Source organism: Acinetobacter sp. ANC_7655, from assembly GCF_056784015.1.
This window is the reverse complement of record NZ_JBWYJB010000010.1, coordinates 1-57,671: the sequence shown is the minus strand read 5'-3', so window position 1 is coordinate 57,671 and position 57,671 is coordinate 1. Positions and strand designations below refer to the sequence as shown.

Here is a 57,671-nt window from a genome sequence, read left to right as displayed (position 1 = left end):
AGTAAAGCAATGATAAATCCTGCAGCCATAAGCGTTAACCCAATATATAATGTCAACTGTTGGTTATACATCAGCACTAGCAGTGCTAATAAATAACTACAGACTACAGCAACACCACCACCTCGCGGCGTGGGTACACTGTGGGAGCTACGTTCATTAGGATTATCTATGATATTTTTTTTAAGTGCATAAGCTCGCATTAGATATGTGAAACCAAACGCTAAAATAAAAAAAATAATAGCCATATATACAACCATGTCAGATATACCTTTTAACTAAAATAGACTATTTTAGTAATTCTAAAATTTTCCTAGATAATTGTTTATATTGTAAATTTTCAGTTGCAAAATTATGGCCATTGATCCCCATTTGATCTCTTTCAACTTGGGTCATATTTTTAATAGAGCGTATAGCTGTTAAAATTGCTTTTGGATCTTCAGCCTCAACAGTTATTCCGGCATTTGCAATTTCAACTGGATCACCATTACCCGAAAAAGCATGAATAATTGGGCGCCCGGAGTATAGATATTCAGGCAATTTATTTGGTGCTATACCAAAGCGGTATAAAGAATTTTTATGCCAGCCAATATAACAAGCATCAAAGAGAGTAAGCATTGATTGAATTTGCTTTTTAGGTATAGGATCAATAAACGTGATATTGGTTAAGTCTAAACTCGACACTCTGTCTTGCATGCTTTGTTTCTCTTTACCACCACCAACTAAAACATAATGGATAGTTTCATCATCCCGACTAAGCACTGCAGCATCGATTAAAGTATCTATCGCATTCGCTACACCAATTGTTCCAGTATAGCCAATAATAAATTTATTCTTAGGAACTAATGAAATCGTCTGATCTAGCAAAGGCTCGGGGTGAGCTACTTCATCCAATGAAAATCCATTTGGAATCCAATGAAATTTACCCTTAACCATTCCTCTAGACTGCATATGTTCGACAGCATTAAATAAGTTAGAAATTACAAAATCAGATTTTTTATAAGCACAATCTTCAATCCATTGCATTAGACGAATAAAGGGATGATTTTTGGTATAACCGCCTAATTCTAATAAAGTGAGAGGCCAAATATCCCGTACTTCAAAACAATATTTAGCTTTATAAAAATTGGCTAACCATTTAGAACCTAGATAACCTATAGGTGAAGGAGACGAAAATAGAATTAAATCCGGTTTTTCTTGAATCACCGTTCTAAGCTGTCTAATTTTGTTTGAAAAAATAAACCAATTAAAAACACGTTGTTTGCTATGTGCTTCAGCATATTCTGGTAGCTTAACCCAAACAAATTGCATGTTTTCAGAAATTTGTTCAATTTTAAAATCGTCTTGAAGCTGGGGGGGCTTACGCAGTAGATGACTAGAACTGCTTGCAATTAAAAAAACCTGATGACCTTGCTTGGCCAGTTCTTCAGCTAAATAATAATGACGCCCCCCCATCCCTGTTTCAGGAGTAGAGGCGTATTGATTAATGATCCAAATTTTCTTTTGTTTTTTCATAAGAATTTAAATTTTATAAAAACCATATAATACATACTCTACTTTAAATGTCCTTAAAATTTAATCAATTACTAAAAGCTAGACATTAATATTGATTGGCTTTATACATATACAAAATTGTTTAGAGCTGCTTTAGAAATTCTACGATTTTTTGAGAAGCCGTGCCATCACCATATGGATTGTGAGCTTCTGCCATTTTAGAATATATAGCAGGATTTGTTAACAACTCAGTAACAGCTTCCTCTATACTTTTTGAGTTGGTACCAACTAGTCGCACAGTTCCTGCTTCAACGGCCTCCGGCCGTTCAGTAGTATCACGCATAACCAAAACCGGTTTAGCCAAAGAAGGTGCTTCTTCTTGTATCCCACCTGAATCTGTTAAAATCAAATAAGACGAACGCATTAAATAAACAAATGGTAAATAATCTTGAGGATTAATTAAAAAAACATTATCTATATTGGATAACATTTTTTTAACAGGCTCCTGTACGTTAGGATTTAAGTGAACAGGGTATACTATTTGTATTTCTGGATACTTAGTTGCTAGGTTAGTCAAAGCCTGACAGATATCCAGGAAACCTTGACCAAAATTTTCTCTCCGGTGACCAGTAACAAGTATCATTTTTTTATTTTTGTCGAGAAAACTGAATTGCTCGTTAAATTGAGCAACTAGTTTTTTATTCATATGTATACTATTACTTATCTGCAGTAGAGCATCTATGACCGTATTCCCTGTAATCACAATATTTTTAGGATCAACATTTTCCTTTATCAAATTATTAAATGAAGATTTTGTTGGAGCAAAATGATAATTAGCTAGAACACCTGTTAACTTTCTATTCCCTTCTTCTGGCCAAGGAGAATACAAATTACCAGTTCTTAAACCAGCTTCGATATGACCTATTTTTATTTTATGATAAAAAGCCGATAAAGATGTAGCAAAAGTCGTCGTGGTATCACCATGCACTAACACTAAATCTGGAGTCCACTCTCTAAAAACACCATTCAATCCATCTAAAATATTTGAGGTAATATCTGATAGAGTTTGATTCGGTTTCATCAAATTTAAATCAAAATCAGGAGTTAAATTAAATAAATCTAAAACCTGGTCTAACATCTGTCTATGTTGTCCGGTTACACATATTTTTGTATCAAAATTCAGATTTCGCTGCAATTCCAATACCAAAGGAGCCATTTTAATCGCTTCTGGCCTAGTTCCAAATACACATAAAATTTTCATAAGCAAAGACCAATTCAAGATAATATAAACTTAAGCTCTTTAGACGCAAGTTTTTGGGGGTCAAATTTTTCTATACTAGCAATATCATTCAAAGAAACTAAGTCATCAATATTGATCTGTTTTTTAATAAACAAATCATTTTCAACAAATGTTACATTGGAAAAACCATCCAACATTTCATGACACACAGGCAGATCAGAAACAATTATAGGAATGCCATAGCTTGCCATTTCACACATCATCACACCTTGGGCATCTAAGCGTGTAGGCATAACAGCAGCTTTATAATTGTCTAATAAATTAGGAATGTCTTTTTGCTCAATAAATTTATTAATATGACGGACATTACTTGGTATAGGATTGTAAGAAAAAAATTCTCCTTTACCATAGATATCAAATGTTAATGATGGATTAGCTTTAGCCAATTCAACCACTAAATCAACTGCATATTTAGCCCCATTTAATGGTCGGATCGTCACAAAATCAGAAAATTCAGAAAATTCAGAAAATTCAGAAAATTCAGAAAATTCAGAAAATTCAGAAAATTCAGAAAATTCAGAAAATTCAGAAAATTCAGAAAATTCAGAAAAACTATTGTAGTTATACTTTCCTTCATAAAAAGCATAATTGATGGGATTATTCACTACAATTTCATTTTGAAAATTATTTTTACCTATCGAATCATGTGCAGCTTCTCTCATCCATTCACTTACATAAATTGCAGAGACTTTATCTAAATTTAAAAAAAGCTTTAAAACTTTTAATTTAAAAAAATCATAACATAATCTAAGAAACGAATGCTCACTGCTTTTTTCCCAACTATAGGGTTTAGGATAATACCGACTCATAAAAAGTATCTCATGCCCATGAAATACGAAAACAATTTTTTTGATTTGAGCATAATTTTTATAAATTATTCTTAAATGATTTCTTAAATTAGGAGCATGAGAAACGATAGCATCATACTCCTCAAAGTTCAAAGCAGTACTAGAAGATACTACTCTTACAGCTTCATAAACATAATTTTCTTTAGAACTAAAACTTAAGACAGTAACATCCACACCTAGTTTGATATATTCTATATTTCTACTATGAATAAAACCCATGCTATAAATATTATGAGGGCTTGGATAACTCTCGCTTAATACAAGTATTTTTTTCACTTTCTTACCTAAAAAATTAATCTAAAATCTCGGATAAATCATTCATAACTTGAAAAACTCGACTTTCCCAAGTTTCTTCCAACCTTACTCTATAAACGTTGGCCAGTTTATCCTCTATATTTGAGTTATCCAATGTTTTTAACAAGCTAATTAAGGAGTCAACCGTATAATCAATTGACCAACCTATCCCATTCAAACTAATATAATTTCCAACCAAAGTATTGTTACAAGCAATAACTGGTTTGGCTCTTCCAAGATACTCATATAATTTAAATGGAACTGCAAACTCCCAATAGTCTTTAGGTTCTACAAATAAAACTGCTATATGTGACTTTCTATAAAGTTCATCTAATTCTAAACCACTTTGATGTACTATTTTGATATTTTTAGGTACTTGACCATAATCATCTTCAACTTTTAACCAATCATCTTTTCTAGTACATACTGTTAATTCAACATCTTGGCACACTTTCATAGCTGCAAATAAATTGTCTAGCTTATATCCCTCCCCTACGCCTCCAACATATAGCAGCTCTAAAGGTCTATTTAAATCTACTCGATCAACTAAACTATTTAAATCATGTGCAGGAGGTAGAGCTTTTACTTTTTTTAAATCGATATAGTCAACATATTTAGCCATTTCTATTGATGGTAAATAAAATACATCAACCAACTCACTATATTTCCTCAAGTCAAAATTATAAAAAAATAATGCAATTTGCTTTTTATACCAAGGCAAACCAATACCATAGTGATCAAATTTCCAATGAATGTCTCGATAAAATAAACCAATTTTTATATTTTTTGCTTTTAAAAATTTGAAAAAATTAAAATCCATAAGAGGGTTAAAAGGCAAATGACTTGGGTCAGTCAAAGCTGTTGGCATAGTCGAGCTTTCTGAATAAACAAAACTATACTTAAATCCATTTTTAATTTTTTCTTTTATTTTTTTAATAGCAGTACGTCGTTCATCTGTATAACCCACAACTAAATCCACATTGAAACCAAAATCCTGAAAAGCTTTTAAAATTTTTTGAGGTCGTATTCCACTAGCAGATTTAGAGTTTAAATCCAAAGGAAATGGGCAATGAAAAATCATATTCATTTTTCTAGAACTTAAATCATCCATACTCTTTTTCAATTTCAATCTCTGTATATATTCAACGAAGTATTTAAACTACTTACCATAAATTCTAAAATTCACAAAATATTTTACAATAAACAAGAAAGACAAAACAACAAACAAACCAGGATTATATATAAACTCATTAACACCACCCGTTAAAGGAAGTTTACAACATAAATATGCATATATACCCAAATTTAAAGGATTTTTATCTGAATAAATAAATGCTGAATAAATCAACTGAATAACAAAGCCAACCCAAAAAACTGATAATAAAACCCCCATCACACCCCAATTTGCCCACGCTTCAGCAATAAACAAAGTATTAACAACACCGGCCACACCGTCAATAACACCTTGATTATTTACAGAAAACATTATTTCTCTTGCCATTCTTTCCCTAGGTTCACCTATAAGATCAGTTAACGATGCGAATCCGATATGATCATGTACATATGGATATAAATCAAACGACAAATACGTTCCAAATGCTTGGGATATTACCAATCTACCTATGATACCTGAGTTATAAGAGCTAAATAGATCTAAAATTTTGCCATCAAACCCTGTTATTAAATAAAATATTATTAACAATGCCAAAGACAATGAAAAATACTTAAAAATCTTAAAATAATTAATATTATCACCTAAGGCCACTTTTATAAAAAAGAAACCTAACAAATAAAATATTAAAGGTGATTTAGCATAATCAAATGTCACAGCACAAATACTTGAAAAAAATAAAACAACAAAAAATATTAAATCAGTTTTTTCTCGATATAAGCGATAATAACAATAAAAAATATAGGAAAAAATAGGTGTTAAAATTAAACCAAAGATATTTTTAATATATACAATCCCAGAAAATCCACGCCCAACATCTTGTCTTAGATTTGCAATATCCAATCCAGAAATATACCCTTGAAATGGATACATCCCTACGCTGGCATATGAATAAAAAACTGACATTACTGAAATAAAACTAAAAAAGTATAGAATATTACGAAAAGCAATATCTTTGATAGATATAACCGAAACTAATTTTTTATCTATATATTTTTTTAATGCGATCCTATTATTTGTTTTTTTCCTAATGAAAATTAAGGTTAACCACATAGATATTGGCAAAAATATCATACAATATTGTACAGCCAACCAACCATATATACGTGAATCCTCAAAATATATTTTACTAACTCCATAGTGCCCATCAATATGATTAACAACTAAAATAGAAGCAATAAAAGATTGTATTACTAATGAATACCAAAATACCCACGAAATCATATTCATTTTTTTTAAACTTAAGCTTCCAGAGGCTTTTTTAAAAAAATAAAAAGAGAGAACAAATGAAAACATTGAAAACATTAAAAACATATCAAGTTCTCAGCATCTTTATACATCGTAAAATTACCAAAAAATATATTAAATAAAAAATAAATCCTGATGCTATATAATAGAATACAGATTCATTTTTATAAGAAATTGCGATAAATAAAAGAACAATAACTCTTAGAAAAAATCCAAAAATTTGTAAAGCCAATGCAATTTTCTGTTTTTTAATGACATGTAAGCTCATTGAAACTGGCGAAGTAACTATTTGCATAAAAAACCAAGGAATCATATATAAAATATACATACCCAAATCCTTCCACTCTTCACCTAATATAAAACCAAATATAAATGGACTTAAACATGCAAGCAAAAGAAAAGGAGCTAAGGCCAATTTGAATATTTTAGCAACAATTTGTTTAGTATAGTTATATAATTGACCATTTTCTAAATACTGATTTGCATTAGCAAGATAGACTTGAGAAATTGATGTACCAATCAATCCCATTGGGATACCCAAAATTTTCATAGCCATCATTAAAAAACCAACTTCTGGTCCTACAACAAATGAAGCAATAATAATTAAAGGTAATTGGATAGCGCTAGTATTAGCTAATGCCTCGAATGTAGAATATTTAGGAAAATTACTATATTTTGAAAAAGTTTCTTTTAATGGTCCATGCTTTACCAAGTCTAAATCTTTTTTTGCGCTTATAGCCAATTTAAATAGCCCACCAGAGAAATTTAAAAGCTGCCCAACAATCAACCCACCAAACCCAACAGAAAACATACCACCAGCTAAACTTGCAGCATTTCCAGATATAGCTTGTGTCATACGAGTTTTAGCAATATCTTTAAAACGTTTATGTCGTGTTGCCCAAAACTGGAGGGCAGAATAAAACCCTGATACAAGTACACCAAGTGGAATTAACCAAATCCAGTAAGATAGCTGATCAATTATTTTATAATGTTGTATGTATGGATAACTTATAAAAAGTACTGCATAAAGAATTATGCTAAAAATTGTATTACTCAAAAAAGACAAGAGCAATAAAGCCTTTCCATCATTTTCATTTTCTGGAATAGGGATGGCTATATCAAATCTTAAGCATGAAATTACAGCTAAAATAGCCACTATTGCAACATACACACCTAAAACTGAATAGTCTTCTGGAGTATATAAACGCGTTAATATGGGTAAACACAAAAAACCAATTAACTGAGCAAAAGCAGTACCTCCAACCAAGACGGATACTGCTTTTAAAAAGCCCCCTTGTGCATTTAACTTTGCATTAACTTTATCAAGAAGGCTTTTCACAACTTATTTACTCAAAAGTGCCGCAACAATCTTTTCTTGCGCTTCTGCAGTCAAGTAAGGATGCATTGGCAAACTCATTACGCGCTCAGCAATTGCATCACCAACAGGTAAGCTTACATTCTCATTAGCTACTGCTGGCTGCTTATTCAATGGAATTGGGTAATGTACCGCTGTAGGAATACCCCGCTCTTTCAGCTTCGCTTGTACATCATCACGACTTTCAACTTGAATGGTATATTGCGCCCATGCACTCTGATTATGGGCTTCAATACATGGTGTAGTATCAATACCCGCCTCATTAAACAATTTGGTATAGGTTTCTGCTACACGCTGACGTGCTTGCATTTCTTCATCCAAAATTTCAAGTTTTGGTAAAAGAATGGCAGCTTGTAATGTATCCAAACGACTATTCATACCTACACGAATGTGATGATAACGACGGTCTTGACCATGTCGTGCAATTTGGCGAATCACTTTTGCCAGTTCATCATCATTGGTAAAAATCGCACCACCGTCCCCATAGCAACCTAAAGGCTTACTTGGGAAGAAACTTGTACAAGCTACAGTAGTTAAGTTACAACTTTTACGACCTTTATAGGTTGCACCAAAGCTTTGCGCTGCATCTTCAATAACAGGAATATTATATTTCGCTGCAATTGCATTGATTGCATCAAAATCAGCGCATTGACCGTACAAGCTTACTGGAATAATTGCTTTCGTACGCGGGGTTATCGCTGCTTCTAGTTGTTCAACATCCAAATTATATGTTTTTGGATTAACATCGACATAGACAGGCGTCGCACCCAATATTGCAACTGTTTCAGCTGTTGCAATATAGGTAAATCCGGGCGTAATCACTTCATCACCCGGACCGATACCAAACGCCATTTGTGCAATTTGTAAGGCATCGGTACCATTTGCACATGTAATACAGTATTTTGCACCGACATAAGCAGCAAGTTTTTCTTCTAACTCTTTTACCTCAGGACCTAAAATGTATTGACCATGTGTTAATACATTTTGAATACCCGCTTCAATCTTATCTTTTAAACGAGCTTGCTGAGCTTTTAAATCAATAAATTCAATCATGTTTATGCCTGTTCTTTGATTACAGTGCTACCAGACAATCGGTATATCGCACCTGTATGTGAACACACAGATTCTGCATGACCAGTTAAAGGTAAATCTAACTGTTCACCGAACTCACTCATCCAACCAATTTGTTTTGCTGGAACACCTACCATCAATGCATACGCCGGTACGTCTTTATTAATGACTGCACCAGCACCGACAAACGAATATTCACCAATCGTCACACCACAAACAATGGTACAGTTCGCACCCAGTGTTGCACCTTTTTTAACTAAGGTATTACGATATTGGTCTTTGCGTTCAATTAAAGAGCGAGGGTTATACACATTGGTGAAAACCATGCTTGGTCCACAAAATACACCTTCTTCCAAGGTCACGTTATCGTATACCGACACGTTATTTTGAACTTTACAATGGTCGCCAATGACGACTTTATTGCCAACGAATACGTTTTGTCCTAAAGATACGCCTTGACCGATTTTGGCACCGCCACATACGTGAACAAAATGCCAAACTCGCGAATCGCTTCCTATTTGCGCACCTTCATCAACAATCGCTGTTTCATGTTGATAAAAATTCATAATCATTCCCTGATTTATTTTACTTTAGCTAATAATGGATGTGGATTCGCAGGATTTTCCACAATAGGAGCAACACGAATAACTTCCACTGTTTCAATTGCTGCTCGGTTTTCTTCCACACCGTAGCCTTTGCCTTCCAAAATACGTTGATAACTCTGGGTATGTAAATCTGTAAAGCCACCTGAAAATTCTAATTCTTCATTTTCAATCGTAATACTACGGTAAGTAAGCTTTTCACCTTTTACAGCATTCGACGGCAAATTATTTGCATCGATAGACAAGAACCAACGAACACGAGCACGTTCATATTCTAAATAACCTGATGCAGTTTTTTCATCACGGTAATGAACTTCATTTTTTACAATTTTACCGAAGATAAAATGCAGCATGTCGTAGAAATGCACACCAATATTGGTTGCTACCCCACCTGATTTATTATCAACACCTTTCCAAGATTTTAAGTACCATTTACCACGTGAAGTCAGATATGTTAAGTCAACATCAAATACTTTATCTGCTGGCGCAGCTTGTACTTTATCGCGTAAAGCAATAATGGATGGGTGTAAACGTAACTGAAGAATTGAATTTACTTTAGCACCATATTGTTTTTCATATTCAGACAATAAATTAAGATCTTCTGAATTAAGAACCAATGGTTTTTCACAAATTACATCGATGCCGTTTTTTAAGGCATACTTCATATGAGGTGCATGTAGATAGTTCGGTGAACAAATCGCAACATAATCCAGTTTTTCACCTTTGAGCTTTTGATCCTCTACATAAGCTTCAAACTCTTCAAACTCAGTAAAGAATTCAGCTTCAGGAAAATGACTATCCATAATCCCTACTGAATCATTTACGTCCATTGCAACAGCCAAAGTGTTACCTGTTTCTTTAATTGCTTTTAAGTGACGTGGTGCGATGTATCCTGCCGCACCTATAAGGGCAAATTTCTTCATTCTATAAACTTCTTTCAAACATTTAAATAATATTAGAGACGGAATACTGTAAAGCCTTCAGCAGTTAATTGCTCGCGATCAAATAAGCTTTTTACATCTGCCAAAACAGGCTTATCTCCACGGACGTATTCGCGCAGTTGAGTTGCCGTCATATGGCGAAACTCATTGTGTCCCACAGCGACAACCAAACTATCCACCTGATTTTCAGAGTTCACGACACCTAATTCAATACCGTATTCATGCTTAACTTCTTCTGCATCCGCCCAAGGATCACAAACAACCACGTTAACATTCCATTGTTTAAACTCATTAATAACATCTGCAATTTTACTATTACGAATATCGGGACAATTTTCTTTAAAAGTTACACCTAATACACCTACAGTTGCTGTAGTGACATCAATGCCATTTTGAATCATGCGTTTAATCGTAGAGTGAGCAACATAACGAGACATATCGTCATTAATACGACGACCCGCTAAAATCACCTGCGGGTTATAACCTACTTCTTCCGCTTTGTGTGTTAAATAATATGGATCAACACCAATACAGTGACCACCGACTAGACCTGGACGGAAAGGTAAGAAATTCCACTTACTTCCTGCTGCCTCTAATACATCTAGAGTATCAATATTTAATCGATCAAATATCACGGAGAGCTCATTCACTAAAGCAATATTAATATCACGTTGTGTATTCTCGATGACTTTCGCTGCTTCAGCTACTTTAATGCTTGATGCTTTGTGTGTTCCTGCTGTGATAATGGACAAATAGACTTGATCAACAAATTCAGCTACTTCAGGTGTACTACCACTGGTTATCTTTTTAATTTTAGTCAGCGTATTTACTTTATCGCCTGGGTTAATGCGTTCAGGACTATAACCAGCAAAGAAGTCTTGGTTAAATTTCAAGCCAGACACTTGCTCTAATACTGGAATACAAACTTCCTCTGTAGCTCCTGGATAAACAGTAGATTCATAGACAACTATATCCCCCTTTTTAATCACCTGCCCCAAACTCGCACTGGCTTTTTTTAGAGGAGTTAAATCAGGACGGTTTGCTTCATCCACCGGTGTTGGGACTGTCACAATAAAAAAGTTACATTGTTTTAAATCTTCTAAATCCGCTGAAAAGCTTAATTGTTTTGATTCCGATAATTGTTGTGGTGAAACTTCCAATGTGTGATCTTGACCACTTTTTAACTCATCAACGCGTTTATGATGAATATCAAATCCTACAACAGGTATTTTCTTCCCAAATTCTACTGCTAATGGCAGGCCTACATAACCTAAACCAATCACTGCTATTTTTAAATTCGATACATTCAGCATCCGTTATACCTTATAGTATTTAATATCAATTTAACGGCGCCTAATATAACAGATCCCAAATTAAATATTGATGTAAAATGATCACAATTGAAAAAAATAATTACATAACTCCATGATCTTAATCACAATCAAGCAACAAAAAAGGGTTTTATATTCACATTGGCGCTAGGCGTTATAGGTTTATTCCTATAATATAGCTCAACAAATATCAGCTTAGATTTTTGAATCTATTTTAAATATTCTACTAATTAAAAAATGATAGGAATTCGAGTGAGTTACTACCGCTATAGTTTATTATTAGCACTCAGCTTAAGTTTTACAGGTTGCGCTGTAACTTCAGGTCTGCAAACTTATGATTTGCCAGAAGAAGGTGTTTTTCAGACGGATTTGGGGACTCAAGTCAATGTCATCAAACTCACTCAAGAGTCCCTTTTTGCTGTTCAACCTGCTCAAGTCAATGTCCATCATGATTTGGGGCATTTGTTTCTACAAAATCAAAAACAATATCTACTCAGCCCTGGCGATGTATTATCCATTTATCTATGGGCATATCCAGAAATTACACCACCCACCAATACCATTAATAATGAAGAAGCGATTAAATCCAATGGTTATCAAATCGACTCTCGTGGCTATATCCAATTTCCGATTATTGGACGTTATAAAGCGGCTGGCAAAAGTTTAGATCAAGTGAATCAAGAACTTCGTCAGTTACTTGCCCGTTATTTAAAAACGCCTGATGTTATTGCGCGAGTTTTGTCTTACCAAGGTCAACGCTATTCAGTACAAGGCAATGTCATGAAAGGTGGTCAATATTCACTGAATGACCAACCCACCAGTATCTATACTGCACTTGGTTTAGCCGGTGGTGTCAATACACAATTTGGTGCGAATACGTCGATTAGTCTGGTTCGCAATGGTCAAACCTATAACTTAAATTCAATTGAGCTCGAAAAAGCTGGGTTTTCACTACACAATCTTTTGGTACAAGCCAACGATACGATTTATGTAAACTCGCGTGAAAACCAAAAAATCTATGTCATGGGTGAGTCAGGTAAAAACCAATCTCTTCCAATGCGTGATCAAGGCATGACTTTAAGTGATGTGATTGGGGAGAGCTTAGGGCTAAATCCATTGTCTGCGAGCAGCAGCCGTATTTATGTAGTACGCAGTCAAGCTGACTCTCCGATAACTGAAATCTTCCATATGGATCTGTCCAGCATTGCCAATTTTGGCCTCGCCAATCAGTTTAAAATGCGAAGTAATGATATCGTGTATGTTGATGCAACGGGTCTAACACGTTGGCAACGTGTGGTCAACCAAGTTATTCCTTTCTCAAATGCTTTATATAATTTAGATCGTTTGGGGAATTGATGAATTTTAAAAATATCTTAGTGGTCTGTATTGGCAATATCTGTCGAAGTCCCATGGCAGAATATTTCCTAAAAGATGCATACCCTGATCGAAAAATTCATTCTGCTGGGATTTCAGGCTTAGTTGGCCATCCTGCAGATGATAAAGCATTACAATGTATGCAAAATTTCGGTATAAATATGCAAGATCATGTGGCGCGTAAACTGAATGCTGAATTGGTCAAAAATGCGGATTTGATTCTTGTCATGAGCCAGAACCAACAGAAGCATATCGAACAAACATGGCCATACGCAAAAGGCAAAACCTTTCGCTTGGGGCACTGGCGTGAAAAAAATATTGCGGATCCTTACCAACACGATCAAGCATTCTTTAATGACACCTGTCAGTTGATTCAGAATTGTATCGCTGATTGGAAAAAACACCTTTAATATTTTGAATAAAGATTATGAGTCAAACCGCGAATACCGAAGATACAATTGATTTAAAAGAATTATTTTTTTCATTAATCGCACAATGGAAATTGATTGCCCTGTTTGTAATTTTGAGTCTAGTCTGTGCTCTACTCTACTTGCGTACAACACCCGATACCTACGCTGTTGATGCTTTAGTTCAAGTTGAAGAAAGTAAAGGGACTTCAGCAGCACTTTTGGGTGATCTCTCAAGTATGATTGAGCAGAAACAACCCGCTCAAGCTGAAATTGAAATCCTGAAATCTCGATTAGTCCTTGGCTCAGTCATTGAAAATTTAAATTTAGATCTTAGAGTATCTGGTACGCAAAACTCTTTCTTTGATCGTTTATTTTCACCACATGACTATTCAACCAGTTATTCACGTCAATCCGTAATTTTTAACGATGACGAAAAATCTTTTGCTATTCCCCATTTCCATGTTCCTCAGAAATTTCGTGACCGTGCATTGGCACTTAATTTTACTGAGAAACAATTTACCCTGACGGATATAAAAACCGAAGAAGTGGTGCTAAAAGGTTCAGTAAACCAACTCAATCAAAGCTCTACCCGCGATGGCTTATGGAAAGTTGAGATTCGCACACAAGATCAATTAAATGACCGCTATCTCATCACCAAACAGTCTTTGCCTGCTGCGATGAAATCACTTTTGGCTAACTATTCAGTGGCTGAAAAAGGGAAAATGACTGGTGTTTTAGGATTAAACTATCAAGGTCAAGATAAAGAGCATATTACAAAAGTCCTGAATACGATTTTAAATGCCTACAGTCAGCAAAATGTAGAGCGACGTTCTGCTGAAACGGCTCAAACCTTGAAATTCTTGGATGAACAACTCCCAGAACTAAAACAACAACTGGATGTCGCCGAACGTGAATTTAACAAATTCCGTCAAGGCTTTAATACGGTTGATGTCACCAAAGAATCTGAATTGTATTTAACGCAAAGTGTTGCCTTAGAAACACAAAAAGCGGAACTTGAGCAAAAAGTGGCTGAAGCGGGTGCTAAATACACCAATGAACATCCGATCATGCAACAGATGAACGCTCAACTTGGCGCGATAAATAAAAAAATTAATGAATTGGATGGCACATTAAAACAACTCCCTGACTTGCAACGTCGCTATCTACAGTTATTCCGTGAAGTTGAAGTCAAACAACAGTTATATACAGCTTTGCTTAATTCGTACCAACAACTTCGCATTGCAAAAGCGGGTGAAATTGGTAATGTTCGAATTGTTGATACTGCAGTAGAACCAATTGAACCAATTAAACCTAAGAAACTGATTGTTTTAGTGTTATCGATATTTCTCGGCGGTTTCCTCGGAACACTTTTGGCGCTGTTACGTAATATGATGCGTTCAGGCATTAAAGACTCAAGTCAAATTGAAAATGAATTGGATCTGCCAGTGTATGCAACAGTACCGCGTTCTCCAGTGCAAGAAAGCCGCATTAAGATGCTGAAAAAGCATAAGAAAATCCCAATTCTTGCCATTAAGAATAGCGATGATATTGCGATTGAAAGTTTACGCAGTATGCGCACGGCGATTCATTTTGCGCTGAGTTCAGCTCGAAATAATGTGATTATGATTTCTGGTCCTGCACCTGAAGTGGGTAAATCATTTATTTCAACCAATTTAGCAACAATATTAGCGCAAGCCGACAAACGTGTTTTGATTATTGATGCTGACTTACGTCGTGGTTATCTACACAAATATTTCAATATTGACACACAGCCAGGTTTGACTGATTACATGACTGATCAGCATTCTCTACAAAATATTATTCGAGACACTGAAGTCGCTGGTTTAAGTGTGATCACTCGTGGTAAGAGTCCGAGCAATCCATCTGAGATGTTGAGTTCTGAAAAATTCAAACAATTGCTTGAACAACTTTCAACACAGTTTGATCATGTGATTATTGACACGCCACCTGTGCTTGCAGTGACTGACGGTATTATCATTTCGCAATATGCAGGTGTGAATATCGTCATTGCTCGCTATGCGAAGACACAAATGAAAGAACTCGAAATCACAGTCAATCGCTTCGAACAAGCCGGTGTGAAAGTAAATGGCTTTATTTTAAATGACATTCAACGTAATGCAGCAGGTTATGGCTATGGTTATAACTATGCGTATGCGTATAAAGCGTCAAAGGACAATGATTAATTATTGTCGATTAAAAGCCTGATCTATTCAGGCTTTTTTTATGCCTATCACGCACTGTATATTTGTGAAATTTTGTTGATTTCATTGAAATTCTATATCGCTGAAAGTGAATTGACGCTATGCTGTTTTGGTTCCGCGATTTTAGAATGTCGCACGTATAATTGAAAAAAATTGGAAATCTCATGAGTAAAGCTTTACCCATCGCTGTTGCTGTCATTTTAGGCGGTGCTGCGCTCGTCCCTGTTTATTATGCAAGTCAACATCCAACATCTGCGACAGTTTCTAGCATGACTGCTGATGCAAAACCGATTGATAAAATCAGTTATGCACTGGGTTATGAAGTTGCCAGCCAAACCCCTCCTGAAGTTGCCATTGATCCATTTATTGTCGGTGTTCGTGAAGCGCATGCTAAAAAAGAACGTGCCTATACAGATGAAGAACTGCAAACAGCTTATGTGGCTTTACAAAAAGAATTAGAAGAAAAGAAAGTCGAAGACTCTAAAGCTGCCAATGCACAAAGCAATAGCTTCCTTGCTGAGAATGCAAAAAAACCGAATGTTAAAACAACCGCTTCTGGCTTGCAGTACCTCGTCAGCAAAGAAGGTACAGGCAAACAACCTGCTGCAAACTCCGTGGTTAAAGTGCATTACACTGGTAAATTACTTGATGGCAAAGTCTTTGATAGCTCGGTTGAACGTGGTGAACCGATTGAATTTCCGTTGAATCAGGTCATCCCTGGTTGGACCGAAGGCCTACAATTGATGAAAGAAGGCGGTAAAGCAACCTTATATATTCCATCGAATCTGGCTTATGGTGAACAGGGTGTTCCTGGTACGATTCCACCAAACAGCACACTCATTTTTGATGTTGAATTAATCGAAGTCAAATAAGTTAATCAAAAGGAGAGCCTTCAGCTCTCCTTTTTTGGATTTGAATGATGAAAAAAATCTCTATATTAAGCAGTCTGCTGATCCTCAGCTCTGCCTCATTTGCTGCAAACATTAGCAATAAAAGTAATGAAAAAGATCAGCTCGGATATAGCTATGGCTACGTAATGGGACGTACTAATGCGGATACATTAAAAGATATTAATTTGGATGCTTTTATTGAAGGATTGAAACAAGGCTCAACCGGTCAAAAATCGAGTTTAACCGATCAAGAAATGGCGCAGGCTTTAACCAAATACAAAAAGCAAAGCGAATCGAAACAGCTGATTGAATTTCAAAAATTAGCTGCAGAAAATTTAAAATCTGGGCAACAATTTTTACAAGAGAATGCCAAAAAAGCAGGTATTGTCACACGACCAACAGGGCTGCAATATCAAGTGATTCAGCAAGGTCAAGGCAAAACGCCTAAAGCGACATCAAAAGTGAAAGTTCATTATGAAGGGCGTTTGATTGATGGCACGGTATTCGATAGTTCGATCGCGCGTAATCAAGCGGTTGAATTCCAAGTGAGTCAAGTCATTCCGGGTTGGACTGAAGGCTTACAACTCATGAAGGAAGGTGCTAAATACCGCTTCTTTATTCCTGCTGATTTGGCCTATGGTGAGATCGGTTCAGGCGATGCGATTGAGCCGAACAGCACCTTAATCTTTGATGTCGAACTTTTAAAAGTTTTGCCTTAATGTTCACATGACTTATAAAAAAACATCGCTTCCGCGATGTTTTTTTGTTTTATTTAGGGCCTGGTTGAAGCACTAGCCATGTTTTAATTGTCTTGGTCTAAAGCCAGTCGCAAATAAACCCAATACATAAGCAACCACACCCAATACACAGAGACCAAGCACTTCAAATACACGCATCCACGGTGCTACATCTGGGTTATACCAGCTTAGACCATACCATAAAGCTGCGATCATCACGGCGTTGCCCACCATAAATTGGAAAAATAACTTTTTCCAGTGCGGACCAAATCGGAATATTTCACGCTTGTGTAAATAGAAATATAGCATCCCTGCATTGACTAAAGCAGAACCTGTAGATGACAACGCCAATGCCATATGGAGTTCTTCCCAGCCCATCCATTTGAAGATACCAATAAAAACCACATTGAGGATGGCATTGGCTGCAACTGCCATTAGGCCAACACGTACTGGGGTTTTGGTATCTTGAATCGCATAAAATCCAGGAGCAAAGACTTTAATCAACATGAATGCCAAGACACCACCACTCATACATTGTAATGCCAAAGCGGTCATTTCTGTCGCTCGTGCATCAAAAGCACCGTGTTGGAACAGCGCTTGAATAATCGGTGTAGACAACATAAATAAAGCGATACTGGCTGGGATACCAGCAAATACGATGACACGTGCAGCCCAATCTAACATGGCCTTAAATTTAGTTTGATCCTGTTCAGCTTTACGCGCAGAGAGTGCAGGCAGAATCACCGTTCCAATGGCTACACCAATTAAGCCCAAAGGCAATTCGGTCATCCGTTCTGCAGTATAAAGCCATGACACAGAACCATTTTGCATAAAAGACGCCCAAATGGTATTGAGTAGTAAATTAATTTGTGTGACTGAAACCCCAAACAGTGCAGGCAACATTAGTTTTAAAATACGCTCGACACCTTCGTGCTTAAAATCAACTTTAGGTGGGATCAGGAGTTTTTTGCGCCACAGTTCCGGAATTTGTAGGGCTAATTGCAAAATGCCAGCAAACACCACTGCCCAACCCAATGCCATAATGGGTGTTTCCATATGTGGAGATAACCACAAAGCCCCTGCAATCATAGCAATATTCAACAACACTGGCGCAAATGCGGGTGTGGTGAATGAGCCATAGCTGTTTAAGATACTGCTGGCAAATGCTGTCAGCGACATAAACATCAGGTAGGGAATGGTGAGACGGAATAAGTCGACTGATAAATCAAATTTGGCTGCATCGGCATGAAATCCTGGCGCATAAACATACAATATCGCAGGTGCAACAATCATACACAGCAAAGTTAATACAGTCATCACGGTAAGCAAACATCCAAATACCCGACTAATTAGGATCTGAACTTCAGCATGGAGTTTGGTGGTTTTATATTCTGTGAGAACAGGAATAAATGCTTGGGAAAATGCACCTTCGGCAAAAAGACGCCTAAAAAAGTTGGGAATACGAAACGCTACGACAAAAGTATCGAAGTCTTTACCTGCCCCGAACACATTTAACAGCACCATGTCTCGAATAAGCCCCATGACACGAGACAACATGGTCATTGCACTCACAATAAAGGTGGATCGCCAAAGCGCCATCATATTCACCACTTAAAAAGATTGACGATATTGTAATAAAACTTCGCTTTTAAATTGTTATTTCATTCGACAAAGCATCATATTTTTCGTTGTTTTAATTGATCTCTAAAATAAGACCATTGAAAATGCGGTCCTGGATCGGTCTTTCGTCCAGGTGCAATATCTGAATGCCCTGCGATATGACTTTTAATTTTAGGATAAGCGTGTTGAAGTGTTGCCACTACCTCAACTAAAGCTTGGTATTGTTGTTCCGTAAAATCTTGATCATCACTGCCCTCGAGTTCAATGCCAATCGAATAATCATTGCATTCTGGATTTGCCATGTACGTAGAGCGTCCTGCATGCCAAGCACGGTCTTTAAAATTAACAAACTGTAAAATTTCGCCTGACCTTAAAATCAACAAATGTGCTGAGACCTGCATCCCTTCAATGGTTTTAAAATAAGGGTGTGCATTCCAATCTAATTTATTTTGGAAAAACTGCTCAATATAGCCTCCTCCAAACTGTGAGGGCGGTAAGCTAATATTGTGGATGACCACCAGTTGAATGTCAGTATGGTCTGGTCTTTGATTAAAATTTGGAGAAGCAATAAATCTTGCACCTTGTAATACACCATCTACCACTTGAAGCTTGGGTACATTCGACATGTGTGATCTCAATCCGTGTTTGCAACTTATGACAATTCATCCACGCTCATCTTTGAAAAAGACTTGGACGAAAAAAACAGCACCATTACTTGAGGTGCAATGGTAATATATTGCTCATTTTTCTGGTGCCTACAATAGGGATTTTATGAGCATACCGCAATCTTTGCTTGAACAATCAATTCAAATCAATATCCAACAAGCATTGCAAGAGGATATTGGTGAGCGTGATATCACCGCATTGCTGACACCTGAAGATGAACAAGCAACAGCAACCATTATCAGTCGCGAAACGATGATTCTTGCAGGGCAACCGTGGGTCAATGCTCTAATTAAAGCCTATGATCCAAGCGTTAATGTGATTTGGTTAAAGCAAGATGGCGATCAAGTTCAAGCCAATGAGGCATTTTTAAAACTTGCCGGCTCAGCACGCAGTCTGTTAACCGTTGAACGCCCAGCACTTAATTTTATACAAACCCTTTCTGCTGTTGCTACAAAAACGGCTGAATATGTGAAACATTTGGAAGGTTTAAATACCAAACTACTGGATACACGTAAAACATTACCTGGCTTACGTATTGCGCAAAAATATGCGGTGGGTGTAGGTGGTGGTCAAAACCATCGTTTAGGTTTATTCGATGCTTTTTTAATTAAAGAAAACCATATTATGGCTGCAGGTGGCATTCAGCAAGCAATCGACAAAGCGCATGCCATTGCACCAGGTAAACCTGTGGAAGTCGAAGTTGAAACTTGGGATGAGTTAAACCAAGCTTTAGATGCTGGTGCCGATATCGTTATGTTAGATAATTTCAGCCAACAACAAATGATTGATGCAGTCAAGCATGTGGCTGGTCGTTGTAAATTAGAAGCTTCAGGTAATATTACCATCGAGAACTTACGTGAAGTTGCTACTTCAGGCGTCGACTTTATTTCAATGGGTGTACTGACTAAAGATGTCAAAGCCATCGATTTATCTATGCGCTTTAACGCTTAATTGATTCAATCCTATCTCTCAATAAAAAAGGGGCTTTGCTCCTTTTTTTATTTGCTTAAAACTGTGATGCTACATTAACTTTATCGCAAGAATACAAAAAAATTTGAATTTATAAGGTCCTAGTTGATACCTTCCACGCTTTAAGATTATTTTTTAATCAAAATCATAATATGCCTATAGAATGCAAAGTAAATCATTAAATTTCAATTATTTATTTGCCTTAATTTTACAATTATTCAATTTTCTGTCATGGAATGCTGCCTAATTTTCATTCATAGTGAAGCCAATAAATACAATTAAACCATGAGTTCGCATTGTCTAAATAATAGGAGGGTGTCAACGCATAGACCATGCTGAATGTCAGTGAATAAATAAAAAGAAATGCAGTCATCGGATCGATTGCATCCACCATGTTGTACATTAGGGAAATCACATGAAAACGCAAATGATCTATACGCTTTTAAGCGTCGCGATTAGTAGCAGCTTACTCGTCGGTTGTAAAAGCTCCAGCGAATCTGGGGGGAATTCAGGCGGTGGTAATGGATCACAGCCAACTCCGACCAATCCAACTGATCCTGACAATCCAACGAATAAAATTGAAAAAGAATTCGTGACTGTTTTATCAACTCGCCCCGATCTTGTGACAGATAATGATGTATTGATCGAATTAGACCCATCGATTAATTTTAATGACGCAAATATAAGCATTCATTTAAATGGACAGGACATCAAATCTCGCTTTTCTAATGCTCACAATAGAGTGCTATTAGATGGATTACGGTTAGGGGAAAATCTACTTAAAATTGAAACACCAAATGAAATTCAAAATTTATATTTAAAAAATTTCAGTACCACAGGTCCTCTTTTATCTGGACCTCAAATTAATCCATGGACCTGTACCAACGGCTCGACTGATTTATTTTGCCGTAAACCTGTTCAATATAATTACTACTATCGGAATTTGGTCGGAACTTTACAAACCTATAATCCTGAGAAACCACCTTCGGCGGGTCTAATTTCCAAAATTAAGACCGATACAGGCGTAGAAGTACCATTTATCATTCGAGAAGAAGTCGGCTATCAAAATCGTGATGAATATCGGTTTGCTGTATTATTTAATCCTAATCAGCCTTGGACTGCGTTGAATCCACAACCCCAATTTAATAATAAGCTGTTAGTAACCCATGGGCAAAGTTGCGGAAATGATTATCAGTCTGCAACTGCACCTACCGTGGTTGCGACATCAACTTCTATTTTGCCAGATATTACCATCAAGGCTTTGGGCAAAGGTTATGGCGTCATGTCTACGGCGCTATCCAACAGTGGACATAACTGTAATTTGGCTGTTCAAGCTGAATCAATCATTATGGCCAAAGAACGTTTTATCGAACAATACGGCACTTTAGACTACACGATTGGACAAGGCTGTTCAGGTGGCGCGCTCGCATCTCAATGGGTAGCTAATGCTTATCCAGGTGTATACCAAGGTTTGTTAGTAACGTGCTCCTTCCCTGATGCATGGAGTACAGCGTCTCAGTTTGCTGATTATCATATTATGATCAATTATTTTAAAACAGCAGAAGGCCGCTCTTTCCTCCCTCATCAAATTAACCATATTCAAGGTCATATTTCTGAGATTAATGGTTATGTCAGTGAACTTGCGCAATTCGATGTTGCTCGACCAAATACAATTTGTAGCGGAATATCAGAAACACAACTGTACAATGCCACCTCAAATCCGAATGGGACACGCTGTTCAATTCAAGAGGCTGCTGTAAATTTATTGGGTCTCAGAAATCCAACTGAAGTTGATCCAAATACACAACAGCGTAGACAAATTTGGAGTCCTGTCGAAAACCAGCGAAATATTGGGTTTGCTAACCTACCAATTGATAATGTTGGTGTGCAATACGGGCTTCAAACCTTATTTGATGGTGTGATCAATGCTGAAAAATTTGTTTTATTAAATGAACGCCTCGGTGGAGTTGATATTGATATTAATCCAATTCCCGAACGGTTATATGCCACGGAGCAAGGTTTAAAAAATGCTTATCGAACTGGTTTAATCAATGTTGCCAATAATTTAGATCAAGTGGCGATTATTGATTGTCGTGGTCCAGATCCAGCGATCTTCCATGATGCTTACCGAGCATTCGCGATTAGAGCACGTTTAGACAAAGCACATGGACATCATAACAATCAGCTTCTGTATGGAGGTGATACCATTATGATTGGCGATCTTAAATGTTTAGAAATCAGTTTCGATGATATGAACCAATGGTTGGATCGCGTAAAAAATGATACAAGCAATTTACCTCTGCCACAGAAACTCACTCGCAATAAAGTAAATCTTAACGACTCATGTATCACATTAGGAATGATTCGAAGATCTGGGTTCTGCAATAACCTTCGTGTACCGGTCTATAAAACACCGCGAATGGTAGCAGGTGATCAAATTAGTACCTACGCCAATAAATGTAAACTACAACCACTCACACGTCGTCTTTACCCCAATATTAACTTTACAGATGAGCAATGGACTCGATTACAAAAAGTTTTTCCAGATGGTGTTTGTGATTACACCCAAGATCCTGTTGGGTTTGGTAAAACCTATCCGTGGTTAACCTATCAAAATCAAAATGGACAGAACAATGATGTCATTTATGGTGGTAAGCAACTGGATGAAGATCCAAATCGCCCTGAGGAGCTTATAATGCCTCAACTTCCGAAGGGTTGGATCTCTAATTCATTTCAACTGTCTTAATACCTGAATTTTTCAATTCTAAAAAAAGCCGTGAACATTCACGGCTTTTTTTACTTCATGTTTAAGGTTTAGGTTGCAATAATCCCATCATAGGATCAGTACATGTGTGCTGCCCTGTTTCAATACGTCCAGCAAATCGACGTTCATAAGCCTGCTCTCCCTGCTGTTGGGCGATTACCACATTAAAATCATACCATCCCCAAGACTCCGTTAAATCGAGATGAAGTTCAGCCTCATTCGCTTGTGTTTTGACAGCCCATACTTTTTGATTGTAGTACGCATTGTCTTTGACCATCATCTCCACAGCTTCAGCACCATCATGCCGTATTTTTAAAATTATTTTAGGTTGACAGGCTTCATAGCAAATTCGAATTTCTGGCAAATGATCTCTTTCAATTTGATGGTGAAGATTTCCTTTAAATGCTCGATGATAACCATTTGGTCCAAGTACCCAAAGATCATATTGATCATCTACTAGCTCCCAAACATCCTCAAGCTGTTTGCCTGCCTCCACCATAAAACGTCGAGGAATGGCATTTAAATCTAGTTTGTCATAGACATGGAAAACCGCACCTTGTTCTCCACCATTTGCGAAAATCAATTGTATGTTTCGACTTGCAACCTGTACGCGCGCGCTGGTATGTAATAAATAAGGTAATGCTCGAGAATGACGTATTCCCGATTCTTGCACAGGAAATTGTTGATTTGCTGGGACTGGAACCTTGCTGAGTTGCTCTTGCGAACGACGCGTATTGTCAGCTTCTTGTTTTGTTCTTTGCCCATTGAGTGTTGGCAGAATATTAAAGTTAGGTGTCTTAAAGTCAAACGCCGACGTAAGGTCACCACAGACTGCTCTACGATAAGGGCTAATATTAGGCTCTTGCACGCCAAAACGTTGCTCAAGAAATTGAATAATTGAAGTATGATCAAATACCTGAGAATTGACCCATCCCCCACGACTCCATGGTGAAATGATATACATTGGAACACGTACTCCTGGACCATACACACCATGCCAGAAGTTTTCATTCTTACCATTTTTAAATTTTAATTCAGGCTGTGCTATCGAACCTGATACAGGTGGGTGATTGAAATATTCATATGATATCTCTTGTTCTGATAACGTGGTTTTACCATGAACTTTTACAATATCACCTGCTTGATTGATTTCTCTTGATGGTGCAGACGGCGATGGTACATGATCAAAGAAACCATCATTTTCATCAAAATTGACCAGTAAAACCGTCTGACTCCATAACTCTGGATCTGCCGTTAAAGTGTTTAACAGTTCTTGCATGTACCACGCGCCTTGAACAGGACTTGATGGTCCCGGATGTTCACTATACGCTGCCGGTGCGACCACCCAGCTCACCTGTGGCAATTTACCGTCTAAGATATCTTGTTTAAATTGTCCTAATAAACCGCCGTCCTTAGGCATCGTATTGGCAATTCCCTTATAGAGAGGTTGTCGTTGATCAATACGCTCATCATATTCAGGTGACAAAATATTGGCATGGCTAACCGGCTTACCAGATAATTCATTGGCTTTACGATATTGCTTAAATCCTGCCAAAGGATTATCCGTAAAATTATCGGGCATATTTTGATAAACCTTCCAACTGATCCCAGCTTGCTGTAATCGTTCAGGATACGTGGTCCAGTCGTAACCGATCATTGATGAGCCAATACTATCAAACTCGTTGACTACACTCGCGACACCTGCAGCAGTTGGCCCGTTGGTCCCTGTCCAAATAAATTTACGATTGGGATTAGTTCCCGCGTGCATAGCGCAATGGTAGGCATCACATAAAGTAAATGCTTCCGCTAGTGCAAACTGGAACTCGAGCTCTTGTTTCTTAAAATAGCCCATGGATTGGGGTTGTTTATGTTCTACCCAATTGCCCATACGCCCACAATCCCAAGCGGCTTGACCATCCTTCCATGAATGAGGTGTGCCCGAAACACGTTGAGCATTGCCCAATGAACTGTCTAGGTGATAAGGCAAAATTTTATTTTTGTTGCCATCATACTGTTCCCACACCGCTCTTTTACCACTCAATGGAATGGTGAATCGATCACCAAAACCACGTACTCCTTTGAATGTTCCAAAATAGTTATCAAAAGAACGATTTTCTTGAGTCAAAATCACCACATGTTTCACATCTTGAATAGTGCCAGTTTCCACTTTTGCATCAATTGCTAAAGCTTTTTGAATACTCAGCGGAAAACTTGCTAATGCAGATGCACCCAATAATGTCTTGGTCGAATTTAAAATAAAGTCACGACGGTTCATACAATTATCCTGTTTTTATTCTTGTTATGGTTATGGAGCACAGTGGATTTCACAGCTTGGATCTGAAGGTTGCGGTTTGGATGTTTGGTTATCATCATCTCCCCCACAAGCTGTTAACAAAATACTCGGTGTAAGGATGAGTATAAAAAAATAAGCTCGCATGTAGTTATCCTTCTCGTTTTATGCGAACTCAGTGATACGCTTTTTTCGTGACGCTGCAATGAAGCTTCAATTGCAAATCTATGAAATAAAAAAAAGCACCTCTATCAAGGTGCTTTTTTACAATCAACGCATGCAATCAAATGCGAATTACCAGCCTAGTGCTTGTTGTTGCTTTTGAATTAACTCTTGAATGCCTTTCTCAGCCATTTCAAGCATTGCGTTACATTGCGTACGCGTGAACGGTTTATCTTCCGCAGTACCTTGAATTTCAATAAACTCACCCGCCTGAGTCATCACCACATTCAAGTCTGTTTGGCAGTTTGAATCTTCTTCATAACATAAGTCGAGTAGTACTTCGTCTTGATAAATACCAACAGAAATTGCAGCCACCAAACCTTTGAGTGGATCTTGTTTGATTTTCTTTTTCTCAAGTAATGAATTCATAGCATCAATCAAGGCTACCGCAGCACCTGTAATAGACGCTGTACGTGTACCACCATCGGCTTGAATAACATCACAGTCGATTGTAATCGTGTTCTCACCCAATTTTTTCAAATCCACCATGGCACGTAGACTACGGCCGATTAAGCGTTGAATTTCTTGAGTACGTCCACTTTGTTTACCACGAGCTGCCTCACGGTCACTGCGTGTATGGGTTGAACGTGGCAACATGCCATATTCAGCAGTCACCCAACCTTGGCCTTTTCCTTTCAAGAAGCGCGGTACTGAATTATCAACACTGGCAGTACAAAGAACTTTGGTATGACCAAATTCAACTAAAACTGAACCTTCTGCATAACGTGTATAGTTTCGAGTAATTTTAACGTCACGTAACTGGTCTAATGCACGCTGGTCAATACGCATAATACGTCCTAATTTTTACTTAAAAAAAGATTGGGCACATTATAGCAGATTGATGGCATCTAACTTTGTTATAAGTCCGTGTTTTAAATCTGACAAACTTAAATTTTGAAAGAATTAAGTCATACCTAAAAGCTCATTGAGAGCAAAAGAAAAAGCGATTTAATCCAACTTCGCATAAGGTGTCTTATTTTAATTTTAGAAAATCTATAAGTCAGTTTCAAATTCCATTCTTCTTGCTGTATTCAATGCAACATCTCTATTCGTTACTTTAGATACGATATATAGAGAAGCATTGATCCCTGATGATATCCCAGCAGAAGTTATTATCTTATTTTCATCTACAAACCTAACATCTTTCATAACTGTAATTTTAGGGTATTCTGCCTCTAAACGTGAAATATCCATCCAATGAGTAGTAGCATTTAGCCCATCTAGTAGCCCTGCCTCCGCTAAGATGAATGCTCCTGTGCAAATAGAGAATGTGATATTTGACGTTTCGTGTTTTAATTTTATCCAATTCAATAGATGAGTATTATATAGCTCGACTGTTTCAGCACCATATCCTCCAGGGATCACGAGAATGTCTATAGATGGACAGTTGTCTAAGAGGTAATCACTTCTTACTGCAAGACCATTTCTTGCTTTAATTTCATGTTTTTGTGCCACAGTAAACACATTAAAAAGCTTTTTATTATGATTATCTGTAGTAATAGCAAAGACTTCATAGGGCCCTGCAAAATCTAAGACCTCAACCTCATCAAATAATAAAATTCCAATATTCATTTTTTCACATCTATACTTTTAATTTTCGAAATAATAGTACTCAGAAATAAGATACTAGATCTCTTTCATAAATCAAAAAAAGATCTATCCCTTGCTGACTATTTGTACCGAATAATTTTAAATATTCATGCATAATTTGCGAATGAAATACATCGACTCAAAGAAGCTTTCTGAAACACATTTTAAGCGATATACAGGCATCTCATGGTCAACCTTTGATTTGATGGCTGAACAGCTAAAAATGCTTGTACCTGCTAAAGGTAGACTATCTAAGTTAAGTGTAGAAGATCAAATCCTTCTGTGCTTAAGCTATTGGCGTGAATATCGAACATTGTTTCATGTCGCAACGAGTTATGGTGTATCAGAGCCTACTGCTTCAAGAATCGTCCGCCACGTAGAGGATTGCCTGATCAAGTCCAATCTATTTAATTTACCCAATAGTTTGCCTGAAGGCGAAGGTATCGACTGGAATGTGGTGATCGTAGATGCTACAGAAATTCCAATACAAAGACCTAAAAAAACAGAAGAAAAGCTATAGTGGTAAGAAGAAAGCTCATACTTTCAAAGTACAAGCCCTTATCCATTATAGAACACAGCAAGTTCTGAGTTTATGCACGAGTTGTGGTGCTGTACATGATTTCGAGCTTTTCAAACGCAACCTGAATCAGATTCCTAAAGGTGCTTTTATTCTTGCAGATCAATGCTCCATGCCTTTCATGAATTAAACTAAATAGTGGTACTCAAGCAAATATTCCTCTTAATTTTCTTATAGATTGAGAAATTTTAGCTGTCTTATCATTTGGTAAAGAACATTTAGCTAAACGAACCCAAACGCTCCAGAATTGTTTCATAAAGTTAGCTTCATTATAGTGAATGCCATATTCCTCACATAATGCTTTAATTTTTGGCGCAGCTTCTGCATAGCGATTTGCAGGCATATCAGGGAATAAATGATGCTCGATTTGATGACTCAAATTACCACTCAAAATATGCAGCCATGATGTTCCCGTAAAGTTACTTGAACCTCGAATTTGACGTAAATACCATTCTGCTCGCGTTTCATTTTCGGTATTATCCATCTCAAATGTTTCTGCATCTTCAGTAAAATGACCATTAAAAATCACTGCAGATGACCATAAACTTCTAATCACATTTGCAACTGCATTGCCTACGAAGACAGGAAGCGCATTTGGACCAGCGATAATCGGGAAAAAGATATAATCTTTCACCACCTGACGTCGTACTTTTTTTCTTAATTTTTCAGCATCTTTCCACACTTGATTCCAAGATTTGGTTTTATAAACAAGCGCGTCTTCCAAGTGTAGGTTTTGAACACCGACATACCATTCAAAAAACACCATCAATTGAATCGCTAAGGGAATATTCAACAAAAATCTTGGTTCCCACGGTTGAGATGCTGAAACACGAAGTAAGCCATAACCTACATCATGATCCATCCCCACAATATTGGTATAAGTATGGTGTACATAGTTATGGGTATATTTCCAGTCATCGCCTGTTGAGATGGTATCCCAGTCATATGTCGCACCGTTTAAACTAGGATCATTCAACCAGTCAAATTGACCATGCATCACATTATGTCCAAGTTCCATATTTTCAACAATTTTGGACACACCTAGTAATCCTGTACCCACCAACCAAACAGGTGGAATCCAACCACCAAACATCAGCAATGCACGTGAGCCAATCTCGCTATAGCGAACAAAGTTACGAATCTTATAAATATATTTGGCATCTTGTTCACCCAAATTATTCATAATACTGAGTCGGATCTGCTCAACGCGTTGTCCAAATGCTTCAGTTTGCTCAGCGGTCAGATGTTTAGATTTTGATTGCCATGTTGTATTAAGTGACATATTCATTATTTTTTCCAGTCTTATACGATACCGTTAAATTACAAATTAATCACAACAGGGCTTACTGCCTGACTAATACATAATTTAATTTGTCGATTTGGCTCATGTTCAATTTCACCTGTGAGCATATTTTTAGTAGCGCCACTCACTTTGTTACAGACACATGCATTACAAATACCCATTCGGCATCCATGAGCGGGTCTTAATCCAGCCTCTTCAGCACTCACCAACAAACTTTTTTGAGCTTCAAACGATTTCTGACTGCGGATAAACGTGACAGATTGTTTTTCAATTTCTTCATCTACACGGATTTGAAAAAACTCTTGTTTGAGCTGATTGCTGATCCCCTCTTCATGACAAATTTGATTTACAGCTTGCATCATCGAAGTTGCACCGCATGCATAAATCTGTGCTTGCCTAAAACTTGGCATTAACTGCTCTAACAACGCCAATGTCAGATATTGTTTATGTTGGCGTGTATTAAAATAGTGATAATTAAAATGATCATGTTTTGAAGCGAGCTGTTGTAGTTTCACGTGGAACGCGTCATCTCGACAGAAATAAATCAAATAGATAGGTACAGATAATGTGTTTAAAGCCTTCGTAAGCAATGCATAAATGGCGGTAATGCCACTCCCCGACGCCAATAACACAATTGGCTGTTGAGTCGGCTCAAGCGTAAATTTACCTTGCGCTTGAGAAATTTCCACAACAGAACCTATCGCCAATTGGCTTAAACAATTCGACACTACTCCTTGAGCTCGGACAGCAATCACCAGATTACCTGTCGCAGAAATTTCCACAATCGAATAACTACGTTGTAGACGCACGCCTGCAATTACGACTGTCACTAAAACACTTTGCCCTGCCTCAATCTGTTGAAAATCGAAATTGTGATTTGGACATAAATGAATCTCATAGAAATCGTGACTAAGTGCCTGACGACTCACGAGCGATGCTTTGACTTTTTTCCAAGCCAAAGTTGGATGTATTTTTTCAGCGATAAAATCGACGAAATCTTCTCGAATCCATTCAGGACGATATGACAGATAACTACTCATCTCAAACGTTCCTCTTTTGTATTTCAATTTAATTGAGTGAACAAGTGTTCTAATAGTGAACATGTGTACACTATATTGATTTTGAAATTGAGTCAACACATGTTCACTGACATTCGTCGTTTAATTTTTATATTTTTTTGATAGACTCATCTCGACTTCACTTCTCAGGTTTTAAGATGTCTATACGCGATGAACGTAAACAACAAAGTCGTCAGGCTTTACTGGATGCCGCTTTGCGCTTAAGCACATCTGGCCGTTCATTTAGCAGTATTAGTCTGCGTGAAGTTGCACGTGAGGTTGGTTTGGTGCCAACAGCCTTTTATCGACATTTTCAAGATATGGATGAATTAGGCCAAGAGTTGGTGGATCAAGTCGCGTTATATTTGAAAACCGTACTTCATCAGCTCGGTCAAGGTTTGGCCCACCCTGATGCGAAAGCCGAAACCAGCATGGAACTTTTTTTTGAAGCCATCGATTTAAATACCCAACCTTGGATTTTTATGATCGCAGAGCGCTGGGGGGGGTCTGAAGTGGTAAGACGTGCGATTGCTCGTGAAATTGAGTTTCTAAATTCTGATTTGGCCAATGACCTACAAAAATTCGAAATCGTACAAAATTTTCATCAAGCTGATGATCTAAAAATGTTGTCGAATATTTTAATTAATTTATGTTTTACATGGGCAATGTCTTGGATTAGCTTGGGCCGTCAATATTCAGGTATGGAGCTTGAATTACAAAAATTAGTACTCAAAAAACAGTCCATTACCCAAATACGATTAATCTTTAAAGGGATTTTGAATTGGAATAATACTGAGGCATAAAAAAAACCCGCTCAATGCGGGTTTTCTATTATTTAGCTTTGCGCTCTTTATCCAATAGATAATCGACCACTTGTAACACACGGCCATTATCACCTTGTACGACATATTTCCCATTTACTACAACAGCTGGCACACCCGTCAATTGATATTGTTGCGCTAATTTATTCGCTTGAGAGACTTTGGCAGTAATTGCGAAAGAATTATATAAACTATTGAATTTCGCTTCTGGGATACCATACTTCGTAAAGAATTGTGCTTGTGATTTTTGGTCAAAAATCTGCTGACCTTTGTCATGGATCGCGTGGAATAGAGGCAAATGGGTACGTTTACGAACACCAAGAGCTTCAGAAACGTAGTAGCCACGTGCATTCTGTTCCCATACTTTGTTCATTGCAGCAGGTGTACGGACAAAATTCACATCTTTTGGAATTTTACGTAACCAAGATTGCATATGAGGTTCTAAAGTAAAGCAATGACCACAGCCATACCAAAAGAACTCACGTACTTCCAATTTACCAGCGACATCAACCTTTCCTGGGTTTTGCACGACCGTATAATCTTTGCCTTCAACAAAGTTCGCCATTGCACCTGTTGAAAGTGCCATCAGCACCGCAGCGGCAACGCCACTAAAAACCACCTTTTTCATTAAGTTTTTATCCTCTAAATCATTCTGATTAGCATATGGTTTCACTATAAAACAAATATGAGAAAATCGTTTTGATTCTGTGAACTTTTTTACAAGATTTATCGCTTTTTTTGGAATTAGCGATACACTAAGATCTGATATAAATTCTACCCATTAAAACGAACTTTGCTAAGGTGGCTGTAATGACTCAACTGAATGTTGACCCACAAGAAATTGCTAAATTTGAAGCACTTGCTGCAGTATGGTGGGATCAACACTCTGAGTTTCGCCCTCTCCATCAAATCAATCCATTACGATTGAATTGGATTGATGAACATGCAGGTGGTCTTAGTGGCAAAAAAGTCCTAGATGTGGGCTGTGGCGGCGGTATTTTGGCCGAAAGTATGGCACGCCGTGGTGCCGATGTCCTCGGTATCGATATGGGCGCAGCACCATTAAATGTCGCACGTCTGCATGCAGAACAAGAAAACGTAACCAATATCGAATATCGTCAAATTCCAGTTGAGCAATTGGCTGAAGAACAAGCTGGTCAATACGATGTCGTAACTTGTATGGAAATGTTGGAACATGTACCCGATCCAGCGTCAATCATTCAAGCATGCCAAAAACTGGTGAAACCAAACGGTCATGTATTCTTCTCCACAATTAACCGTAATCCAAAATCATATTTATTTGCGATTATCGGTGCAGAGTATGTGTTACGTCTTTTGAAAAAAGGAACTCATGACTATCATAAATTTATTAAACCTTCTGAATTAGCGCATGATATTCGTAACGCAGGTTTAAAACTTAAAGATATGACAGGCTTACATTACAACCCATTAACTAAACATTATTGGTTAGCCCCAAATGTCGATGTGAACTATATGGTTTACACCCATAATGAGGTGAATGAATGAAGGCCATACTTTTCGACCTAGATGGGACTTTAATTGACACTGCTGCGGATTTTATTCGTATTATTCAAGCAATGTGTCGTGAAGAAGGTCGAGAGATCGTAGATGCAGCCCTGATCCGAACTCAGGTCTCCGAGGGGGCTCGGGCGATGGTGAAATTGGTTTATCCTGAATTACAGGTTGATGATCCTATTTTCCTTGCACATCGTCAGCGCTTTCTAGATATCTATGGTGCTGATATTGCTGTGGATACAGACCTTTTTGCAGGAATGTATCCTTTAATTGAGGACTTGGAACAACGGGATATTCCATGGGGAATTGTGACAAACAAACCTCGTTGGCTGAGTGAGGCACTACTTCAAGCCTTAAACTTAACTGAACGTTGTGCCGTTCTCGTATGCCCAGATGATGTTAAGCACACTAAACCTGACCCAGAACCAATGTATCTCGCTGCTCAACAAATTAATGTTCCAGCTGAACAATGCATTTATGTTGGTGATCATCCACGTGATATTGATGCAGGTCGAGGCGCAAATATGTACACGATTTTGGCTGCTTACGGATATTTACCATTAGAACACAAAGATGACTTAGATTCTTGGCAGGCAGATTGTATAGTGAATGATGTACAAGAATTACATCAACACTTAATCGAATTGATCGAATCTCACCAAAAAACAGCTTAATTAGAACAATGAAGGAGGTCGCACATGAAATATTCAGAATATCAACCTCGCCCAGATTTATTGAAAGATAAAGTAATTTTAATTACGGGTGCAGGTGATGGCATTGGACGCGCAGCAGCGTTGAGCTATGCTTTACATGGTGCGACCGTCGTTCTTCATGGTAGAACGCTGAACAAGTTAGAAGTGATCTATGACGAAATTGAAAGTTTAGGTGCTCCTCAACCTGCAATTTTGCCACTGCAACTTTCTACTGCAACAGCATATGATTACGAACGTCTTGTGGAAACGCTTGACCAACAATTTGGTCGTTTAGATGGGATTTTGCACAATGCTGGGATTTTAGGTGAGCGCGTTGAATTGGCCCACTACCCTGCTGAAGTGTGGGATGATGTAATGGCTGTAAATTTAAGAGCACCTTTTGTTCTTACTCAACATTTACTTCCATTATTAGAAAAATCTCAAAATGCCTCTGTTGTTTTTGCAAGCTCAGGTGTCGGTCGTGAAGCACGTGCGAAATGGGGCGCATACTCAGTTTCAAAAATTGCCATTGAAGCGGTCAGTCAAATTTTTGCAAAAGAAAATGTCTATCCAAATATCCGTTATAACTGCATTAATCCTGGTGCAACACGAACAGCTATGCGTGCTAAAGCATATCCTGATGAAGATCCGAAAGTATTGGCAACGCCTGAACAAATCATGCCAGCTTATTTATATTTAATGGGCGAAGACAGTATAGGGATGAATGGTCAGAGTATTGATGCTCAGGATTAGTTTTTTCAAAATTACATGATGAGGATCGTCAGATCCTCTTTTTATAAATTATAGTTCTAACAAAACCTATTAAAAAATTTACCTTTAGATTTTAAAAGCTTAAACAAATAAGTCTCAACAACTTTTGAATACACCCATAAACTAAGAAATTATCTAATGGTAGTATCACTTACTTTGCTTTAAGCGTCTTAAGTATTTATAACTTAATAAAAACCCGACAATAATGTCGGGCTTTTATTTCATTCTGATCAGTCAAATAAACGATCGAAGAATGATTTCTTTTTAGGTGAAGATTTACTGTCCGCACCATCTAAAGATTCTTGTAACTCTTTTAAAAGTTCACGTTGACGTGCAGTTAAGTTGACTGGTGTTTCAATCACGATACGGCAAAGTAAATCACCTTGCATACTTGTGCGTACTGGTTTTACACCCTTGCCACGTAGACGGAACATTTTACCTGTTTGTGTTCCCTCAGGTACTTTCAAGTTCACACGACCATCAAGGGTTGGAATCTCAATTTCTTTACCCAATGCAGCATCAGCGATACTAATCGGCACATCCATATACAAGTCCGCGCCATCACGTTGGAAGATTTCATGTTCACGAACATTAACTTCTACGTATAGATCACCTGATTGACCATCACGAATCGCTTCACCTTTTCCAGTTAAACGAACGCGATCGCCATTATCTACGCCTGCAGGAATGGTAACTTCAAGTGTCTGTTGACGATCTTTAACACCTGAACCATGACAAGTGCCACAAGGATTTTTAATAATCTTACCTTGTCCGCGACAAGTGCTACACGTTTGCTGAACTGAGAAGAAACCTTGTTGCATACGGACCTGGCCAGCCCCGTGACAAGTTTTACAGGTTTCAACATCATTCGGGTTTTTAGAACCTTTACCATCACACACTTCACATGGTGCTGGCGCAGTAAAAGTGATTGTTTTCTTTACGCCACGTACAGCTTCTTCTAAGCTGAGCTCAAGCACATAACGTAAGTCTGAACCACGTCTTTGACGCTGTTGGCGACCGCCGCCACCAAACGCACCACCGAAAATGTCACCAAACTGACTAAAAATGTCTTCAGCGCTAAAACCGCCACCGAAACCACCGCCGCCGCCACCGAAGCCGCCTTCAAACGCATTATGTCCCATGCGGTCATACATGCTGCGTTTTTCACTATCAGATAAAACTTCATACGCTTCAGCAGCTTCTTTGAATTTTTCTTCTGCTTCAGCATTATCAGGGTTACGGTCTGGATGATATTTCATCGCCAACTTACGGTAGGCTTTTTTAATTTCATCATCACTAGCTGTTTTAGAAATCCCTAAAACCTCATAATAATCACGTTTAGCCATGTCTGGCGATGCTCCACAAAAAAATTTGATATGACTTCTCTGCGGAATATGTTGGGGTCATATTCCGAGATTACAAGTAAATTAAATCATTATTTTAAAAAGCGGCTTTTTTCTGGAGATATTTAACTAAGCCTTTAAGCCATGCATTTAGGAGAAATAGCCATGCAATTGTGGTAAAAATGACACCAATCACCGTACACCCTTTCACCCATAACACACTATCCCAATAGATAAAGCAGGCAGGAATAAACCAAAGAGCAGCAAATGCGGCCATCATCATGAATAGCACAACATTTCGTGCAATCCATAATGCTTGAGCATGGATCCAGACTTCAGCGTCTTGCGCTTGAGCCACTTTTTGCGCTAAAAAATAGGCGATTGCAGCACTGATACCAGTGAACAATGCAAGAAACATGAATACATAAGACATCGTAATTAATCGACGATGTCTTGTTAAATTGTCTCGCCCCATGGATGCTTTTTTATACCTCAACCGAGTGCACATTCAGTTTTTTTATGTACTCAGCCCACTGTGTTATTTTGTGTTAAAAACTAGGGACTACTATATTGAATTTTTCAATGCTTCGCACCTAGTATTCACATAAAACTACGCGGTTTTTGACTCTTTTTTTACTTTAAACCATGCCGCATAGAGTGCTGGCAAGAAGAACAGCGTTAATAATGTTGCGATAATGAGTCCACCCATAATTGCTACCGCCATTGGACCAAAGAAGATACTGCGTGAAAGCGGAATCATCGCCAACACAGCAGCCAATGCAGTCAAAATAATTGGACGGGCACGGCGTACTGTCGCTTCTAAAATCGCTTCCCATTGAGAATGACCCGCTTTGATATCTTGCTCGATCTGATCAATCAAGATAAGCGAATTACGCATAATCATTCCAGATAAAGCAATGGTACCTAGCATCGCCACAAACCCGAAAGGCTTATTGAATATTAACAGGAACAATACCACGCCAATTAAACCCAAAGGCGCGGTCAAGAAAACAATAAACGAACGTGAAATACTCTTGAGCTGAATCATGAGCAAGGTAAAGACCACAGCCAAAAATAACGGCATGCCAGCATTTACTGAAGTTTGCCCACGTGCAGATTCCTCCACAGTGCCTCCCACTTCTACCAGATAACCACTTGGAAGTTCGGCACGAATTTTCTCAATAGATTCAGTTAATTCACCAACCACAGTAGCTGGTTGGAGTTTAGTCCGAATATCTGCGCGTACAGTAATCGTCGGCAAACGGTTACGATGCCAAATCAGACCATCTTCAAACTTATATTGGATATTCGCAATCTGTGCCAATGGAACTGTTGTACCTTGACTCGTCGGTACAGCGAGACTTTGTAACGATGCTACATCAACACGTTCCGCTTGATCGCCACGTAAACGAATATCAATTAACTCCCGTTTCTCACGATACTGATTAATCGCAGCACCTGTTATTGAACTATTTAAGAAATTCGCCAAATCTAAGCTAGATACGCCTAACTGACGCGCACGATCTTGATCAATTTCAAGTGAAATAATTTTACTCGGCTCACCCCAATCTAAATGAACATTGGCGGTATTTGGATTTTCACTGATTGCTTGTGACACTAATTGTGCTCGTTGGCGGACAGTATTTAAATCTTCACCAGAAACACGGTATTGAATTGGATAACCGACTGGTGGCCCATTTTCCAATAGCGATACACGTGTCCGTACTTCAGGCAATAACTTACTAATTTCTTCACTCAGATTCTTTCTAATCTCATCTCGCTCATCTAATGAGGAAGCCAAAACCACAAATTGTGCAAAACTCGCCTGAGGCAATTGTTGATCAAGTGGTAAATAGAAACGTGGAGAACCTGTACCAACATAAGCGACGTAATTATCGATCCCTTTTTGAGTCGACAAGAATTTTTCTACTTTTTTAACCGCATTTTCTGTCGCTGTTAGAGAAGCACCTTCCTCTAGTTTTAGATCCACTAATATTTCAGCACGGTTTGATGGTGGGAAAAATTGTTGTGGAACAAATTTAAACATCAAAATTGACAAGACAAATATCGCAACCGTCGCAGCAATGACGGTTTTACGATAAGTAATACATAACTCAACCCAAGATCTAAATTTTTGATACATCTTAGTTTGATATGGATCGTGATGCTCACCATGGTGTTGAACGACGGGTTGTGGCTCTGGTTGTTGACGTAATCTTGCCCATAAGCGTTGATACCACGGAGCTTTCTGATTCATTTGATTAAAATCAGGCAGTAATTTGTCACCTAAATAAGGAACAAACAGTACCGCTGCAAACCATGACACCACTAAAGCAATGGTTACAACTTGGAAGATTGAGCGAGTATATTCACCTGTGCTCGACGCAGCAGTGGCAATCGGCAAGAATCCAGCTGCAGTGATCAGCGTCCCCGTTAACATTGGAAATGCGGTCGACTTCCAAGCAAAACCTGCGGCTTTTAATCTGCTATATCCTTGTTCCATTTTAATGGCCATCATTTCAACTGCAATGATGGCGTCATCAACCAAAAGTCCAAGTGCTAAAATTAACGCGCCTAAAGAAATCTTGTGCAGTCCAACATCAAAGAAATTCATGCCTGCGAACGTCATTGCCAAGACCAAGGGAATAGAGAAAGCGACCACTAATCCTGTACGGAAACCTAAAGAGAAGAAGCTGACCAATAAGACAATAATCACGGCCTCTGCGAGCACTTTGATAAATTCGTGAATACTGCGTTGCACCGCTACAGGCTGATCTGAAACTTTTTTAAGTTCCATCCCTAAAGGTAAAGTTTGTTGTAGATCATTAAAGGTCTTTTCTAGATTTTTCCCTAGCGCAATGATATCACCACCCTTACGCATAGACACCGCAATACCAATACCATTTTTGCCCATAAAGCGCATACGTGGTTGAGCTGGCTCACTAAAGCCACGGTAAACTTCAGCCACATCGCCCAATTGAATGGTCTTATCACCAACCAGTAATGGCATGTTCTTGAGATCTTCGACTGATTTCAATTGTCCGCTGACACGCACTTGAATACGATCTGAGCTTGTTTCAAAGAAACCTGCGCTCGCCATGGTATTTTGTTTTTGTAGTGCTTCTTGAATTGCAGAAACTGGAATACCCAATTGAGCGGTTTTCGTATTTGAAATTTCTATCCAAATTTTTTGATCTTGCAAGCCGACTAAATCAACTTTCCCGACATCTTGCACACGTTGTAGTTGCAGCTGTAAGCGATCGGCATATTCCTTCATCACAGCATAATCAAAATCATCACCCGTTAAGACATAAATATTCCCAAAGGTGTCACCAAATTCATCGTTAAAGAATGGACCTTGAACACCGCTAGGAAGTTGGTGTTTGATATCTCCAATTTTTTTTCTAACCTGATACCAAACATTCGGTAATTCATGGGAACGCAGCGAGTCTTTGGCAACAAAGGTCACCATTGATTCACCAGGACGAGAATAGGCTGCAATACGATCATAGAGCCCCGTACTCATTAATTCTTTTTCAATGCGATCAGTTACTTGTAATGAAACTTCTTCCGCTGTCGCACCTGGCCAATAGGTTTGAACCACCATTACTTTGAAACTAAATGGAGGGTCTTCACTTTGTGATAGTTTTGAGTAGGAATAAACACCCAATATTCCCATCAAAATCATGAAATAAAGGATCAGTCCCTTATTTTTTAACGCCCATTCTGACAAGTTAAAGTTCATATTTTCGCTCCAACTTGTCCTGCTTTTACATTGACTGCACGGTTTTGACGGTCAATCGGATTAATTTTTTGTTTATCTCGCAGTAAGTGTACACCGCCAACCACGATCCAATCAGAAGCTTTTAAACCTTGGGTCACAGGTACCGTATCACGACCATAAGCACCTATTTGAACATTCACCTTACGGATACTGTGATCTGGATTCACAACCCAAACATAAGGCTGATCTTCTGTTGCAGATACACTGGTCAAAGGAACATTAATCACATTTGAACTGGTATTTGAAAAAAATACTCGCGCACTTTGTCCAAGTTGAATTGCTGAACGCCCTTCAGTCAAAGCAACTTTGATACTAAATGTTCTAGATTGGTCGGCAGCAGGTGAAATTTCACGCACATATGCGGCGAAACGCTCCTCTGGTTTTGACCATAGCGTAACCCAAGCTTTTTGACCTGTTTTAATTTCTGATACTGCTTGTTCTGGCACACCAATCACCACTTCACGATCACCATCTATCGCCAGTTGATATGCTGCCTGCCCTGCTGCGATCACTTGACCAACTTCAATACTACGCTCAGTGATGACGCCATTTTTATTGGCAATGAGTTGGTTATATCCCGTCTGATTACTACTCACTGCATAATTTGATTGTGCCTGTTTTAAATTTGACATGGCCGATTTATATTGATTTTCTACGGCATCATATTGCGAACGACTCACCGCATTAATAGGTAATAACTGCTTAAAGCGTTTGTATTCTTCTTCGGCAATTTTGGCTGCAGATTGCGCGCTTTCTAACTGAGCTTTTGAAGCATTTAACTGCAGTTGAGCATCTTTCACATCTAATTTTGCTAAGACTTGCCCGACTTTGACTCGATCCCCTACATCAACATAGCGTTCAGTAATTTGTCCTCCAACACGGAAAGCCAATGCCGTTTGCTGTCTCGCCTGAACTTCTCCTGCATAACTTTTCAGTTCATCTTGGGAAGTATTCGGCTGGGCAACCATCACAAATGGAATTTGTTCCTCTGTGGGTTTATCCTTACTACACGCGGTGAGTATCACGCTACAAATGAGCATTAGACTGTATGTGGCAAATTTTTGAAGACTCATGTGCACTGCTCTTATGTCAATTTTTAGGCAAATCAAATTAGGGATATTAATTTGATTATTTTTTAATTAATATACCGCATGGTACAGTAATTAAAAATCATTTTTCAAGGTATGACCTAAACTGTTTTTTTTGGATTTTTTTGTGCAAATGAATATTGGACGTCCTAAGGATTTAGTTAAAAAGAAACAAATATTAGAGGCAGCTAAACGTTTGTTTCTAAAACAGGGCTTTCATGGTTCAAGCATGAATCAAATTGCCAAAGAAGCTGGCGTGACTAAACTGACGGTGTATAACCATTTTCAAGATAAAGAATCGTTATTTACCTATGCAATTGCAGAAACGTGCGAAGAATCAATCAATGCTCGGCGAATCCAATTACACCCTGAATCCAATTTTTTAGAAGACTTCTATCAGGTGTGTAGTTTAGCGCTGCAAATTGTCAATCTTCCTGAAGCCATTAAGCTTGAGCATTTATTATTAGAATTGGCAGCAGAGCAAAATCCTTTGGCTGAACCTTTTTATAATGCATCTCATAAGCGGTTATTTGTGGTTTGGACTGATTTTTTTGCTCAAGCGATTGAGCACGGATTTATCCAGAAAGATGATGCTGAAAAGCAAACACATTTGCTCCTTTCTTTACTCTTAGGGCATCGACATCATGAAGTATTGTTAGGTGTTCGTCAGGTTCCCAATGAAGCAGAATGTGATGAAATTATTCATCAAGCCATCGAATTATTTATGCTGAAATACAAAAAATAGCTCTCTCCATTCTTAAATGGCGTATTTTTCACCTAATTTTCTTTAAATTATTTTGCAATCGCTTGGCATGTCATGAATAAGCGGTATAGTCAAAAGAACAAGAAAAGGAGAAAAAAATGATTCAACAAATTGATGCTCCATTACGTGAAGACGTACGCTTACTCGGTAATCTTTTAGGAGAGACTTTAAAAGAACAAGCTGGACAAGATTTGTTTAATCAAGTTGAACAAATTCGTGCACTCGCGAAAGGTGCACGTGATGGTGATAGCGAAGCTGAAAAACAATTAGAAAGTTTATTTTTAAGTTTAAAAGATGATGAGATTCTTCCACTGACACGCGCTTTTTCACATTTTCTGAACTTTGCCAATATTGCAGAACAATATCATGTGGTACGTAGCCGTCGCCAAAATGAGTTTGATGAAAACGGTGCTGCAGCAAATGTCCTTATTCCCCTTTTTGAAAAATTTCAACAACAGCTGATTTCAGCGGAAACCCTTTATCAACAAATTTGTGAGCTAAATATTGAGCTTGTACTCACCGCACATCCTACGGAAGTTAGTCGTCGCACCTTGATCCAAAAATATGATGGGATCAACGAGTGTTTATCTAAGTTTGATCAGCAAAAGCTGACCCCCAAACAGCGCGCTCAAGTTCTTTCTGAATTAAAACAATTGGTTTGTTCAGCATGGCAAACCGATGAAATTCGCCAACATCGTCCAACCCCAATTGATGAAGCAAAATGGGGTTTTACTACCATTGAGCAAACTTTATGGAACGCTATTCCTAAGTTTGTCCGTGAATTGAATCAATTGGTTCAAGAGCATTGTTCTCAAGCTTTACCTTTAGATATTGCACCTGTGCGGTTTGCATCTTGGATGGGTGGTGACCGAGATGGAAACCCAAATGTCACACACAAAGTGACTCAAGAAGTTTTATGGTTATCTCGATGGAAAGCCGCGGATCTCTACCTCCGAGATATTGAAGATTTACGTTGGGAGCTTTCTGTTCAGGCGTGCAGTGATGAACTAAAGACTGCCTTAGGTCAGCCTCATCCAGAGCCTTATCGTGAATATTTAAGAACAACACGTGAACGCTTAAAAATTACAAGAGAATGGCTCACTGCAAAATTACAAGGTCAACATTCTGATGTGGATCGTAGCCAGATTATTCATCACAAAGATGAGTTGTTGCAGCCATTATTGTTATGTTATCGCTCATTAGTCGATTCAAACCTTTCCGGTATTGCTCAAGGAAAGTTACTCGATTTTATTTATCGCGTGAATTGTTTCGGTATTGAGTTATTAAAACTAGATATTCGCCAAGAGTCAGGTCGTCATCGTCAAGCAATTTCAGCGATTACTGAGTATCTTGGACTTGGCAATTTTGAGACATGGACTGAACAAGCCCGTCAAAACTTCTTATTACAAGAACTGCAAAGCAAACGCCCTTTACTTCCTAAACATCTTAATGAATCTGCTCAAAGTCTTATTGAGCATCCTGATGTTCAAGAAGTATTCGCTACCATGCGAACTTTGGCAGAACAACCTGCTGAGAGTCTAGGTGCTTATATTATTTCAATGGCGGAATATCCAAGTGACGTTTTGGCGGTTCTATTACTCCAAAAAGAAGCAGGTATTAAGCAACCTCTGCGTGTAGTTCCATTATTTGAAACGTTAAAAGATTTAGATGGCGCAGCTTCGACCATGAATACTTTATTCAGTATGCATTGGTACAAACAACATATTCAAAACAAGCACGAGGTCATGATTGGTTACTCTGACTCAGCAAAAGATGCAGGTTTCATGTCTGCGAATTGGGCTCAGTACCGTGCACAAGAAGAGTTAACAGCTATTGCCAAACAACATGGTATACAACTCACTTTGTTCCATGGTCGTGGTGGCTCAATTAGTCGTGGTGGTGCTCCAACCCAACAAGCACTATTTTCACAACCACCTGGCTCAATCTCAGGTGCAATCCGTGTGACCGAACAAGGCGAAATGATCCGATTCAAATTTGGATTAGAAGAAATCGCACTGCAAAATTTAGAAATTTATACCGCAGCTACCTTAGAAGCGACTTTACTCCCACCACCAGAACCCAAGGCAGCATGGCGCGAGTTGATGCACAAGATGACGGAACTCTCTGTGAATGTTTACCGTCAAACAGTCCGCGAAAACCCTCATTTTGTCCAATACTTAAGAACCGTGACGCCAGAGCTTGAATTACAGATGCTACCTTTGGGTTCAAGACCAGCGAAACGAAAAATCAGCGGTGGTATTGAATCCTTACGTGCAATTCCATGGGTATTTGCATGGACTCAAATTCGATTAATGCTTCCAGCATGGTTAGGTACTGGTGCAGCCATCAATCAAGTCATTTCAGAAGGTCACAAAGCTGAGCTAGATGAAATGTTAGAACAATGGCCTTATTTCCAAACTTTAATTGATATGTTGGAGATGGTGCTATCTAAATCAGATAGCAATGTCGCATTGTATTATGAATCTCATCTCACCCAAGATGAAAATCTTAAAGTATTGGGTGCGGAACTACGCCAACGCTTACATGACGCAGTACAAACTTTATTGGCAATGAAAGGTGAATCTAAATTACTCAGTTCTAATGAAGTTCTTGATCAAGCCATGAAGATTCGTAAACCCTATCTTCTTCCATTACACCTGTTACAAGCAGAACTCATGAAAAGACGTCGCGAATATTTAGCTGAACGAACTGTCGAACAAACTGAGGTTGACCATGCATTAATGGTAAGTATTGCAGGTATTGCTGCTGGATTACGTAATACGGGTTGATTTCACGACTGCCTATGCTCAAGTACCTTTATGGGCTTGAGCAATTTAGAGACTTTATTCTAATTTTCAGTAATGACAACGAAGCACCTATAAATTTTTTACTCAATATGGATATAGATTTTTTTGATATAGCTGAATTGCAATAGGCTGATTTTACTTTATTTTTAAAACATATTTTTTTTACCGATGGGTAAAAATTCAATAAAAGTCAGACCATTAGTTTTAATAATTTTGCAAGAAACAGATGATTTCTCATAAAACAGGCGTATGATGTGCACAATTTAACTATTGAGTGCTCACTTTATGACCAGTTGGTTTCCTAAATGGCGTCCCTTTACGGATGATATTGATACGCGTCCTGTTGGCACGACCGAATATTTACCTCCTGCGCAAAGTGTAGTTCTTGGCATTCAACATGCTTTTGCCATGTTTGGTGCGACAGTTTTAGCACCATTATTAATGGGTTTTGATCCTAATCTTGCCATATTAATGTCAGGTATTTGTACCCTGTTATTTTTCCTCATCACTGGCGGTCGAGTGCCCAGTTATTTAGGCTCAAGCTTTGCTTTTATTGGTGTAGTCATCGCGGCAACGGGATATGCCGGTGCTGGAGCAAATGCGAATATTGCATTAGCTGCTGGGGGAATTATTACCTGTGGTGTACTTTATGCCTTAATTGGTTTTCTGGTGATGGCAACAGGTACTCGATGGATTGAAAAGCTCATGCCTCCTGTCGTAACAGGTTCTGTGGTCATGATCATCGGTCTGCATCTTGCACCGGTAACGGTAAAAAGTGTCGCGGGTAATCCATTTAATATGTGGATGGCATTGATTACTGTCATTTGTATGGCTTCAATTGCAGTATTCACCAAAGGGATGCTACAACGCCTACTTTTACTTGTGGGTTTGGTGCTGTCTTATATCGTATACTTTGTTATTACGAATATCATGGGTTACGGTACTCCAATTAACTTCACGCCGATTACACAAGCTGCATGGTTTGGTCTGCCTAACTTTCATGCTCCTGAGTTCAGTATGAACGCGATGCTCATCATTGCTCCTGTAGCTTTAATTTTAGTGGCTGAAAACTTAGGTCACATCAAAGCAGTCTCTGCCATGACTGGTGAAAATCTAGACCCACATATTGGTAAAGCGTTTGTAGCCGATGGTGTTGCAACATCATTAGCCGGTGGTGTAGGTGCTCCAGGCATGACCACTTATGGGGAAAATATTGGCGTGATGGCTGTGACACGTGTCTATTCCACGATTATTTTTGCCATCGCAGGTGTATTCGCAATTTTCCTTGGCTTATCACCAAAATTTGGTGCAATTATTCAAACCATTCCAACTGCGATTCTTGCAGGTGCATCAATTGTGGTGTTTGGTTTAATTACCATCGCTGGTGCTAAAATTTGGATCGAACATCGTGTCGATTTCTCTAAAAATAAAAACCTCATGATTGCTGCGATCACGCTGATCTTAGGTACTGGTGACTTTGCGCTTCAATTTGGTAGCTTCAATTTAGGTGGTATTGGAACGGCTACCTTTGCTGCATTATTCCTGAATTGGTTCTTTAGCTTAGGTGGAAAGTCTAACTAAAAATCTATCGCATATAAAAAAAGAGAGCTTAATGCTCTCTTTTTTAATTTTTTATTCTAATTAAGTATTTTAAGATTTTTTTTCAATGGGTTTAGGTCGACCAAAATAATAGCCTTGAAACGTATTACAACCATTTTCTTTTAGAACTTGGAACTGCTCTTCAGTTTCTACACCCTCTGCCACCACATTCAGATCAAGAATTTGTGCTAAATCAATAATCGTTTTCACAATAGCAATATCACGTGGATTACCGACAATATTTTCTACAAATGAACGATCAATTTTGAGTTGATCCAGTGGAAGCATTTTGAGGTAATTCAATGAAGAATATCCTGTTCCAAAATCATCCATAGAGAATCTTAATCCACGCTCGATGAGCTTTTTCATTTTCTCAATTGAGTTATGCATATCGGTATAGAACATGCTTTCAGTGAGTTCTAAACGTAATAATGTTGGATCAATTCCTGCTTCATCAATAATCCGAAGCACATTTTTATCAAAGTCAGTCTTACGGAATTGTTCGACACTAATATTGACTGAAATCGTCCAGTTTGAAGATTCTGGGTATTGGCTCCAATCTTTTAACTGTTGGCATGCTAATACTAATACACGATTACCAACATCATGTATGAGATCAGTTTTCTCCACTTCTTCAATAAATCGACCTGGTAAAATTAAACCGTGTTCAGGATGACTCCAACGTAGCAAAGCCTCATACCCGATCACTTCCTCTTCGCGATTTACTAAAATCTGATAATAAAGTTGGAACTCATCTCGTAATAAAGCTAATCTTAAATCATTTAATAAAGCAGCTTTAGCAATAACACTTTGTTCCATTTCAGGATCAAAAACACATATGCAGTTTTTACCATTTTCTTTAGCTTGATACAGCGCCATGTCGGCGTACTTAAGCAACTCATTTTTTGGCAATTTTGAATTACGGAAAATAAAAATTCCGATACTAGAGCTAGTATGAATTTTATTATCCTTTAATACGAAAGGCTCATTTAATGCAGCACGAACTTTATCAGCGATTTGCATCACTGCTTGATTAGCAATCGTTTCATCTGGATCTAAATCTGAAAGAATAATTAAAAACTCGTCTCCACCAAGACGGACAATTGCATTCTGCTGTGCCACACACTCCATAAGACGCACCGAGACCATTTTGAGTAGGTCATCTCCACGATCGTGTCCTAACGTGTCATTAATATTTTTGAAGTTATCCAAATCCAACATCATGAGTGCACTATGTGTACCATTTTGTTTACATGATTCAATCACCGCCAACATGCGTTCTTGCATAAAACGGCGGTTAGGCAATCCCGTTAATTCATCATGTAATGCCATATAACGTGCATGGTCTTCGGAATTTTTTAGCTGTGTGATATCAGTTCGAATGGAGATATAGTTTTGTAAAACGCCATTATTATCTTTAAGCGGCACAATCGTGGTTTCAACCCAATATAAAGAACCATTTTTAGCTCGGTTACAAATTTCGCCTTTCCAAATTTCTCCACTCGAAATGGCTTTCCACATATATTTAAAAAAACTTCTCGGGTGATAGCCTGAATTAATAATTTTATGTGTTGATCCGACCAGTTCTTCATAAGAATACTGCGAGATATTACAAAACTTCTCATTGACATGAGTAATGACACCACGTGCATCTGTTATGGCTACAATTGAATGTGCATCAATGGCTACTTTGTAGTTTTCAAGATCCTTGACTATTTTTTCTAATTGTAACTGGGTATCCATAGCGCCTTCGACCGTCAGTCTAAAAAGTGATGTATCCAAATGTTAACTTAATATTATTTTTTGTAACACTAAGCTTTGTTGAACCAGTTCACAAATCGGCTATATATTTTGTAAATTTCAATGAATAAAAGAGGAAACTAAGTTCCTCATTCTTATTAAGAATTCCGACTGTTATGGTCGTATTTCTTTTAACTCTCTTTGAATAAAGTGTTGAATCATCTCTCGATATATTTTTTCCATGAGTAATGGATCCACACCATTTTTTGTAGCCAATTCACGTATTTTTTCAATCACTATTTCAACACGTTCAGGTGACTGTACATCTTGGATAGTTCTTTTAAATCGCACTGCCTGATCTACGTAATATTGGCGTAAACCAATTAATTCTGTTATGGCTTGATCAATTGAATCTATTTGTGCTCGAGCTTGCTGAAGGGTTTCGCATTTTTCTTTATTGATTTTCAATTGATTCGGTATCCCTGTGTTCAGATTCATTTTCACTTTTGTACTTTTGTTCTAACACATTACTGAAAATACTTTCAATCATCCATACACGATATAAGCTATTAAACACATAACTCTTTCCATCGATACGAAGCTCAAGCACTGGTAAATCAGGTTGTGATTTCATCTCACAGAGTAATTGATTTTCTTCCAGCTTTTGACTGATCGACTCTTCAGTGAGCGTCGTGATATTCAAGCTCTGTTTTAAGGCTTGAATATGAGGTCGATACGATAGATCTTTACCTTTACTCCATACAGCCTGCAAGATTTCATACATTGCATCAAGGCGTTGATCCTCAGGCACACTGTAAAACAATCGTGCTATTTCATATGTCGCCTGCTGAGTCGGTCGGCAAAACGGCGTAAATTTTACTTCTGTTCGTTTAGATAAACGCGTTGCCAAACTCCAATCAAATAAATCTCGTCCCTGATATTGCAATGGATAAACGGTAAGTTGGATATCGTAATAATCGGCAAGTTCCTCTTTAATATAAGCTAATAATAACCAAGAGATCGGATCTTCTAATGCAATATAGAGGTCCAACTCAGGATTCATTGCCTGAATCTCAGATAATTCCTCAGCATCATTCATTAGGTGTTCCCGCCACTCAATATGATTGATGAGAAAAATAGGATTACCGGTCAAGAGTCTTTGTTGTTTTAAACGGCGGGTCAATCTTAATAAATCATCTACCGCATGATACCGACGATTACCGAGCTCAAAAAAGCTTGCTAAAACTGGCGTGTGATCAAAAGTTCGCTCAGCGATTTGTTGTTCTTTTCGATGTCGACTGGCCATGACATACAAAGTACGTAATTTTCCATACTGCTGTTGCCACAACATATGGAAGACATCTTCCAATAAATAGAGAAAATTTTCACCTGTTAATGGGGTATTTCGTAAAATCGTTTCTGCCTGTTGAATCGCTTCAGCACTTGGTATTTCAGGCTTTTCATTATCGAATCCGAAACGATGCTGGTACGCTAAAATTTGGGCATCACGTAGACTGTAATCTTGCCACTCTTCAGGACTCATATCATTTGGAGCTTCAGCAGCAGTATCTGAGATAACAATTTTTAAAGGCTTAATCTCATCTTTTAAAATGTCATTTAATTGTGCCAATTGCTGGACTGCAAGATAACTATACACATCATCTAAACGAAGATAGATCGTTAAACCCTGCTCAGTTGACAAGACCTCTTGACGATTTGGTTTCTGATAAAACCAACTCGATCGTAGCGGATCAAACCAACGGCGTAACAATGACATGAGATGTGCCTCAGATGATTTTACTGGTAAATTATGTGCTCAAAGTATCGAATTCATCGCTTTTTTTAAAACTAAAAAAGTTTGAACGCGAGCAAAACTTATATCAAGACAAAGAGAATTGATCAATATTTATGACCTTTCTATCAAATATTGTCATTAATGTAATTGACGCTTTCAGATGAAATTCAAACTTTTAGTGATTAAAAAAGCATCCCGAAGGATGCTTTTTAATCATGATTGATCTAGTTTATAAGCAGATTAGATATCACGTACCGCACCTTTTGCAGCACTTGTTGCATGCATTGCATACGCTTTCAGTGCTTTAGATACTTTACGTGGACGCTCTTTCGCAGGCTTCCAACCTTTAGCTTCTTGTACTTCACGGCGCGCAGCCAATACATCATCAGCAACTGCTAAGTGAATCGTACGGTTTGGAATATCAATTTCGATACGGTCGCCATCTTCAACTAAAGCAATTGCACCGCCTTCAGCCGCTTCTGGAGACACGTGACCAATTGAAAGACCTGATGAACCACCCGAGAAACGACCATCAGTCACAAGCGCACAGTCTTTACCTAAGCCTTTTGATTTTAAGTAGCTTGTTGGATACAGCATTTCTTGCATACCCGGACCACCTTGTGGACCTTCGTAACGAATCAGAACCACGTCACCTGCTACGATTTTGCCGCCTAAGATTGCTTCTACTGCATCATCTTGGCTTTCAAATACGCGTGCTGTACCGTTGAATTTCAGAATCGAGTCATCTACACCAGCCGTTTTTACGATACAACCATCAAGTGCGATGTTACCGTAAAGGACTGCTAAACCGCCGTCTTTAGAGAAAGCATGTTCTGCATTACGAATCACGCCATTTTCACGGTCGCCATCAAGACGTGTGTAGTAACGGTCTTGTGAGAATGCTGTTTGTGTTGGTACACCGCCCGGTGCTGATTTATAGAAGTTATATACCTCTTCATTTTCAGTACGAATAATGTCCCACTTATCTAATGCGTCTTTTAATGTTTTTTCGTGTACGGTTGGTACAGAAGTATCTAACAAACCTGCACGGTCTAGTTCGCCAAGGATCGACATGATACCGCCTGCACGGTGGACATCTTCCATGTGAACATTTTTAACCGCAGGTGCAACTTTACACAGTACAGGCACTTTACGTGATAAACGATCGATATCGTCCATTGTAAAATCAACTTCTGCTTCATGCGCAGCCGCTAATAAGTGAAGTACTGTATTGGTAGAACCACCCATCGCGATATCTAAAGTCATGGCATTTTCATAAGCAGCTTTAGGGGCAATGTTGCGTGGTAATACGCTGTAATCATTTTGTTCGTAATGGCGTTTTGTGATTTCAACAATCAACTGACCCGCACGCTCAAATAGTTTTTTACGGTTGGCATGCGTTGCAAGTGTTGAACCATTACCCGGTAATGATAAACCTAATGCTTCTGTCAAACAATTCATTGAGTTTGCAGTAAACATTCCTGAACATGAACCACAAGTTGGACATGCAGAACGTTCGTATGCTTTTACTTCTTCATCTGTGTAGTTGTCATCTGCAGCAACAATCATGGCATCCACAAGGTCAATTGCTTGTTCACCACCACGAATTTGGACTTTACCAGCTTCCATTGGACCGCCTGAAACAAACACAACAGGAATGTTTAAGCGCATTGCCGCCATCAACATTCCCGGTGTGATTTTGTCGCAGTTCGAGATACAAACCATTGCATCTGCACAGTGTGCATTGACCATGTATTCAACTGAGTCAGCAATCAAGTCACGCGATGGTAATGAATACAACATTCCGTCGTGACCCATTGCAATACCGTCGTCTACTGCGATTGTATTAAATTCTTTAGCTACACCACCCGCTTGTTCAATCTGACGTGCAACAAGCTGACCTAAGTCTTTAAGATGCACATGACCCGGTACGAATTGTGTGAATGAGTTGACTACTGCAATAATTGGTTTGCCAAAATCTTCGTCTTTCATTCCAGTTGCACGCCATAAGCCACGTGCACCCGCCATATTTCTTCCGTGTGTTGATGTTTTCGAACGATAGTCAGGCATTTTTATTTCCAACTTAAGCTGAGCTCGATGAATATGTATTCAATCTGGCTAAATGATACTGAAATATAAGGCTAAATCAGTTGAACCTTACTTCTATTATGACAGCTTTCTGATTAACAGTTAACCATTGCTTGCAATTGTTCGTATAGGTCTGATTTGCCCTCAACGATCTAAATCGATGTAAGAGATGTGATCTACTATAAACCCTTATCTGAAATCGTAATACAAAACTTTCATGAATCTTTTTTTAAAAATACATAAATTTTATTAATCACACCTTAAGCACAAAATGCACATGAAAACGTTTCAAATTACGACCTTATTTGGGCGAAAATCGCTTTTGGCATATAATGTTCTTTATATTGTTTTGGAAGTGTCTGAGTGAAAATCATCTTTGCGGGAACCCCTGAATTTGCAGCGAGTGCATTAGCAGCTTTGCTAAAGACTTCTCATGAAATTGTTGCTGTGTATACGCAGCCAGACCGTAAAGCAGGACGTGGACAAAAACTGACAGCGTCAGCGGTAAAGCAATTGGCGCTTGAGCACAATATTCCTGTTTACCAACCTTTACATTTTAAATCGTCGACTGAGGAAGGTTTGGCTGCTCAAGCTGAACTCAAGTCTTTCAATGCTGATGTGATGGTGGTCGCAGCATACGGTTTAATCTTGCCTCAAGTCGTTTTGGATACACCTAAATACGGCTGCTTGAATATTCATGGTTCCTTATTGCCTCGCTGGCGAGGTGCAGCCCCTATTCAACGTGCTATCGCGACAGGTGATACTGAAACAGGTATTACGATCATGAAAATGGCAGCTGGTCTAGACACTGGTGACATGATGTTTAAAACGATGTGTCCTATTACGGCTGAAGATACTTCCGCAACCTTACATGATAAACTGGCTCAACAAGGAGCTGAAGCCACTCTCGCTGTTTTAGAAAGTGAAGACACTTTAAAGCATTATTTAGATACACGTGAAGTTCAAGATGAATCACTTACAGTGTATGCTCATAAACTGTCGAAGGCTGAAGCTCAAATTAACTGGGCAAATGATGCTGTGACGATTGATCGTAATATCCGTGCTTTCAATCCTTGGCCCGTAGCTTTCACACCTATTGATGAATCCAACAATTTACGCATTTGGAATTCGAAACTTTCTCCACTCACTCCATCAACTCAACAAATCGGTGAAATCATCGCTGTCGATCAGGATGGTGTTCACGTTGTGTGTGGTGATCATCAAGTGATTTGCCTCACTCAACTTCAGTGGCCAGGCGGTAAAGCGCTCAATGCTGCACAAATTCTACAAAGTCAAAAATTGCAGCCAGGACAGATCTTCGCATGAGCCAACAATCTTCTCATTTAAATTTACGCGGACATGTGATTAAAACATTACTGGCCGTTCAGAATGGGCAATCCCTCACCTCTGTTCTTTCCCAACATCTTTCATTGGTTGGTGAGCGTGATCGGGCCTTATTTCATGAATTGACTTTAGGCACTTTACGCCAATGGCATGCACTTAAAGCAATTACTCTCCCTCTTCTGACTAAACCGCTCAACAATGAAACCGTTGAAAGCTGCCTATATTTAGGTTTATATCAACTGCTTTGCACGCGTATTCCAGCACATGCGGCTATCTCAGAAACGGTAACAGCCACCAAACAACTTGGTTTTGAAGCTTTAAGTGGCGTCGTGAATGCGATTCTACGTCGTGTTTCACGTGAAACTGAAGAATTCGGCGAAGCATTAGACCAAGCCCATGGTTTACCTAGTTGGCTATTTAAACGCTTGAAAAAAGATTGGCCAGAGCATCTTCAAATGCTTTCAGCTGAGCTTAAACTGGCTGCGCCTTTGACACTACGTGTAAATGAACGACAAGTAAGCCGTGAGGAATATTTAGATATTCTTGATGAAGAAGGGATTGATGCTCATCCATGTGAATGGTCCGATGTAGGCATTATCTTAGATCAATCCGTGCATATTCCTCACCTCCCTGGCTTTGAAGAAGGTGGTTTTTCTGTTCAGGATGAACATGCTCAACTTTGCGCGACCTTGTTGCCGAATCTTGATGATAAGATCGTAATTGATGCATGTGCGGCTCCAGGTGGAAAAACAGCACATATTTTAGAGTGTTATCGTCCTAAAAAGCTGTATGCGATCGATCACGACACAAAGCGTTTAAGCCGCGTAAGTGAAAACTTAGAGCGTCTTGCACTTAATCAGTATGCTCCAGTGGAAATACTCACTGCTGATGCTACGGTATGGTCTGCACCTGAACAGGCTGACTGTATTATTCTTGATGCACCGTGTTCTGCTATTGGAGTTGTACGACGTCATCCAGATATTCGTTTACTTCGCCAATCTACCGATATTCAACAAACGGTTGAACTTCAAAAACAAATTCTGAATCACATGTGGCTACAACTCAAAGTTGGCGGATCAATGCTTTATATTACATGCTCGATTTTGAAAGCTGAAAATGAACACCAAATGATTGATTTCTTCAACACGCATGCAGATGCTCAAGAAATCAAATTAAATGTAAATTGGGGAATTGAACAAATCCACGGCCGTCAGTTATTGCCACAACAAGGTCATGGTGATGGATTCTATTATTGTTTAATTCAAAAGATTTAATGCTATTTTTTAAGATAGTTTATTTCTAATTTACCGACATATAAAAAAGCCATGACTCGTGTCATGGCTTTTTTAATATTGATCTGAAGTAGTTTAATCTTCAAGCTCATCTGGGTTTTTTGCCAAATGAATCATGGCTAAAATAAGACCACCCCATAACAGCACTGTTGAGATAATAAGCATCATTAAAGCAGAAGTATTCATCTTATTTCTCCTCAGGTCCATTGTCTTTTAGACGACTAAAAACAACCGCACAGAATACAAAGATTGCAACTACACCGCCACCAATTGGCAATAGAATCTCAATTGGATAACCGCCATAACCTTCAGTAAATATTGACTTCAAGGTCATCAATAGCGCAGCTAACAATGAGATTGGCGTAACTACAGTCAACATGAAGTTCCAACCAGCACCTAGCTTAATACTAGCATATTGATTTACATGCTCTTGAAGTTGCTTTAACAACGGTCGACGGAACCATGACACCAATATGATTGATAATAAGCCACCCGCGACAATACCAATATTATTGGCAAAGTAATCGATAATATCGACAAACGTAATCGCGCTGTGAGTTGAGAACAATAAAGTTGAAACAATTGCTGAACCACCTGCAATAATTGTCACAGCCTTCTTACGAGACCATCCTAACTTGTCTTGGAAACCTGCGATTGGAACTTGAAGAATACTGACCATGGATGTAATCCCTGCAACTGTTAAAGATGCAAAGAACAAGAAGCCAAATAAGTCTCCGCCAGCCCCCATGCTTGAAATGATTTTAGGGAAAGCGATAAAAGCTAAACCAATACCACCAGATACAACATCGTCAACTGAAGCACCCGCACTGTAGGCCATGAAACCTAATGCTGCAAATACCCCAATACCAGCTAAAATTTCAAAAGATGAATTTGCAAGAGCAACGACTAGTCCAGAACCAGTTAAATTCGTTTTTTTCTTCAAATACGAAGCGTAGGTCAACATAATCCCGAAACCAACGGATAACGAGAAAAAGATATGGCCAAATGCAGCTAACCACACTTTATAGTTGCCCATTGCTTCCCAGTTTGGTGTAAAGAATGCATTTAAACCTTGGACAGCACCTGGTAAACGAATAGCTTGAATCACGAGAATCGTAAATAAAACCACCAATAATGGCATAAAGATCTTATTCGACAATTCCACGCCTTTCTTCACCCCACCATACAGGATGAACATAACGATCGCCCAAACGACAACCAAACCTATAAATAAGGTCGGAACAAATCCAAATGCTAAGCCTTCGCCATTCTGAAGATAGGTGGTGAAAAAGAATTTTTCTGTATCACTTCCCCACTGTTGACCAAATGAGTAGAACATATAACTACCCGCCCATGACAATACACTGGCATAGTAAATACCAATAATTAATGTCACAGCGACTTGCCACCAACCCAATGATTCACCATTCATCAACTTCTTGTAAGCTGTAGGTGGGGCCTTACGGTATTTATGTCCAACTGCATAATCTAAAAATAAAAGTGGAAGACCGGCAGCAAAAATTGCAACCAGATAAGGGATTAAAAATGCCCCGCCACCATTTTCATATGCGACATAGGGAAAACGCCAAATATTGCCTAAACCTACTGCAGAACCAATAGCTGCAATAATAAAACCTGATCTGGCGCTCCAATTTTCACGTGAAGCTGTCATATAGTACCTAATCCGTAAATGGGTACACGCTTACTGCTATTGTTGATGTTATCTCGCAAGTAATTGCATACCATTAAAATTTTGTTGTTTGAATCAGAAACGGCCTTTTGAGCATTTTTTTCGAATTACAAACCACCCCTTATTTAATATTCTTGGTTAAAGAAAGATGAAATAAAGGATGTTTAATGAATCAACAATAGCGCTTTTAATCAGATTTTTCTGTAATTAATTCAGGAAAAAACTGTGTTTCATCATTTTTTTATTCTTATTGATTAATTTTTAACTCAATATGTTTATTTTTAAATCACAGCGTTAATCTAAACTAAATAATTTAAAAGGAGCGTTATGCTCCTTTTAACATAAATAATAATTTATCCTTGTTTAATCACAAGCAATCGCTCTTCTTGCATATCTCGAATTGCTGATTGAATCCCTTCTCGACCTAGACCTGAATCTTTAACACCACCATAAGGCATGTTATCCACACGGAATGATGGAATATCATTAATGATGACACCACCTACATGTAAATGATTCCACGCATACATCATTTTATTCAGACTTTGTGTATAAACGCCAGCTTGCAGACCAAATCGACTTTGATTAATTGTAGCAATGCCTTTTTCAAAATCTTTATACTTCTCTAGAATAGCTACTGGCCCAAAAGCTTCATCTTTATAAATTTCTAAAGACGTATCAACATTTTCTAGCAATATTGGATCAAATAAAGCCCCTTTTACCTGACCTTCGACTAAAACTTTGGCGCCTTTCTTTACCGCTTTATCGACCCATTTTTTAAGCCTTTTAGCTTCTCCCTCCTTGATCATAGGGCCACATAAGGTCAAGTCTGAATTTGGATCGCTCGCTTTGATTTTTTTAATTTTGGAAATTAATTTCTTCTTTAAATCAGTATAAATATTTTCATGGACTAAAATTCTTTGGACACTAATACAAACTTGACCTGCATGGTTATAAGCTCCCCCAATAAGACGATCAATTAACACATCAGATATTTCAGTATCAGGTTCAATTAAAACAGCAGCATTTCCACCAAGCTCTAAGGTGACTTTTTTTCGACCAGCACGTGCTTTCATATCCCAACCGACTTCATCCGATCCAGTAAAACTGAGTAATTTGAATCGGTCATCGGTTACCAAGATATCTGCCTGTTCGCGAGGACAAGGTAAAACTGAAAATGCACCTTGAGGTAAATCAGTTTCAGCCAACACTTCTGCAATTTTTAGAGCAGAAACTGGTGTAAGTGACGCAGGTTTCAGTACGAAAGGACACCCTGCTGCAATTGCAGGTGCAATTTTATGAGCAGTTAAATTAAGTGGAAAATTAAAAGGACTAATTAATGATATAGCACCAATCGGAACATGTTTAATCATACCTGTGTAACCCTGTGCAGCAGCTGTTACAGCCAATGGCATTAAACGCCCATCGTCCATTTGTGTAACAGCATCAGCAGCGATTTGAAAGGTATTTATAAGACGCTCAACTTCAGCCTGAGCTGCTTTTAATGGCTTTCCACCCTCTGCAATCAAAATTGCAGTTAATTCCTCTCTCATTTCGCTAAAGCGTTTGACACAATGTAATAAAATCTTTTGCTTTTGAAATGGTTCTAATTTTGCCATCGCCTGTTCTGCATCAATTGCAGATTGGATTGCTTTTTCTAAAGTATTTGCATCTGCTAAGGCTACTCGGGCAAATATTTTTTGGCTAAATTTATCTTTTACTTCAAGCCATTGACCTGTTTGGGATGCTTTAGAGGCAACATAAAGAGAATAATCACACTCAATTTTTTTTTCTGAATTGGTCATCACGTATCCTTAAATATATTCGGATTTAAAACTTTTAAATTGACTATATCATGACCTCTCAAGCAACTTCTGTTCATGAGTAATTAAGTAATATATTTTTCACTCTTACTTTTTATTATGTAAATGCCTCTATTGCATCTCGCATGCATTTTAGTCACTCATTATTTAAAGCATTAAAAGACAACCACGACCAATTGATTAGGCGATCATTTTTCTATGTACACAGGTGTACCAATAGAAACTAATCATACTTTATGAATTTGAGCATCAGATGGATAAGAGAGGTTGCTATAACTGTTCAACACATAAAATTTATCGTCTATATGATTATTTATTTCAATTTTTCCAC

48 protein-coding genes (1 of these 48 running past the window's edge) are annotated in these 57,671 nt (G+C 38.3%); 18 read left to right on the top strand and 30 right to left on the bottom strand.

Features of this window, described 5'->3' with window-relative positions:
• From AC1M9N_RS11000 to tviB, 11 genes are all read right to left on the bottom strand, one after another.
• Positions 1 to 245, bottom strand: the start of a protein-coding gene (locus AC1M9N_RS11000; protein ID WP_481954759.1) for an MraY family glycosyltransferase. The gene continues 754 nt to the left of window position 1, outside the view; only the first 245 of its 999 coding nucleotides appear in the window; the start codon lies at positions 243 to 245; its stop codon lies beyond the left edge, outside the window.
• Positions 246 to 285: 40 nt separating this feature from the next.
• Entirely contained in the window at positions 286 to 1,512 is a 1,227-nt protein-coding gene (locus tag AC1M9N_RS10995) for a glycosyltransferase family 4 protein (protein ID WP_481954758.1), read from the bottom strand.
• 121 nt (positions 1,513 to 1,633) lie between these two features.
• Complete coding sequence (gene wecB, locus AC1M9N_RS10990) at positions 1,634 to 2,752, bottom strand: non-hydrolyzing UDP-N-acetylglucosamine 2-epimerase (RefSeq protein WP_481954757.1); 1,119 nt, start codon at positions 2,750 to 2,752, stop codon at positions 1,634 to 1,636.
• Between the two features lie 14 nt (positions 2,753 to 2,766).
• Entirely contained in the window at positions 2,767 to 3,915 is a 1,149-nt protein-coding gene (locus AC1M9N_RS10985) for a glycosyltransferase (protein WP_481954756.1), read from the bottom strand.
• A gap of 16 nt (positions 3,916 to 3,931) precedes the next feature.
• On the bottom strand, positions 3,932 to 5,044 hold the full coding sequence (locus AC1M9N_RS10980) for a glycosyltransferase family protein (RefSeq protein ID WP_481954755.1): 1,113 nt from the start codon (positions 5,042 to 5,044) through the stop codon (positions 3,932 to 3,934).
• A 48-nt stretch (positions 5,045 to 5,092) separates the two neighbouring features.
• The gene (locus AC1M9N_RS10975; protein ID WP_481954754.1) at positions 5,093 to 6,418 is read right to left on the bottom strand and encodes an O-antigen polymerase; all 1,326 of its coding nucleotides are present in this window, start codon (positions 6,416 to 6,418) and stop codon (positions 5,093 to 5,095) included.
• 1 nt (position 6,419) lies between these two features.
• Entirely contained in the window at positions 6,420 to 7,691 is a 1,272-nt protein-coding gene (locus AC1M9N_RS10970; protein ID WP_481954753.1) for a lipopolysaccharide biosynthesis protein, read from the bottom strand.
• 3 nt (positions 7,692 to 7,694) lie between these two features.
• The gene (locus AC1M9N_RS10965; protein ID WP_481954752.1) at positions 7,695 to 8,780 is read right to left on the bottom strand and encodes a DegT/DnrJ/EryC1/StrS family aminotransferase; all 1,086 of its coding nucleotides are present in this window, start codon (positions 8,778 to 8,780) and stop codon (positions 7,695 to 7,697) included.
• A 2-nt stretch (positions 8,781 to 8,782) separates the two neighbouring features.
• Complete coding sequence (gene wbpD, locus AC1M9N_RS10960) at positions 8,783 to 9,364, bottom strand: UDP-2-acetamido-3-amino-2,3-dideoxy-D-glucuronate N-acetyltransferase (RefSeq protein ID WP_481954751.1); 582 nt, start codon at positions 9,362 to 9,364, stop codon at positions 8,783 to 8,785.
• Positions 9,365 to 9,378: 14 nt separating this feature from the next.
• Complete coding sequence (locus AC1M9N_RS10955) at positions 9,379 to 10,323, bottom strand: Gfo/Idh/MocA family protein (RefSeq protein WP_092767955.1); 945 nt, start codon at positions 10,321 to 10,323, stop codon at positions 9,379 to 9,381.
• A gap of 32 nt (positions 10,324 to 10,355) precedes the next feature.
• Positions 10,356 to 11,654: a Vi polysaccharide biosynthesis UDP-N-acetylglucosamine C-6 dehydrogenase TviB gene (gene tviB, locus AC1M9N_RS10950; RefSeq protein ID WP_481954750.1), complete on the bottom strand. Its 1,299-nt coding sequence runs from the start codon at positions 11,652 to 11,654 to the stop codon at positions 10,356 to 10,358.
• A gap of 270 nt (positions 11,655 to 11,924) precedes the next feature.
• Between tviB and AC1M9N_RS10945 the strand changes: the two genes are divergently transcribed.
• The 5 genes from AC1M9N_RS10945 to bamJ (AC1M9N_RS10925) all read left to right on the top strand — a co-directional run bounded on the left by AC1M9N_RS10945 (position 11,925) and on the right by bamJ (AC1M9N_RS10925) (position 17,287).
• Entirely contained in the window at positions 11,925 to 13,028 is a 1,104-nt protein-coding gene (locus AC1M9N_RS10945) for a polysaccharide biosynthesis/export family protein (protein WP_481954749.1), read from the top strand.
• Positions 13,028 to 13,456, top strand: a complete 429-nt coding sequence (locus tag AC1M9N_RS10940) for a low molecular weight protein-tyrosine-phosphatase (RefSeq protein ID WP_481590661.1) — start codon at positions 13,028 to 13,030, stop codon at positions 13,454 to 13,456. Before AC1M9N_RS10945 ends, AC1M9N_RS10940 begins: the two co-directional genes overlap by 1 nt.
• 17 nt (positions 13,457 to 13,473) lie before the next feature.
• Entirely contained in the window at positions 13,474 to 15,660 is a 2,187-nt protein-coding gene (locus AC1M9N_RS10935) for a polysaccharide biosynthesis tyrosine autokinase (protein ID WP_481954748.1), read from the top strand.
• Positions 15,661 to 15,842: 182 nt separating this feature from the next.
• Positions 15,843 to 16,550 carry a BamJ family beta-barrel-assembly machinery protein gene (gene bamJ / locus AC1M9N_RS10930; protein ID WP_481954747.1) on the top strand — a complete coding sequence of 236 codons (708 nt, stop codon included), beginning with the start codon at positions 15,843 to 15,845 and terminating at the stop codon, positions 16,548 to 16,550.
• Between the two features lie 47 nt (positions 16,551 to 16,597).
• Positions 16,598 to 17,287, top strand: a complete 690-nt coding sequence (gene bamJ / locus AC1M9N_RS10925) for a BamJ family beta-barrel-assembly machinery protein (protein ID WP_481954746.1) — start codon at positions 16,598 to 16,600, stop codon at positions 17,285 to 17,287.
• A gap of 72 nt (positions 17,288 to 17,359) precedes the next feature.
• On the opposite strand, the gene murJ is transcribed toward bamJ (AC1M9N_RS10925), so the two are convergent.
• The gene (gene murJ / locus AC1M9N_RS10920; protein ID WP_481954791.1) at positions 17,360 to 18,913 is read right to left on the bottom strand and encodes a murein biosynthesis integral membrane protein MurJ; all 1,554 of its coding nucleotides are present in this window, start codon (positions 18,911 to 18,913) and stop codon (positions 17,360 to 17,362) included.
• Positions 18,914 to 18,981: 68 nt separating this feature from the next.
• The gene (gene ampD, locus AC1M9N_RS10915; RefSeq protein WP_092767969.1) at positions 18,982 to 19,551 is read right to left on the bottom strand and encodes a 1,6-anhydro-N-acetylmuramyl-L-alanine amidase AmpD; all 570 of its coding nucleotides are present in this window, start codon (positions 19,549 to 19,551) and stop codon (positions 18,982 to 18,984) included.
• Between the two features lie 145 nt (positions 19,552 to 19,696).
• Here ampD and nadC point away from each other — a divergent pair, with 145 nt between their 5' ends.
• Both nadC and AC1M9N_RS10905 read left to right on the top strand, forming a co-directional pair.
• The gene (gene nadC / locus AC1M9N_RS10910; protein ID WP_481954745.1) at positions 19,697 to 20,542 is read left to right on the top strand and encodes a carboxylating nicotinate-nucleotide diphosphorylase; all 846 of its coding nucleotides are present in this window, start codon (positions 19,697 to 19,699) and stop codon (positions 20,540 to 20,542) included.
• Between the two features lie 433 nt (positions 20,543 to 20,975).
• Positions 20,976 to 23,306, top strand: coding sequence for a DUF6351 family protein (locus AC1M9N_RS10905; RefSeq protein ID WP_481954744.1), 2,331 nt, complete (start codon positions 20,976 to 20,978; stop codon positions 23,304 to 23,306).
• Between the two features lie 61 nt (positions 23,307 to 23,367).
• Here AC1M9N_RS10905 and AC1M9N_RS10900 read toward each other — a convergent pair whose 3' ends face one another.
• The 3 genes from AC1M9N_RS10900 to AC1M9N_RS10890 all read right to left on the bottom strand — a co-directional run bounded on the left by AC1M9N_RS10900 (position 23,368) and on the right by AC1M9N_RS10890 (position 27,408).
• Positions 23,368 to 25,599, bottom strand: coding sequence for a phosphocholine-specific phospholipase C (locus AC1M9N_RS10900; RefSeq protein ID WP_481954743.1), 2,232 nt, complete (start codon positions 25,597 to 25,599; stop codon positions 23,368 to 23,370).
• Positions 25,600 to 25,908: 309 nt separating this feature from the next.
• Positions 25,909 to 26,625 carry a ribonuclease PH gene (gene rph / locus AC1M9N_RS10895; RefSeq protein ID WP_035270511.1) on the bottom strand — a complete coding sequence of 239 codons (717 nt, stop codon included), beginning with the start codon at positions 26,623 to 26,625 and terminating at the stop codon, positions 25,909 to 25,911.
• 204 nt (positions 26,626 to 26,829) lie between these two features.
• A complete protein-coding gene (locus AC1M9N_RS10890; RefSeq protein WP_481610187.1) occupies positions 26,830 to 27,408 on the bottom strand; it encodes a DJ-1/PfpI family protein in 579 nt (192 codons plus the stop codon).
• Positions 27,409 to 27,550: 142 nt separating this feature from the next.
• Between AC1M9N_RS10890 and AC1M9N_RS10885 the strand changes: the two genes are divergently transcribed.
• The gene (locus tag AC1M9N_RS10885) at positions 27,551 to 27,946 is read left to right on the top strand and encodes a transposase family protein (RefSeq protein ID WP_481954742.1); all 396 of its coding nucleotides are present in this window, start codon (positions 27,551 to 27,553) and stop codon (positions 27,944 to 27,946) included.
• Positions 27,894 to 28,133 (top strand): transposase, encoded by a 240-nt coding sequence (locus AC1M9N_RS10880; protein ID WP_481613480.1) that lies wholly within the window; start codon positions 27,894 to 27,896, stop codon positions 28,131 to 28,133. Before AC1M9N_RS10885 ends, AC1M9N_RS10880 begins: the two co-directional genes overlap by 53 nt.
• 15 nt (positions 28,134 to 28,148) lie before the next feature.
• On the opposite strand, the gene AC1M9N_RS10875 is transcribed toward AC1M9N_RS10880, so the two are convergent.
• On the bottom strand, positions 28,149 to 29,291 hold the full coding sequence (locus AC1M9N_RS10875; protein WP_481954741.1) for a fatty acid desaturase family protein: 1,143 nt from the start codon (positions 29,289 to 29,291) through the stop codon (positions 28,149 to 28,151).
• A gap of 32 nt (positions 29,292 to 29,323) precedes the next feature.
• A complete protein-coding gene (locus tag AC1M9N_RS10870) occupies positions 29,324 to 30,346 on the bottom strand; it encodes a flavin reductase family protein (protein ID WP_481954740.1) in 1,023 nt (340 codons plus the stop codon).
• A gap of 176 nt (positions 30,347 to 30,522) precedes the next feature.
• Here AC1M9N_RS10870 and AC1M9N_RS10865 point away from each other — a divergent pair, with 176 nt between their 5' ends.
• Complete coding sequence (locus AC1M9N_RS10865) at positions 30,523 to 31,167, top strand: TetR family transcriptional regulator (RefSeq protein WP_481596476.1); 645 nt, start codon at positions 30,523 to 30,525, stop codon at positions 31,165 to 31,167.
• 28 nt (positions 31,168 to 31,195) lie between these two features.
• Here the strand turns inward: AC1M9N_RS10865 and AC1M9N_RS10860 are convergent, their stop codons facing one another.
• On the bottom strand, positions 31,196 to 31,813 hold the full coding sequence (locus tag AC1M9N_RS10860) for a thiol:disulfide interchange protein DsbA/DsbL (protein ID WP_180000355.1): 618 nt from the start codon (positions 31,811 to 31,813) through the stop codon (positions 31,196 to 31,198).
• 182 nt (positions 31,814 to 31,995) lie between these two features.
• Between AC1M9N_RS10860 and ubiG the strand changes: the two genes are divergently transcribed.
• The 3 genes from ubiG to AC1M9N_RS10845 are packed head-to-tail and all read left to right on the top strand — an operon-like array spanning position 31,996 to position 34,166.
• Positions 31,996 to 32,712: a bifunctional 2-polyprenyl-6-hydroxyphenol methylase/3-demethylubiquinol 3-O-methyltransferase UbiG gene (ubiG, locus tag AC1M9N_RS10855; protein WP_035268814.1), complete on the top strand. Its 717-nt coding sequence runs from the start codon at positions 31,996 to 31,998 to the stop codon at positions 32,710 to 32,712.
• Entirely contained in the window at positions 32,709 to 33,395 is a 687-nt protein-coding gene (locus tag AC1M9N_RS10850; protein ID WP_481610182.1) for an HAD family hydrolase, read from the top strand. The genes ubiG and AC1M9N_RS10850 overlap by 4 nt, the downstream gene beginning before the upstream one ends.
• Before the next feature lie 24 nt (positions 33,396 to 33,419).
• Complete coding sequence (locus AC1M9N_RS10845) at positions 33,420 to 34,166, top strand: YciK family oxidoreductase (RefSeq protein ID WP_035268812.1); 747 nt, start codon at positions 33,420 to 33,422, stop codon at positions 34,164 to 34,166.
• Positions 34,167 to 34,414: 248 nt separating this feature from the next.
• Here the strand turns inward: AC1M9N_RS10845 and dnaJ are convergent, their stop codons facing one another.
• The 4 genes from dnaJ to AC1M9N_RS10825 form a co-directional block, all read right to left on the bottom strand.
• Positions 34,415 to 35,530, bottom strand: coding sequence for a molecular chaperone DnaJ (gene dnaJ, locus AC1M9N_RS10840; protein WP_481954739.1), 1,116 nt, complete (start codon positions 35,528 to 35,530; stop codon positions 34,415 to 34,417).
• Positions 35,531 to 35,624: 94 nt separating this feature from the next.
• Positions 35,625 to 36,002 carry a hypothetical protein gene (locus AC1M9N_RS10835; RefSeq protein ID WP_035268802.1) on the bottom strand — a complete coding sequence of 126 codons (378 nt, stop codon included), beginning with the start codon at positions 36,000 to 36,002 and terminating at the stop codon, positions 35,625 to 35,627.
• A 135-nt stretch (positions 36,003 to 36,137) separates the two neighbouring features.
• Complete coding sequence (locus AC1M9N_RS10830) at positions 36,138 to 39,272, bottom strand: efflux RND transporter permease subunit (protein WP_481613482.1); 3,135 nt, start codon at positions 39,270 to 39,272, stop codon at positions 36,138 to 36,140.
• Positions 39,269 to 40,384, bottom strand: a complete 1,116-nt coding sequence (locus AC1M9N_RS10825; RefSeq protein WP_481954738.1) for an efflux RND transporter periplasmic adaptor subunit — start codon at positions 40,382 to 40,384, stop codon at positions 39,269 to 39,271. Before AC1M9N_RS10825 ends, AC1M9N_RS10830 begins: the two co-directional genes overlap by 4 nt.
• 142 nt (positions 40,385 to 40,526) lie before the next feature.
• Between AC1M9N_RS10825 and AC1M9N_RS10820 the strand changes: the two genes are divergently transcribed.
• The 3 genes from AC1M9N_RS10820 to AC1M9N_RS10810 all read left to right on the top strand — a co-directional run bounded on the left by AC1M9N_RS10820 (position 40,527) and on the right by AC1M9N_RS10810 (position 45,550).
• Complete coding sequence (locus tag AC1M9N_RS10820; protein WP_481613483.1) at positions 40,527 to 41,144, top strand: TetR/AcrR family transcriptional regulator; 618 nt, start codon at positions 40,527 to 40,529, stop codon at positions 41,142 to 41,144.
• A gap of 116 nt (positions 41,145 to 41,260) precedes the next feature.
• On the top strand, positions 41,261 to 43,951 hold the full coding sequence (gene ppc / locus AC1M9N_RS10815; RefSeq protein WP_481593771.1) for a phosphoenolpyruvate carboxylase: 2,691 nt from the start codon (positions 41,261 to 41,263) through the stop codon (positions 43,949 to 43,951).
• A gap of 303 nt (positions 43,952 to 44,254) precedes the next feature.
• Entirely contained in the window at positions 44,255 to 45,550 is a 1,296-nt protein-coding gene (locus tag AC1M9N_RS10810) for a solute carrier family 23 protein (protein ID WP_481592128.1), read from the top strand.
• Positions 45,551 to 45,619: 69 nt separating this feature from the next.
• Here AC1M9N_RS10810 and AC1M9N_RS10805 read toward each other — a convergent pair whose 3' ends face one another.
• From AC1M9N_RS10805 to ilvD, 4 genes are all read right to left on the bottom strand, one after another.
• Complete coding sequence (locus AC1M9N_RS10805) at positions 45,620 to 47,311, bottom strand: putative bifunctional diguanylate cyclase/phosphodiesterase (protein WP_481589406.1); 1,692 nt, start codon at positions 47,309 to 47,311, stop codon at positions 45,620 to 45,622.
• Positions 47,312 to 47,482: 171 nt separating this feature from the next.
• Positions 47,483 to 47,770, bottom strand: coding sequence for a chorismate mutase (locus AC1M9N_RS10800; protein ID WP_035270424.1), 288 nt, complete (start codon positions 47,768 to 47,770; stop codon positions 47,483 to 47,485).
• Positions 47,763 to 49,085, bottom strand: coding sequence for a hypothetical protein (locus AC1M9N_RS10795; protein ID WP_180028931.1), 1,323 nt, complete (start codon positions 49,083 to 49,085; stop codon positions 47,763 to 47,765). The genes AC1M9N_RS10800 and AC1M9N_RS10795 overlap by 8 nt, the downstream gene beginning before the upstream one ends.
• 258 nt (positions 49,086 to 49,343) lie before the next feature.
• The gene (gene ilvD, locus AC1M9N_RS10790) at positions 49,344 to 51,173 is read right to left on the bottom strand and encodes a dihydroxy-acid dehydratase (RefSeq protein WP_081403313.1); all 1,830 of its coding nucleotides are present in this window, start codon (positions 51,171 to 51,173) and stop codon (positions 49,344 to 49,346) included.
• 381 nt (positions 51,174 to 51,554) lie between these two features.
• Between ilvD and fmt the strand changes: the two genes are divergently transcribed.
• Both fmt and rsmB read left to right on the top strand, forming a co-directional pair.
• Positions 51,555 to 52,517 carry a methionyl-tRNA formyltransferase gene (gene fmt, locus AC1M9N_RS10785; RefSeq protein WP_481587758.1) on the top strand — a complete coding sequence of 321 codons (963 nt, stop codon included), beginning with the start codon at positions 51,555 to 51,557 and terminating at the stop codon, positions 52,515 to 52,517.
• Positions 52,514 to 53,809 carry a 16S rRNA (cytosine(967)-C(5))-methyltransferase RsmB gene (gene rsmB, locus AC1M9N_RS10780; protein WP_481587759.1) on the top strand — a complete coding sequence of 432 codons (1,296 nt, stop codon included), beginning with the start codon at positions 52,514 to 52,516 and terminating at the stop codon, positions 53,807 to 53,809. The genes fmt and rsmB overlap by 4 nt, the downstream gene beginning before the upstream one ends.
• A gap of 93 nt (positions 53,810 to 53,902) precedes the next feature.
• Here the strand turns inward: rsmB and AC1M9N_RS10775 are convergent, their stop codons facing one another.
• From AC1M9N_RS10775 to AC1M9N_RS10765, 3 genes are all read right to left on the bottom strand, one after another.
• A complete protein-coding gene (locus AC1M9N_RS10775; protein ID WP_081403317.1) occupies positions 53,903 to 54,013 on the bottom strand; it encodes a methionine/alanine import family NSS transporter small subunit in 111 nt (36 codons plus the stop codon).
• A 1-nt stretch (position 54,014) separates the two neighbouring features.
• The gene (locus tag AC1M9N_RS10770) at positions 54,015 to 55,499 is read right to left on the bottom strand and encodes a sodium-dependent transporter (RefSeq protein ID WP_481954737.1); all 1,485 of its coding nucleotides are present in this window, start codon (positions 55,497 to 55,499) and stop codon (positions 54,015 to 54,017) included.
• A 371-nt stretch (positions 55,500 to 55,870) separates the two neighbouring features.
• Positions 55,871 to 57,322, bottom strand: coding sequence for an aldehyde dehydrogenase family protein (locus AC1M9N_RS10765; RefSeq protein WP_481587761.1), 1,452 nt, complete (start codon positions 57,320 to 57,322; stop codon positions 55,871 to 55,873).
• Positions 57,323 to 57,671: the final 349 nt, after the last annotated feature.

Bases quoted from the DNA above. Each gene is read 5' to 3' on its own strand.
- AC1M9N_RS10940 (WP_481590661.1), top strand. From the start codon at position 13,028: ATGAATTTTAAAAATATCTTAGTGGTCTGTATTGGCAATATCTGTCGA.
- AC1M9N_RS10955 (WP_092767955.1), bottom strand. From the start codon at position 10,323: ATGAAGAAATTTGCCCTTATAGGTGCGGCAGGATACATCGCACCACGT.
- bamJ (WP_481954746.1), top strand. From the start codon at position 16,598: ATGAAAAAAATCTCTATATTAAGCAGTCTGCTGATCCTCAGCTCTGCC.
- ppc (WP_481593771.1), top strand. From the start codon at position 41,261: ATGATTCAACAAATTGATGCTCCATTACGTGAAGACGTACGCTTACTC.
- AC1M9N_RS10980 (WP_481954755.1), bottom strand. From the start codon at position 5,044: ATGGATGATTTAAGTTCTAGAAAAATGAATATGATTTTTCATTGCCCA.
- AC1M9N_RS10965 (WP_481954752.1), bottom strand. From the start codon at position 8,780: ATGATTGAATTTATTGATTTAAAAGCTCAGCAAGCTCGTTTAAAAGAT.
- AC1M9N_RS10870 (WP_481954740.1), bottom strand. From the start codon at position 30,346: ATGAGTAGTTATCTGTCATATCGTCCTGAATGGATTCGAGAAGATTTC.
- AC1M9N_RS10825 (WP_481954738.1), bottom strand. From the start codon at position 40,384: ATGAGTCTTCAAAAATTTGCCACATACAGTCTAATGCTCATTTGTAGC.
- AC1M9N_RS10890 (WP_481610187.1), bottom strand. From the start codon at position 27,408: ATGAATATTGGAATTTTATTATTTGATGAGGTTGAGGTCTTAGATTTT.
- AC1M9N_RS10865 (WP_481596476.1), top strand. From the start codon at position 30,523: ATGTCTATACGCGATGAACGTAAACAACAAAGTCGTCAGGCTTTACTG.
- AC1M9N_RS10770 (WP_481954737.1), bottom strand. From the start codon at position 55,499: ATGACAGCTTCACGTGAAAATTGGAGCGCCAGATCAGGTTTTATTATT.
- AC1M9N_RS10845 (WP_035268812.1), top strand. From the start codon at position 33,420: ATGAAATATTCAGAATATCAACCTCGCCCAGATTTATTGAAAGATAAA.
- AC1M9N_RS10975 (WP_481954754.1), bottom strand. From the start codon at position 6,418: ATGTTTTTAATGTTTTCAATGTTTTCATTTGTTCTCTCTTTTTATTTT.
- bamJ (WP_481954747.1), top strand. From the start codon at position 15,843: ATGAGTAAAGCTTTACCCATCGCTGTTGCTGTCATTTTAGGCGGTGCT.
- AC1M9N_RS10995 (WP_481954758.1), bottom strand. From the start codon at position 1,512: ATGAAAAAACAAAAGAAAATTTGGATCATTAATCAATACGCCTCTACT.
- dnaJ (WP_481954739.1), bottom strand. From the start codon at position 35,530: ATGGCTAAACGTGATTATTATGAGGTTTTAGGGATTTCTAAAACAGCT.
- AC1M9N_RS10860 (WP_180000355.1), bottom strand. From the start codon at position 31,813: ATGAAAAAGGTGGTTTTTAGTGGCGTTGCCGCTGCGGTGCTGATGGCA.
- tviB (WP_481954750.1), bottom strand. From the start codon at position 11,654: ATGCTGAATGTATCGAATTTAAAAATAGCAGTGATTGGTTTAGGTTAT.
- rsmB (WP_481587759.1), top strand. From the start codon at position 52,514: ATGAGCCAACAATCTTCTCATTTAAATTTACGCGGACATGTGATTAAA.
- ampD (WP_092767969.1), bottom strand. From the start codon at position 19,551: ATGTCGAATGTACCCAAGCTTCAAGTGGTAGATGGTGTATTACAAGGT.
- AC1M9N_RS10880 (WP_481613480.1), top strand. From the start codon at position 27,894: ATGCTACAGAAATTCCAATACAAAGACCTAAAAAAACAGAAGAAAAGC.
- wbpD (WP_481954751.1), bottom strand. From the start codon at position 9,364: ATGAATTTTTATCAACATGAAACAGCGATTGTTGATGAAGGTGCGCAA.
- AC1M9N_RS10795 (WP_180028931.1), bottom strand. From the start codon at position 49,085: ATGTCATTGTTACGCCGTTGGTTTGATCCGCTACGATCGAGTTGGTTT.
- AC1M9N_RS10835 (WP_035268802.1), bottom strand. From the start codon at position 36,002: ATGGGGCGAGACAATTTAACAAGACATCGTCGATTAATTACGATGTCT.
- nadC (WP_481954745.1), top strand. From the start codon at position 19,697: ATGAGCATACCGCAATCTTTGCTTGAACAATCAATTCAAATCAATATC.
- AC1M9N_RS10805 (WP_481589406.1), bottom strand. From the start codon at position 47,311: ATGGATACCCAGTTACAATTAGAAAAAATAGTCAAGGATCTTGAAAAC.
- AC1M9N_RS10775 (WP_081403317.1), bottom strand. From the start codon at position 54,013: ATGAATACTTCTGCTTTAATGATGCTTATTATCTCAACAGTGCTGTTA.
- AC1M9N_RS10905 (WP_481954744.1), top strand. From the start codon at position 20,976: ATGAAAACGCAAATGATCTATACGCTTTTAAGCGTCGCGATTAGTAGC.
- AC1M9N_RS10885 (WP_481954742.1), top strand. From the start codon at position 27,551: ATGAAATACATCGACTCAAAGAAGCTTTCTGAAACACATTTTAAGCGA.
- AC1M9N_RS10900 (WP_481954743.1), bottom strand. From the start codon at position 25,599: ATGAACCGTCGTGACTTTATTTTAAATTCGACCAAGACATTATTGGGT.
- AC1M9N_RS10830 (WP_481613482.1), bottom strand. From the start codon at position 39,272: ATGAACTTTAACTTGTCAGAATGGGCGTTAAAAAATAAGGGACTGATC.
- rph (WP_035270511.1), bottom strand. From the start codon at position 26,625: ATGCGTATTGACCAGCGTGCATTAGACCAGTTACGTGACGTTAAAATT.
- AC1M9N_RS10875 (WP_481954741.1), bottom strand. From the start codon at position 29,291: ATGAATATGTCACTTAATACAACATGGCAATCAAAATCTAAACATCTG.
- ilvD (WP_081403313.1), bottom strand. From the start codon at position 51,173: ATGCCTGACTATCGTTCGAAAACATCAACACACGGAAGAAATATGGCG.
- AC1M9N_RS10935 (WP_481954748.1), top strand. From the start codon at position 13,474: ATGAGTCAAACCGCGAATACCGAAGATACAATTGATTTAAAAGAATTA.
- AC1M9N_RS10810 (WP_481592128.1), top strand. From the start codon at position 44,255: ATGACCAGTTGGTTTCCTAAATGGCGTCCCTTTACGGATGATATTGAT.
- wecB (WP_481954757.1), bottom strand. From the start codon at position 2,752: ATGAAAATTTTATGTGTATTTGGAACTAGGCCAGAAGCGATTAAAATG.
- AC1M9N_RS10850 (WP_481610182.1), top strand. From the start codon at position 32,709: ATGAAGGCCATACTTTTCGACCTAGATGGGACTTTAATTGACACTGCT.
- ubiG (WP_035268814.1), top strand. From the start codon at position 31,996: ATGACTCAACTGAATGTTGACCCACAAGAAATTGCTAAATTTGAAGCA.
- AC1M9N_RS10765 (WP_481587761.1), bottom strand. From the start codon at position 57,322: ATGACCAATTCAGAAAAAAAAATTGAGTGTGATTATTCTCTTTATGTT.